The sequence below is a fragment of the Cellulomonas sp. C5510 genome (genome assembly GCF_019797765.1).
In the GTDB taxonomy this organism is placed as follows: domain Bacteria; phylum Actinomycetota; class Actinomycetes; order Actinomycetales; family Cellulomonadaceae; genus Cellulomonas.
The window spans coordinates 2,169,100-2,226,770 of record NZ_CP081862.1 but is presented as its reverse complement, the minus strand read 5'-3'; the positions used below and the strand labels follow the sequence as shown (position 1 = coordinate 2,226,770).

Below are 57,671 nucleotides of genomic sequence, written 5' to 3'. Positions count from 1 at the left end.
CCCAGCAGCTCACGCGCGCCGGGCACACGGTCGCGGTGTACGAGCGGGACGACGCCATCGGCGGCCTGCTGCGGTACGGCGTGCCGGACTTCAAGCTGGAGAAGCGCCACATCGACCGCCGTCTGGAGCAGATGGCGGCCGAGGGCACCCGGTTCCGCCCGAACGTGGAGATCGGCCGCGACATCACCTGGGCGCAGCTGCGCTCCCGGTACGACGCCGTGGTCGTCGCCACCGGCGCGACGGTGCCGCGCGAGCTGCCGCTGCCCGGGCGCGAGCTCGGGGGCATCCACCCAGCGATGGAGTACCTGCACCGCTCGAACGCCCAGGTGGCGGGCAAGGCGGTCCCGGACCCGATCGACGCGCGCGGCAAGCACGTGGTCGTCATCGGCGGCGGCGACACCGGGTCGGACTGCGTGGGCACCGCGCTGCGCCAGGGTGCCGCGTCGGTCACGACGCTGGCGATCGGCAAGCAGCCCCCGGTGGAGCGCCCGGCGAACCAGCCGTGGCCGACCGACCCGGTGCTGTTCGAGGTGTCGTCGTCCCACGAGGAGGGCGGCGAGCGGGCGTACCTGGCGTCGACCGTGGCGTTCGTCGGCGACGACGAGGGCCGGGTCACGCACCTGCGCCTCGCGACCACCGAGTACCTGCCCGACGGCCGCCGCGTCCCCACCCCCGGGACGGAGCGCGACGTGCCGGCGGACCTGGTGCTCATCGCCATGGGCTTCACGGGGCCCGAGACGCAGGAGCTCGTCGAGCAGGCCGGCGTGGACCTCACCGCGCGCGGCACAGTGGCGCGCACGGACGACTTCGCGACGTCCGTCCCCGGCGTGTTCGTGGCCGGCGACGCGGGGCGTGGCCAGTCGCTCATCGTGTGGGCGATCGCCGAGGGCCGTGCGGCGGCCGCGGCGGTCGACACCTACCTGGGTGGGTCGACCGAGTTGCCCGCGCCGGTGACGGCGGGGACGGTCGCGCTGCGCGCCTGAGACGATCGCGACGGTGCCCGGGCGGGACGACCTGCCCGGGCACTGTCGTACCCGGGTGGCCCGTGGCCGCGCGGCTGTCGTGCCGGCGCGACCACCTCGTCCGTCATGCGGGACGCCGCGGTCCACGGACCGAGCGGGGAGGCAGGACGTTCGGTCCACTCGCGGGCCCGTGCCGAGCCGTAGGTTCGGGCACCATGGCCGACCCCCGGGGCTTCCTCGCCCACCGCTCGCGCGAGCTGCCCGCGAACCGTCCCGTGGAGCTGCGGCTCCTGGACTGGCGCGAGGTCCACGCTCACCGCGCCGGACACCCGGACGACCTGGAGCGCCTGCACCGGCAGTCGTCGCGGTGCATGGACTGCGGGGTGCCGTTCTGCCACCACGCGTGCCCGCTCGGCAACCTCATGCCGGAGTGGAACGACCTCGTGTGGCGGGGCCAGTGGGGTGACGCCGTCGAGCGGATGCACGCGACGAACAGCTTCCCGGAGATCACCGGGCGGGTGTGCCCCGCGCTGTGCGAGGCGTCCTGCGTGCTGGGGCTGAACCAGGAGGCCGTGACGATCCGCGAGATCGAGCTCGCGATCGCCGAGGAGGGCTTCGCGCGCGGTCTCATCGAGCCGCAGGTGCCGCAGTGGCTCACCGGCCAGACCGTGGCCGTCGTCGGCTCCGGCCCCGCCGGCCTCGCCGCGGCGCAGCAGCTCACGCGCGCCGGGCACACCGTGGCGGTGTACGAGCGCGCGGACGCGCCCGGCGGCCTGCTGCGGTACGGCATCCCGGAGTACAAGCTGGAGAAGGCGGTGCTCGACCGGCGCCTCGCCCAGATGACCGCCGAGGGGACCCGGTTCCGCTGCGGTGTCGACGTGGGCACCGACGTGTCAGGCGAGGAGCTGCGGGACCGGTACGACGCGGTGCTCGTCTGCGTCGGGTCCACGGTGCCGCGGGACCTGCCGGTGCCCGGGCGCGGGCTGGCGGGCGTGCTGCCCGCGATGGACTACCTGGTGCCCGCGAACCGGGTCGCGGTCGGCCTGCCGGCCCCGGACCAGGTGGTCGCGACCGGGCTCGACGTGGTGGTCGTCGGCGGCGGCGACACCGGGGCGGACTGCCTCGGCACGGCGCTGCGCCAGGGCGCCCGGTCGGTCACGCAGCTGGAGATCATGCCCGCCCCGCCCGCCGAGAGGTCGCCCGAGCAGCCGTGGCCGCTGTGGCCGGTGCTGTTCAAGGTGTCGTCGGCGCACGAGGAGGGCGGCGAGCGGGAGTTCGCCGCCGCGACGACGGCGATCCTCGGCGACGAGGCCGGGCGCGTCCGGGCGCTGCGTCTCGCCGAGGTCCGCCTGGAGGACGGGCGTCCGACGCCGGTGCCCGGGACGGAGCGTGAGATCCCGGCGCAGCTGGTGCTGCTGGCCCTCGGCTTCACGGGCCCGGAGCGCGGGCCGCTCCTGGAGCAGCTCGGCCTGGAGCCCGGCCCGCGGGGGACCGTCGAGCGCGGCGACGACTTCAGGACCAAGGTCCCGGGCGTGTACGTCGCCGGTGACGCAGGCCGGGGGCAGTCCCTCGTGGTGTGGGCCGTGGCTGAGGGCCGGGCGGCCGCTGCGGCCGTAGACTCCTACCTGTCCGGCAGTACCGCGCTGCCCGCTCCGGTGACCGCGAGCACGGCTGCGATGCGGCCGTGACCCACCACCCGCGTACGTCCGGGCCGCTCCGTGCCCAGCAGGACGTTCGGTCCGAACCGCCATCCACGAAAGGCCTAGGCTTTCCCCATGCGTAGAGCGAAGATCGTCTGCACCATCGGCCCCGCCACGGAGTCCGCCGAGCAGATCCAGGCCCTGGTGGACGCCGGCATGGACGTCGCGCGGCTGAACCGCAGCCACGGCGACACCGAGGTGCACAAGCGCGTGTACGACAACGTGCGTGCCGCCGCGAAGGCGTCCGGCCGTTCCGTGGCCGTCCTGGTCGACCTGCAGGGCCCGAAGATCCGCCTCGGCCGCTTCGTCGAGGGCAAGCACGAGCTCGCCGAGGGTGACGTCTTCACGATCACCACCGAGGACGTGCCGGGCACCAAGGAGCTCGTCTCCACGACCCACAAGGGCCTCGCGGACGACGCCCGCGTCGGCGACCCGCTGCTCATCGACGACGGCCGCGTGCTGGTGCGCGTCACCGCCGTCGAGGGCCCGCGCGTGGTCACCCGCGTCGAGGTCGGCGGCCCGGTCTCCAACAACAAGGGCATCAACCTGCCGGGCGTCGCCGTCTCCGTCCCCGCGATGAGCGAGAAGGACGAGGAGGACCTGCGCTGGGCCCTGCGCACCGGCGCCGACATCATCGCCCTGTCCTTCGTCCGCAACGCCGCCGACTACGACGACGTGCGCCGGATCATGGAGGAGGAGGGCCGGGTCGTCCCGGTCATCGCCAAGGTCGAGAAGCCGCAGGCCGTCGAGAACCTCGCCGAGATCGTCGACGCGTTCGACGGCATCATGGTCGCCCGCGGCGACCTCGGCGTGGAGCTCCCGCTCGAGCAGGTGCCGCTGGTCCAGAAGCGCGCCGTCGAGCTGGCCCGCCGCAACGCCAAGCCGGTCATCGTCGCCACCCAGGTGCTCGAGTCGATGACGAACAACCCGCGCCCGACGCGTGCCGAGACCTCGGACTGCGCCAACGCGGTGCTCGACGGCGCGGACGCGGTCATGCTGTCCGGCGAGACCAGCGTCGGCGAGTACCCGATCGAGACGGTCCGCACCATGGCGCGGATCATCGAGGCGACCGAGGAGCTCGGCCGGGAGCGCATCGCCCCGCTGGGTTCGACCCCGCACACCCGCGGCGGCGCGATCACCCGCGCGGCGGCCGAGATCGGCGAGACGCTCGGCGTGAAGTACCTCGTGACCTTCACCCAGTCCGGTGACTCGGCGCGACGCATGTCCCGCCTGCGCTCGCCGATCCCGCTGCTGGCCTTCACGCCGAAGACCGCGGTGCGCAACACGCTCTCGCTGAGCTGGGGTGTGCAGACGTACGAGGTCCCGCAGGTCGAGCACACCGACGCGATGGTCCAGCAGGTCGAGTCCACGCTGCGCGCCCAGGGCCTGGCCGAGGTCGGCGACTACGTCGTCGTCGTCGCCGGCACCCCGGTCGGCGTCGTCGGGTCGACCAACACGGTCGTCGTCCACAAGATCGGCGACGAGGCCGCGGGCCGCATCGCCTGACGTCCCCGTCACCGTCCGAGGGCCCCGCAGCCACGTGCTGCGGGGCCCTCGGCGCGTCCGGGCGCGGGCCGACGCTCAGCCCGCGGGCACCATGAGGCGCTCGGCGACCTCGGCGACCTCCTGCGGCGTGCCGACGATCTCGAAGTGCATCTCGTCGGGCCGGTCGAAGTCGCCGCCCCACGCCACCACCGGCGCGAGGTCGGCGAGGATGTCCCGCACCGTGGCGACCTGGGCGGGGGTGAACGTGCCGGACTCGCCCACCGGGTGCGCGGTGGCGTTGAAGTCGACCGCCGTGCCCGAGGCGTGGTTGGACAGGGGGTCGCCGCCCCTGGGGACCTCCCGGTCCGCCCACCCCCACGAGGTCGCGCGGTCGATCGGCACCACCTCGCCGTTGAAGCGCTCCGCCACGTGGATGAGGACGACGTCGACGTCGCCGGCGCGCACGCGTCCGGTGACCCAGGCGAACGGGGTCAGCCGGCGGTCGTGCGCCTCGCTGATCGCGGGCCAGCCGTTGGCCGTCGTCGGACCGCTCCCGAGGACCGGAGGGCGGCCGAGCACCCGCACGCCGAGCGCCGCACCGGCCAGGAGCGCCAGCGCGAGCCCGGCGACCGCGACGACCGCTCCGGGCCCGCGCCCGGGGCCCGGGACGTGGCGTGCCCGGCGACCGGCGACCCGGCCCGCGGACGTGGTCCCGGCGCTGCGGCGTCCGGTCGACGCGCCGGACCCGGCCGGGGTCGGCGCGGGTGCGGCGGGCGAGGGCCCGGCCGGCGAGGGTCGGGCCGGCGGCGGTGCCGCAGCGGCGGACGTCGCGGTGTCGGGGGACGAGGGCACGGGTGCTCCGGGGATGGTCTCGGGTGGCGTGGCCGGCGCGTCGCGGGTGCCGTCGGGTCGGGCGCGTGCAGCCGCCTCCATCGTGGTCGGGGAGCGGGTGCCGACGTCGCCGACCTGCCACGCCGGTGGCAGGAGCACCGGCGCACGGAGCCCGGGACCGACGGCCCTGGTGGGGCGGCCCGCCGGCTGGTGGAGTGGCGCCATGACGCGTGCACGGCGGGTGCTGGCCGGGATCGGGATCGTCGCGGGGGCCGTGGCCGTGCGGCACCGGGCGCTGCACTGGGGCGCGACGCAGGTGGAGCGCGCCGTGGACCTCCCGGGCGACGGCCTGCTGGTGCGGTCCGACCTGACCGCGACCCGGGCGATCACCGTCGCCGCGCCGCCCGAGCGCGTGTGGCCGTGGCTGGTGCAGCTCGGCTGGGGGCGTGGCGGCTTCTACTCCTACGACGCGCTCGAGAACCTCATCGGGCTCGGCATCCACTCGGCGGAGCGCGTGGAGCCGCAGTGGCAGGGCCTCGCCGTGGGCGACCCGGTGCACCTCGCTCCGCAGGTGGGCCTGGAGGTGCGCGTGCTCGAGCCCGAGCGCGCCCTGGTGCTCGCCGGCACCGCGCCGCAGGGTGGTCCCGCCGCGGTGCCCTACGACTTCACGTGGGCGTTCGTGCTCCGGCCCGGTCCCGAGGCCGGCGCGACGCGCCTGGTGGTGCGCGAGCGGTACCTGTGCCGGACGCCGGCGGCGCGGCCGCTCGTCGAGGTGGTGTCGGTGCTCAGCACGCTGATGTCCGAGCGGATGCTGCGCGGCGTCCGCGACCGCGCGGAGCGTGCCGCGTAGCGCGGTCGGCCACCGCGGCATAGCGTCGGGAGGGCGGGACCGGTGCCGCCGGCGCACGGGGTCCCGTGGGACGAGCGGACGGACGACGGGAGCAGGCGTGGACGGGATCGGGGTGCTGGCCGACGGGTTCGGCCGGATCGGCGGGCTGGTGCACGGCGTGCTGGACGGACTGGGGGAGCAGGAGCTCACCGCCCGCCTCGGCCCGGAGGCCAACACGATCGCCTGGCTGGTGTGGCACCTGGCACGCGTCGAGGACGCGCAGGTCGCCGACCTCGCCGGGACCGAGCAGGTCTGGCACGCGCAGGGCTTCGTCGACCGGTTCGCGCTGCCGTTCGACCGGGGCGCCACAGGGTACGGGCAGTCGCCGGACGAGGTCGCTCAGGTGCGTGCGGACGCGTCGCTGCTGCGGGGGTACGCCGACGCGACGCGCGCCGCGACCGACGCCTACCTGGCGACCCTCGAGGACGCCGACCTCGCCCGCGTGGTCGACGAGCGCTGGGACCCGCCGGTGACCGTCGGCGTCCGGCTCGTCAGCGTCCTGGGGGACGTGCTCGAGCACGCCGGGCAGGCGGCGTACGTGCGCGGCGTCGTCACCGGGCGCTGACCGCCCGCCGTCCTGCCGAGCACCTGCACCGATCCCGCCGGCCCGTGCGCGTCGAGCCCGTCAGCCCGGAGGTCGTCGTCCGGCGCCTCGCCGACCGCGTCGACGCCGACCTGGCGGGTGCGGCGCCCGGACGGCGGTGGCGGGTCGTCCTCGACGGCGCGCCGCCCACCCTCCCGGGTGACCTGGCGGAGTCGCTGGTCGACCCGTTGCGGGCCCGCGGGCACGCGGTGGTCGTCGTGGCGGCGGCGGACTTCCTCCGGCCCGCCGGGGTGCGCCTCGAGCACGGCCGCACCGACCCCGACGCGCTGCTCGACGACGCGCTCGACGACGCCGCGCTGGTCCGCGAGGTGCTGCACCCGCTCGGACCGGACGGCGACGGGACCTACCTGCCTGCCCTGCGGGACGCGGTCCGCGACCGCTCGGCACGCGCTCGGCGCACCGCGACCCCCGAGGGGTCCGTGCTGCTGCTGCACGGCGGGCTGCTGCTCGGGCGCAGGCTGCCTGCCGACCTGACCGTGCACCTCGCGGTGCGTCCCGCCACGCTGGCCCGGCTCACGCCGCACGAGGACGCGTGGCGCCTGGCCGCGGAGGAGCGGTACCGCGCGGAGGCGGACCCGGAGGGCACCGCGGACGTGGTCGTGCGCGTCGACGACCCGAGGCGGCCCGGCTGGGTCGTCGAGCGCTGAGCGGCACCGGGACCGGAGGTCCGTGGCAGCGCACGTCCCGCGGGTGCATCCTGGGTGCGGGAGGCGAGGACGATGGCGGCGACGACGAGGTCGGCGGAGTACGACGCGTTCGGTCCGTGGGTCGACCGGGTCCGCGGACCGGAGGACGTGCCGCGGCTCTACCGCGACCACCCGATCGACCTGGCGGCCAGCAGGCTGGTGCTCAAGGTCCCGCGCGACATCGCCCGGCGCGACGCGACGCCCGACATGGACCTCTACGACCACCTGCTCGTCCTCGGTCCCGACCGCTTCACCGCGCTGAGCCGCCGCGAGGGCGAGCGCTACGACGTGCGGGAGGTGCCGTACGCGGGTGTCGCCGCGGTGCGCACCAGCGTCGACCTGCTGGACGGCCGGCTCAGCGTCCACGCCCTGTCCGGGGCCCCGGTGGAGGTGCGGTTCAGCGGCTCCTCGGTGGACGTCGTCGGCGGCTTCGTCGACCTGCTGCGGCTGCTCGCCTGGCCGGCCGGCGCCGGCGGGGCGGACGCGGAAGCGCCGGCGCCGGGCGGCGCGGTGGACGACCACGGGCGCGTGCTGTCCCGCCGGGCGCTGGGCGACCGCGAGATCGGCCTCGTCGGCGCGTACCGGGAGGTCGCGGACCGCGAGCCCCGCCTCCGCACGCTCGCGGCGCACCCGCGGCGCGTCGTCACGCCGGCGTCCGGCGGGAGCCGCCTGCTGCACCTGCTGCACCCCATGACCGTCCAGGGCGCGGTCATCTGCTCCGACGGCCGCGAGCTCCAGGTGTTCGGCCGTGCCGCCTGGCTGGTCCGCGGCCGCACGCCGGTGCACTCCGAGTCGCGCCTGGTGCTGCCGGTCGCGCGCCTGACCGCCGTGCAGGAGCTCCGGCACCCGCGCTACCCGGACGTCACGGTCGTGGTGCTGCGCGCCGGCGACACCGAGATCGAGCTGCCGGTCCCGTCGGACTCCGACGCGCGGCGCGTGCTGACCGGCCTCGCTCCGGGGGCGTGAGCGAGAGACGTGCGGAGGTCGTCGACCCGATCCCGGCCCGGCTCCCGTCCTCTCCGGTGGCCCGCACCGCGTCGCGCACGCCCGACCCGTGTCGCGAGCGAGCAGAGGGCGGCGCCGGCTCCGGGCACGACGAGAGCCCCAGGTCGATGACCTGGGGCTCTGCGTGGTGGGCGATACTGGGATCGAACCAGTGACCTCTTCCGTGTCAGGGAAGCGCGCTACCGCTGCGCCAATCGCCCGGGCGATACGAGGTGGAGATGGGATTCGAACCCACGTATACGGCTTTGCAGGCCGCTGCCTCGCCTCTCGGCCACTCCACCCTGAGACCTCAGTCCTCAGCGACCGAGGTGGTCGGCCGGGAGTGTCTGCCTCCGAGCGGACGACGGGATTCGAACCCGCGACCCTCACCTTGGCAAGGTGATGCTCTACCACTGAGCCACGTCCGCGCGCCACGTTCCACCGGTTCTCACCGGCTTTCCGGGTGCGTCGAGAACTTTAGCCCAGTCCGGACGCGAGAGTCCAACCGGCCCTGCCGACCCCCGGAGTTCCGCACGATCACGCGGGCGACCCGGCGTGTCGCGGTCGGTGCGCGGTCCGCGGAAGGGGCTGGGGGTCGCTCCTGGCTACCGTGAGCGCGTGTCCCGCGACTCCCGTGCCGCCCGCCCTCGCCCAGCCCGGTCCTCCGGCGGGGCTGCGCGCGGGGTGGCGTGGTTCCGCGGGCGGGTGCTGCGCGACGTGGTGGAGCATGTCCCGGACGTGGCGGCCGAGCCGGACCGCCTGCGGGAGCCGGGGCACTGGGTGCTCGTGGGGGAGTTCGAGGGCAGGGTCGTGGCCTGGCGGTTCGCGTCGTCGCGGCCCGACCCGGTCGCCGACGACGGCAGGGGGTGGCACGGCCCCGGCCCCGGGACCTGGCGCTCGTCGCTGTCCCGGGAGCAGTACGTCGACGGCGTCAGGGCGGTGCGGTCCGCGATCCGGGAGGGCGAGGTCTACCAGGCGAACCTCTGCCGGGTGCTCAGCGCCCCGCTGCCCGCCGGCCCCGACGGCGCCGAGCCGGACGCGCGCGCCCTGGGTGCCGTGCTCGCGGCGGGCAACCCCGCACCGTACGCGGGCGGCGTCCACGTCCCCTCGGGGTCGGGCGTGCCCCCGGTGTGGGTGGTCACGGCCTCGCCGGAGCTGTTCCTGCGGGTCTCCGGCGGGTGGGTGACGTCCGCGCCGATCAAGGGCACCGCGCCCGAGTCGGGCGGGTTGACCGTCAAGGACCACGCCGAGAACGTCATGATCACCGACCTGGTGCGCAACGACCTGCAGCGGGTGTGCGAGCCCGGGACGGTGGAGGTCACGACGCTGCTGGGTGTCGAGCGGCACCCCGGTCTGGCCCACCTCGTGTCGACGGTGCGCGGACGGCTGCGGGCGGGCGCGTCCGGCGGCTCCCTGTGGGCCGACCTGCTGGCGGCGACGTTCCCGCCCGGTTCCGTCTCGGGGGCGCCGAAGCGCGCGGCGCTCGACCTGCTGGCGCGCCTCGAGCCGGAGCCGCGCGGCGTGTACTGCGGCGCGGTCGGCGTGGTCGACGTCGCGGCGGACGGCACGGTCGACGCCGAGCTCGCCGTGGGCATCCGGACGTTCGCGTGGCGGGACGGCGTGCTGCGGTTCGGGACCGGTGCCGGCATCACGTGGGGGAGCGACGCCGAGGCCGAGTGGGAGGAGACGGAGCTCAAGGCCCGGCGGCTCGTGGCGCTGGCGTCGGGCGCGGGGGCTGCGTCCCCGGTGCCAGACTGACGCGCGTGGCGACGGCGACGACGGTGCTGTGGGCGGGCGGGCGGCTCCGCGACCCGGCTCAGCCCGTGCTGCCCGGCACCGACGCCGGGTTCACGACCGGGCTCGGGGTGTTCGAGACCTGCGCGGTCCGGTCGGGACGTGCGTTCGCCCTGACCCGGCACCTGGCGCGGCTCGGCGCCTCGCTGCGGGCGCTGGACCTCCCGCCGGTCGACGAGAGGGAGGTCCGTCGGGCCGTCGCCGCGGTCCTCGCCGCGGGGGGGCCGGAGGTCGGCAGGCTGCGGGTCACGGTCGGCGCGGGGGCACCGTCCGGGCGCCCCTCGATGGTCGTCGCGGCCGGACCGGCCCCCGTGCGGGGCCCCGCGCACGTGGTGCGCTCACGCTGGGTGCGCAACGAGCGCTCGCCGCTCGCCGGGCACAAGTCGACGTCGTACGCCGCGGACGTGCTCGCACTGGCCGCCGCGACGGCGGCCGGGGGGAACGAGGCGCTGCTGGCCAACACGCGTGGCGAGCTGTGCGAGGGGACCGGCTCCAACGTGTTCGTCGAGCGGGACGGGGAGCTGCTGACCCCGGCGGCGGCGTCCGGGTGCCTGCCGGGGGTCACGCGGGCGCTGGTCCTGGAGTGGGCGGCCGAGGCCGGGCTGCCGGTGCGGGAGGCCCACGAGGGCGAGCTGCCGTGGTCCGTCGTCGAGGACGTGCGCCGCGGGCGCGCCGGGATGGCGTTGAGCGGGTCGTTGCGCGGGTTCGCGGCGGTGGCCGTGGTGGAGGGCACGGAGGTGGCCGCGGGTCCGCTGACGGAGCGGGTGGCCGCGATCGTCGCGGAGCGGTCGGCGGCGGACCTCGACCCCTGAGCGGCGGCGGTCGCGGCTCTCGACGCGCCGGCTGGGGTCAGGCCGTCAGGAGCGCGGCGATGAGCGCCGCGATCTCGCCCTCCATGCGGTCGCTCTCCGTGCCGAGCGCGACGAGCTGCTCGGTCGCGGTGAGGAACCGCTCGAGCGGCTCCGACGGGGCGGCGAGCAGCGCGCTGCCCTCGACGCCCGTCAGGGAGATCAGCGTGAACAGCGGGTCCTCGTCGCGCCAGACCTGCACGTCGCCGCTGCCCGCGGGGTCGTCGGCGTCGGCGAGCATGCCCTGGAGCAGCAGCTCGCGGCCGAGCAGCCACACGGACGTCGACTGCGGGCTGGTGAACACGGCACGCACCGTGTAGGGGTCGCTCACGCGGTACGACAGCTCCGCGGTCACCGGCAGGACGCTGGCGTCGGAGCTGATGAGCTGCATGGCGACGGACTCGACGACGTCGTACGAGCGCTGGGCCACCGCATCCTCCTTCACCACACGTCTGACGTGGAGACCATGATGGCAGCCGCGGTGGCCCGCGCCGAGACGTGGACGGGAGTTTCACCCGGTGGGACTGCTCAGCCGGGTGCGGGACCTGCCGACAGCGGACCGCCCGCGGACGTCCCCGGGGCCTGATCCCGCTGGTGGAGCGGGATCCCCGGCGGCCGCGGCACCGGTTTCGTCTCCCGGCCGCGGGTCGGGTAGAGTTGGCGACCGCCGGGCGATTGGCGCAGTGGTAGCGCGCTTCGTTCACACCGAAGAGGTCACTGGTTCGAACCCAGTATCGCCCACCGGCTCACGGCCCCCGGTCCCTGCGGACCGGGGGTCGTCCGCGTCCCCGGGCCCTGCGTCCCAGAGGTGTCGTGACCGGTCGGTAGCATCGACCCGGACCCCGCGCGTCAGGCGCGGGCCGACCCGAGGAGACCCCGCAGTGTCCGAGCTCATCACCCTCACCGTCGACGGCACCCGCACCACCGCCGAGACGGGGACGACGGGCACGGACCTGTTCGCCGACCGTCGCGACGTCGTCGTGGCCCGCGTCGACGGGGAGCTGTGGGACCTGTCCCGCCCGCTGCCCGACGGGGCCGTCGTCGAGGGCGTCACCCTCGACTCCCCGGACGGGCTCGCCGTGCTCCGGCACTCGGCCGCGCACGTGCTCGCTCAGGCGGTCCAGGAGGTCAACCCGAAGGCGCGCCTCGGCATCGGCCCGCCCGTGACCGACGGCTTCTACTACGACTTCGACGTCGAGACCCCGTTCACCCCGGAGGACCTCAAGGCCCTCGAGAAGGTGATGAGCCGCATCGTGCGCGAGGGGCAGACCTTCCGACGTGTCGAGGTGACGGACGAGGAGGCGCGCGCGCTCGCCGCCGACGAGCCGTACAAGCTCGAGCTCATCGGCCTGAAGTCGACGGCCGACACCGCGGGCGAGGGCGCGTCGGTGGAGGTGGGCTCCGGCGGGCTGACCTACTACCAGAACGTGCGCGGCGCGGGCCGGGAGTCGGAGACGGTCGTGTGGCAGGACCTCTGCCGCGGCCCCCACCTGCCCAGCACCAAGCTCATCGGCAACGGGTTCCAGCTCACCCGCTCCGCGGCGGCGTACTGGCGCGGCTCCGAGAAGAACCCGCAGCTCCAGCGCATCTACGGCACCGCGTGGCCCACCAAGGACGAGCTCAAGGCGTACCTGGACCGCGTCGCGGAGGCCGAGCGCCGCGACCACCGGCGCCTGGGCGCCGAGCTGGACCTGTTCTCGTTCCCGGACGAGATCGGTTCGGGGCTCGCGGTGTTCCACCCCAAGGGCGGCATCATCCGCATGGAGATGGAGGAGTACTCGCGGCGCAAGCACGTCGAGGCGGGCTACTCGTTCGTCAACTCGCCGCACATCACCAAGGGCAAGCTGTTCGAGACCAGCCGGCACCTCGACTGGTACGCGGACGGCATGTACCCGCCGATGAAGCTCGACGCCGAGTACCACGAGGACGGCACGGTCAAGCGCGAGGGCCAGGACTACTACCTCAAGCCCATGAACTGCCCGATGCACAACCTGGTGTTCGGCGCGCGCGGCCGCTCCTACCGCGAGCTCCCGCTGCGGCTGTTCGAGTTCGGCACGGTGTACCGGTACGAGAAGTCGGGCGTCGTGCACGGCCTGACGCGCGCCCGGGGGTTCACCCAGGACGACGCGCACATCTACACGACCCGCGAGCAGATGCGCGACGAGCTCGCGTCGCTGCTCGGGTTCGTGCTCGACCTGCTGCGCGACTACGGCCTGGACGACTTCTACCTCGAGCTCTCGACGCGGGACCCGGAGAAGTCGGTCGGTGACGACGCGACCTGGGACGAGGCGACCGAGACGCTGCGCGAGGTCGCGACCGGGTCGGGGCTGCAGCTCGTCGACGACCCGGGCGGCGCTGCGTTCTACGGGCCGAAGATCTCGGTCCAGGCCAAGGACGCGATCGGCCGGACGTGGCAGCTGTCGACGATCCAGCTGGACTTCTTCGAGCCGGAGCTCTTCGAGCTCGAGTACACGGCCGCCGACGGCACCCGCCAGCGCCCCGTGATGATCCACCGCGCGCTGTTCGGCTCGATCGAGCGGTTCTTCGCGATCCTCGTCGAGCACTACGCGGGCGCGTTCCCGGCCTGGCTCGCGCCGGTCCAGGTGCTCGCGGTGCCGGTCGCCGAGCCGTTCGAGCCGTACCTCGAGGACGTCGTGGCCCAGCTGCGCGCCCAGGGCATCCGCGCCGAGCTCGACCGCTCCAGCGACCGGTTCGGCAAGAAGATCCGCAACGCCAGCACGCAGAAGATCCCGTTCGTGCTCATCGCCGGCGGCGAGGACGCGGAGGCCGGCGCGGTGTCGTTCCGGTACCGCGACGGCCGCCAGGAGAACGGCGTGCCGGTGGCCGAGGCGGTCGAGCGCATCGTGGCGGCCGTGCGCGAGCACGCGCAGGTCTGAGCGGATGGTCCAGGACGCGCCGGACGGCGTGCCCGGCGACGCGGTGGTGCAGGACGACACCGCGCTCGCCGGGGTGCCGGACGGCTTCGGGCGGCTCTGGGTCCCGCACCGCATGGCGTACATCGGCGGGGAGAACAAGCCGGCCGACGCGTCGGCGGGGGACGGCTGCCCGTTCTGCCGCGCGCCGACGCTGGGCGACGAGGACGGCCTGGTCGTCGCGCGCGGCCGGACCGCGTACGTGCTGCTGAACCTCTACCCGTACAACGGGGGCCACGTGCTGGTCGCCCCGTACCGGCACGTCGCGGACTACACCGACCTCACCGCGGACGAGGTGGTCGAGGTCGCCGAGCTCACCCGCACCGCGATGCGGGTGCTCCGTGCCGTCAGCGCCCCGCACGGGTTCAACCTCGGCATGAACCAGGGTGACGTCGCGGGGGCCGGCATCGCCGCGCACCTGCACCAGCACGTCGTGCCCCGGTGGCCGGGCGACGCGAACTTCCTGCCCGTGGTCGGCCGGACGCGCGCCCTGCCCGAGCTGCTGTCCGACACCCGCGCGCGGCTCGCTGCCGCGTGGCCGCCCGCGCCCGCCGGGGACCCGGCCGGCGCCCAGAGAGGATGACCCGCCTGTGCTGAACGGACTGCGGGGAGCCATGACACGGCTCTTCACGCCGGTGGCCGACACCCTGCTCAAGCGGGGGGTGTCCCCGGACGCCGTCACCGTCACCGGCACCGTGGCCGTGGTCGCGGCCGCACTGTGGCTGTACCCGACCGGGCACTTCCTGGCGGCGAGCCTCGTCATCGCGTTCTTCGCGCTGACCGACTCGCTCGACGGCGTCATGGCGCGTCGCGCCGGGCGGTCCGGCCCGTGGGGCGCGTTCCTCGACTCGACGCTGGACCGGTTCGGCGACGCGGCGATCTTCTCGGGCCTCGTGCTGTGGTTCGCGGGGGACGGCGACTCCCGCTGGGGCCTGGCCGCCGCCCTCGCGTGCCTCGTGACGGGGTCGGTGGTCCCGTACGCCCGGGCGCGCGCCGAGGGGCTCGGGATGACGGCGGCCGTCGGGATCGCGGAGCGCGCGGACCGGCTCGCGACCGTGCTGGTCGCGACCGCCCTGGTCGGCGTCGGCCTGCCGCAGGTGGTGCTGGAGGTCGCGCTCACCCTGCTGGCGGTGGCGGCGCTCGTGACGGTGGTGCAGCGGATGGTCACGGTCCGGCGGCAGGCGGGGGCGGCGGCGTGAGCGCGCCGGCGGACGAGCCGCGGGGCCGGTTCGACGTCGCGCGCGCGTTCGCGCTCGGCTGGCGCGTCGTCGGCAAGGTCCCCGACCCGGTGGTGCGGGGCCTGTTCCGGCTGGTCGCCGACGTGGCGTGGCTGCTGCGCGGCAGCGGCGTGCGCCAGCTCGAGGCGAACCTGCGTCGCGTGCGGCCGGACGCCCGGCCCGACGAGCTGCGTCGCCTCACGCTGCTCGGCATGCGCTCGTACATGCGCTACTACGGCGAGGCCTTCGCCCTGGTCGGCGCCACGCAGGACCAGATCGCCGCACGCGTGCGCCTCGTGGACCCCGGCGAGGTCGTCGGCGAGATCCAGCGCGGGCGGATGGTCGTCATGGCGCTCGGACACCTGGGCAACTGGGACCTGGCGGGCGCGTGGGCGACGACCCACCTGGGACGCACCGTGACGGTGGCGGAGCGGCTCAAGCCGGAGGCCCTGTTCCAGGAGTTCCTGCGGTTCCGCGAGAGCATCGGGCTGGAGATCATCCCGCTGTCCGGCGCCGGCGGCGGGGTGTTCCGCGAGCTGGTGCGCGCCGTCAAGCAGGGGCCCGGCGGCCTCGTGCCGCTGCTCGCCGACCGCGACCTCACGGCGCGCGGGGTCGAGGTCGACCTGTTCGGGGAGCGCGCCCGCGTCGCTGCAGGGCCCGCCGCACTGGCGGTGGCCACCGGCGCCCCGCTGTGCGCGGCCTCCATCACCTACGAGCGGCTGCACGGCGACCGCAGGCGCCGGGCCGGGACCGCCTGGGGCGTGGTCATCGAGTTCGGGCGGCTGCTGACGGTGCCGGGCGACGTGCCCCGCTCGGAGCGGGTCGCGGCGCTCACCCAGGCGTGGGTGGACGACCTGGCGGCCGGCATCGAGCGGGCGCCCCAGGACTGGCACATGCTGCAGAAGGTGTTCGTCGCCGACCTCGACCCGGCGCGGTACGCCCGGACGCGGGCCGCCGCCGGGGAGTCGGCGGGGCGGACGGCGGGGCGGACGGCGGGGGAGGCGGCGCCGTGACGCCCGCCACCGGCCGGCCGCTGCGGATCGGCATCGTCTGCCCCTACTCGTTCGACGTCCCGGGCGGCGTGCAGTTCCACGTGCGGGACCTCGCGGAGGCGCTGATCGCCCGCGGTCACAGTGTCGGCGTGCTCGCGCCGGCGGACGACGACACCCCGATCCCGCCGTACATGACGTCGGCGGGCAAGGCGGTGCCGGTGCGCTACAACGGTGCCGTGGCCCGTCTGACGTTCGGGCCCCTGACAGCGGCGCGGGTGCGGCGCTGGCTCGAGGCCGGGCAGTTCGACGTGCTGCACCTGCACGAGCCGGTGACGCCGTCGCTCAGCATGCTGGCGCTGTGGATCGCCGACGGCCCCGTCGTCGCGACCTTCCACTCCTCGCTCGTGCGCTCCCGGTCGCTGCAGCTCGCGTACCCGCTGGTGCGGCAGTCGCTCGAGAAGATCAGCGCCCGGATCGCGGTGTCCGAGGACGCGCGCCGCACCCTCGTCGAGCACCTCGGCGGCGACGCCGTGGTGATCCCCAACGGCGTGTACGTGGACGCGTTCGCCCGGGCGGGCACGGACCCGCGCTGGGTCGGCACTCCCGAGAGGCCGACCGTGGTGTTCCTCGGCCGCCTGGACGAGTCCCGCAAGGGACTCCCGGTGCTGCTCGACGCGGTGCCGGCCGTCCGGCGGGCGTTCCCCGGGGTCCGGTTCCTCGTCGCGGGCCGCGGCGACACCGGTCCGGAGGAGGCCCGCGAGCTGCTCGGGGACGACGCGGACGCCGTCGAGTTCCTGGGCGGCGTCAGCGACGAGGACAAGGCCCGGCTCCTGGCGTCCGCCGACGTCTACTGCGCGCCGCAGACCGGGGGCGAGTCCTTCGGCATCGTGCTGGTCGAGGCGATGAGCGCGGGGACGGCGGTCGTGGCGTCGGACCTCGGGGCGTTCCGGCGGGTGCTCGACGACGGCCGGGCCGGCGTGCTGTTCCGCACCGGCGACTCCGCGGACCTCGCCCGCACGCTCGGGGACCTGCTGGCCGACCCGGACCGTCGTGCCCGCGTCGCGGCGGCGGGGGAGGCCGCCGTCGGCCGGTACGACTGGTCGTCGGTCACCCACGAGGTGCTGACGGTGTACGAGATGGCGGTGGAGGGCAGCGAGGCGCCCGTCGGCGAGGACCCGACGTCCCGCCGCGGCGCGCGGCTCGACGTGCTGCGCCGGCGGAGGGGTGACGAGTGAGCTGGTCCGAGACGGCCGTCCTGGTGGTGGCCGTGGTGCTGCTGGTGGTCTGGTGGTCGTGGGTCGCCGCCTCCCGGATCGACCGGCTGCACCGCAAGGTCGCGGCGTCGCGCGCCGTCGTCGACACGCAGCTCCTGCGGCGCGCGTCCGCGGCCTCCACGCTCGCGGCGTCCGGGGTGCTCGACCCCGTGAGCAGCGTGCTCGTCGGTGAGGCGTCGTGGGCGTCCATCACGGCGGGCGACCCGCAGACGCAGGGCATGGCCCGCCTGCCCGCGGAGCTGCGCGGCCCCGGCGGTGCCGGGGGGGCGAGCACGGACGCCGCGGACCGCGGTCTGGTCGAGAGCGAGCTCTCCGCGACGCTGCGCGAGGCCCTGGCCGACCCGCAGGAGGTCGCGGAGCTGCGCGAGGAGCCGGGTGCGGCCGAGCTGCTGGCGGCCGTGGCGGACGCCTGGTACCGCGTGCAGCTCGCGCGCCGGTTCCACAACGAGGCCGTCGCCCAGGCGCAGCGGATGCGTCGCGGGTGGGCGGTCCGCACGCTGCGTCTCGCGGGACGTGCGCCCATGCCGCAGACGCTGGAGCTCGACGACGCGTGGCCGCCGGCGCTCGGCCGGCCCGGCGCACCGCCCGCTGCGCCCTGAGACCGTCGCCCGCGCCGTGGGGGTCGCGGAGGACCCGGTGACACCGGCGCGGGGCGTCGGCGACACCGTCCTCCGAGGCGCGGACGGCGCGGCGACGGCTCGGCACCGGTGACTACGATGACCGAGGAACCCATCCCCCTTCCGAACTGCGAGGCCACCGTGACCAGCGACACCACCCCCTCCGCTCCCGTCGACGCGCCCGCGGTCGGCACCGCCCGCGTCAAGCGGGGCATGGCGGAGATGCTCAAGGGCGGCGTGATCATGGACGTCGTCACCCCGGAGCAGGCGAAGATCGCCGAGGACGCCGGCGCGGTGGCCGTCATGGCGCTCGAGCGGGTGCCCGCCGACATCCGCGCGCAGGGCGGCGTGGCGCGGATGAGCGACCCCGACCTGGTCGACGGCATCGTCAACGCGGTGTCCATCCCGGTCATGGCGAAGGCCCGCATCGGCCACTTCGTCGAGGCGCAGGTGCTCCAGGCGCTCGGCGTCGACTACGTCGACGAGTCGGAGGTGCTCACCCCGGCCGACTACGCGCACCACATCGACAAGTGGCAGTTCACGGTGCCGTTCGTCTGCGGCGCGACCAACCTCGGCGAGGCACTGCGCCGCATCACCGAGGGCGCGGCCATGATCCGCTCGAAGGGCGAGGCCGGCACGGGCGACGTGTCGAACGCCACGACCCACATGCGCACCATCCGCGACGAGATCCGCCGCCTGTCGTCGCTGCCCGAGGACGAGCTGTTCCTCGCGGCGAAGGAGCTGCAGGCGCCGTACGACCTGGTGGTCGAGGTGGCCCGCGCCGGCAAGCTGCCGGTCGTGCTGTTCACCGCCGGCGGCATCGCCACCCCGGCCGACGCGGCGATGATGCGCCAGCTCGGGGCCGAGGGCGTCTTCGTGGGCTCGGGCATCTTCAAGTCCGGCAACCCGGCGCAGCGCGCGGCGGCGATCGTGAAGGCGACGACCTTCTACGACGACCCCGACGTGATCGCCCAGGTCTCGCGCGGCCTGGGCGAGGCGATGGTCGGCATCAACGTCGACGACGTGCCGGTGCCGCACCGCCTGGCCGAGCGCGGCTGGTGACCGCACCGCTGCCGTCCGACGGCCCGTCGACCCCCTCCGGGGCCGGCGGGCCGTCGCCGTCCGCGACGGCGTCGGCGCTCGGTGCCGACTGGGTGCTGGGGGAGGACGGCCTGCGGTTCCGGCGGGCCGCCCGCGTGCTGCTGCTCGACGCGGACGACCGGCTGCTGCTGGTGCGTGGGCACGACGCCGACCAGCCGGAGCGGTCCTGGTGGTTCACCGTCGGCGGCGGGATCGACCCGGGCGAGGACGAGAGGTCCGCGGCGCTGCGCGAGCTGCGCGAGGAGACCGGTCTGCTGCTGGACGCCGCGGCGTTGGTGGGGCCGGTGCTGACGCGATCCGCGGTGTTCGACTTCTACGCCGAGCGCTGCCGGCAGGACGAGGTGTTCTTCCTGGCCCGGGTCGGCGCGGCGCTGGACACGGGCGCGCTCGACCGCGGGGGCTGGACGGACGTCGAGCTCGACCTGCTGGACGAGATGCGGTGGTGGCGCCTGGACGACCTGGCGTCCGAGACCCGCGAGGTGTTCCCCGAGGGCCTGCCCGACCTGGTGCGCCCGCTGCTGCGCGGGTGGGACGGGACCGTGCGTCACCTCGGTCTCCAGCGCGACGACTGAATTCCGTACCGGGGGGTAACTTCGGGCGTCCGGGTTCGGGTATCGTCGGCCGGTGCCCACCTCGACCTCCCCTGTGACCCGCATGCACCGCAGCGGCATCCGCACGCTCATGGAGCTGGCGATGCGCGATCCGGAGGCCATCCGGCTGGAGATCGGCGAGCCCGACGTGCCCACGCCCGCGCACGTCGTCGAGGCGGCGGGCCGCGACGCCGCCGCCGGGCACACCGGCTACACGTCGAGCACCGGCAGCCCTGAGCTGCGCGAGGCCCTGGCCGCGAAGGTGCGCCGCGTCAACGGGCTCGACGTCACCGCGGCGGACGTCGTGGTCACGCACGGCGCCATGCACGGCCTCGCGATGGCGATCAACGCGCTCGCCGGGCCCGGGGACGAGATCCTCGTGCCGGACCCCGAGTTCCCCAACTGGCGCATGGCGGCCGTGGCCGTCGGTGTCGACGTCGGGACCTACCCCGCGCGGGCTGCGAACGGCTTCGTGCCGACGCTCGCGGACATCGCCGCGGCGATCACCCCGGCGACCCGCGCGATCGTGGTGTGCTCCCCGAACAACCCGACCGGCGCCATGTACCCGTCCGAGCTGCTCGCGGGGGTCGTCGAGCTCGCGCGCGAGCGCGACCTGTGGGTGTTCTCGGACGAGTGCTACGAGGCCATCACGTTCGACCGGCCGCACGTCGGCCCGGCTGCGTTCGACACCGACGGCCGGGTGCTGACGTTCTTCTCGTTCTCCAAGACCTACGCGATGACGGGCTGGCGGCTCGGCTACGTCGTCTCGCGCGACCCCGGCGTGATCGACCTGCTCGGCCAGGTCGCCGAGGCCACCGTCGCCTGTCCGTCGTCCGTCAGCCAGCGGGCGGCCCTCGCGGCGCTGACCGGGCCGCAGGACGACGTCGTCACGGCCGTGGCCTCCTACCGCGAGCGGCGCGACGCGGCTGTCGCGCTGCTCGACTCCCGCGGGGTGCCGTCCGTGCCGCCACGCGGCGCCTTCTACCTGATGGTGGACGTGTCGGCCGCCACGACCGACTCGGAGGCGTTCGCGCTGCGGCTGCTCGACGAGCGCCACGTCTCCGTGTCTCCGGGCAGCGCGTTCGGCGTCGGTGGCGAGGGCATGGTCCGGGTGTCGCTGGCGAGCGAGCGGTCCGCGCTGCTCGAGGGGCTGACGCGCCTGGCGGACATGGTCGACGCGTGGCAGGCCGTCGAGGTCCCGGCGGGCGTCCGCGAGACGGCGGACGGAGCTGTCACCGCCGATTCGTAGGATGAGGCGTGTGAGCGCTTCCCCCACCATCGGTGTCCTCGCCCTGCAGGGCGACGTCCGCGAGCACCTCGCCGCCCTGCGCGGCAGCGGTGCCGAGGCGGTGCCCGTCCGGCGCACGTCCGAGCTCGACGCCGTCGACGCCCTCGTGCTGCCCGGCGGCGAGTCCACGACCATCGACAAGCTGCTCCGCGCGTTCGGCCTCGACGCGCCCGTCCGCGAGCGGCTGGCCGCCGGGATGCCGGCCTACGGGTCGTGCGCCGGGATGATCCTCCTGGCCGACCGCATCGAAGGTGGCATCGACGGTCAGCGCACCCTCGGCGGGCTCGACGTGACGGTGCGCCGCAACGCCTTCGGCCGGCAGGTGGACTCGTTCGAGACCGATCTGCGCATCGACGGCGTCCCCGGCACCGACACCGACCCGGTGCACGCCGTCTTCATCCGGGCACCCTGGGTGGAGGAGGTCGGGCCCGCGGCGACCGCCCTGGCCCTCGTGGAGTCCGGGCCCGCCGCCGGTAGGATCGTCGCGGTGCGCCAGGGCTCGTTGCTCGCCACGTCCTTCCACCCGGAGGTGACGGGGGACACGCGGGTGCACCGGCTGTTCGTCGAGATCGTCCGCGACGCCCTGTGAGAGCGGGGCGCGACCCGCTGCCGGGTCGCGCCGCACCGCCGGCCGGGGGAGCGCAGGGACGGCGCGGAAACGAGAGGGAATCGATGTCGGGGCACTCCAAGTGGGCCACCACGAAGCACAAGAAGGCCGTGATCGACGCGAAGCGCGGCAAGCTCTTCGCCAAGCTCATCAAGAACATCGAGGTGGCCGCGCGCACCGGCGGGGGTGACCCCGCGGGCAACCCGACGCTCTACGACGCGATCCAGAAGGCCAAGAAGACCTCCGTCCCGAACGACAACATCGAGCGGGCGGTCAAGCGCGGCTCCGGTGCCGAGGCCGGCGGCGCGGACTACCAGACGATCCTGTACGAGGGCTACGGCCCCGGCGGCATCGCGGTCCTCGTCGAGTGCCTCACCGACAACCGCAACCGCGCGGCCGCCGACGTGCGTGTCGCGTTCACCCGCAGCGGCGGGCAGATGGCCGACCCCGGGTCGGTCTCGTACCTGTTCTCCCGCAAGGGCGTCGTCATGGTCCCCAAGGAGGGCACCACCGAGGACGACGTCATGATGGCGGTCCTCGAGGCCGGCGCCGAGGAGGTCAACGACGCGGGCGACCAGTACGAGGTGCTGTCCGAGGCCACCGACCTCGTGCCCGTCCGGACCGCGCTGCAGGACGCCGGCATCGAGTACGACTCCGCCGACGTGGTGTTCTACCCCGCGACGCAGATCGAGGTCGACGCCGAGGGCGCCCGCAAGATCCTGCGCCTCATCGACGCCCTCGAGGACTCCGACGACGTGCAGAACGTGTACGCGAACTTCGACGCCTCCGACGAGGTCATGGCGGAGCTCGACGCCGACTGACCTCCCGCGGCGGCCCTCCGCGGTCGCGCGCCCGACGACGCCCCGCCCGCCCCGTGCGCCGCGGGGCGCCGTCGCGTCCGGGCACCTGCTGGGACGGCGGACGGATCCGGACGCACCGACACGCCGGGCGGGTCCGTCCGCCCGGATCCGGACGGCGCGTCGGGGGGCTGCGAGGATGGCCGGGTGCGCGTACTCGGTGTGGACCCCGGCCTGACCCGGTGCGGGCTGGGCGTCGTCGACGGCCTGCCCGGCCGGAAGGTGCGGATGGTGGCCGTCGGTGTCGCGCAGAGCGCGGCCACGCAGGACGTCGACCAGCGGCTGCTCGTCATCGCCGCGAGCATCGACGAGTGGCTCGAGGAGCACGCGCCCGACGCGCTGGCCGTCGAGCGCGTGTTCGCCCAGCACAACGTCCGCACGGTCATGGGCACGGCGCAGGTCGCGGGCATCGCGATGCTCGCGGCCGCGCGGCGTCGTATCCCGGTCGCCATGCACACGCCCTCGGAGGTCAAGGCGGCCGTGACCGGCAACGGCCGTGCCGAGAAGCCGCAGGTGCAGTCGATGGTCCAGCGCCTGCTGTCGCTCGACGAGCTGCCGCGTCCCGCCGACGCCGCCGACGCGCTCGCGCTGGCGATCTGCCACCTGTGGCGCCCGGCGGGGGCGATCGGCTCGCCGCAGCGCGCACCCGGGTCGCTCACCGCGGCGCAGCGCGCGTGGGCGAAGGCCGAGCAGGCGTCGCGCCGCGTCCGCGCCTGACACGACGGCGGCCCGGGCGGCGCGTGTCGTTCGTACACCTGTTCGCACGGTCGTGGCAGACTGCACGCCGACGTCCGACCTCGCGGCGTCCGACGGGAAGGAGCCGGTGTGATCGCCTCGGTGCACGGGACGGTGCAGGCCGTGCGGCTGGACGCCGCCGTGGTGGAGGTCGGCGGCGTCGGCATGCTCGTGCAGGCGACCCCGGCGACGCTCGCCGGGCTGCGGGTCGGGCAGCAGGCGACCCTGCACACCTCGCTCGTCGTCCGCGAGGACGCGCTGACGCTGTTCGGGTTCGCGGACGGCGACGAGCGGGAGGTGTTCGAGGTGCTGCAGACCGTCAGCGGCGTCGGACCTCGGCTCGCGCTGGCGATGCTCGCCGTGCACACCCCGGACGGTCTGCGGCGCGCAGTCGCGGACGAGGACCTCGCGGCCCTCAAGCGGGTGCCCGGCATCGGGCACAAGGGCGCGCAGCGCATCGTCCTCGAGCTCGCCGACCGGCTCGGCGCCCCCGCGGCGGCCGGCGTCCCGGGCGGTCCGGCGGCCGCGGCGCGCCCCGGCGACCGCCGCGACCAGGTCGTCGAGGCGCTGGTCGGGCTGGGCTGGAACCAGAAGGCGGCGGCCGACGCGGTCGCGGGCGTGCTGGAGGGCGGCGACGAGCCGGTCGCCGAGTCCGAGGTCGCGGGCGTGCTGCGCGCCGCGCTCCGGGCCCTGGGCGGTGGGCGTGGCTGACGCGGACTCCGTCGTGCGCCCGGAGGCCGACGACCTCGAGCGGGCGGCCGAGGCGGCGCTGCGGCCCCGCCACCTCGCGGAGTTCGTCGGGCAGCGGGTGGTGCGCGAACAGCTCTCGCTGGTGCTGCAGGCGGCGCTCGGCCGGGGGCGCGCACCGGACCACGTGCTGCTGTCCGGCCCGCCCGGGCTCGGCAAGACGACGCTCGCCATGATCATCGCCGCGGAGCTGGGGACGTCGCTGCGCGTCACGAGCGGCCCGGCGATCCAGCACGCGGGGGACCTCGCGGCGATCCTGTCCTCGCTCGAGGAGGGCGAGGTGCTGTTCCTCGACGAGATCCACCGCCTCGCGCGCCCCGCCGAGGAGCTGCTGTACGTGGCGATGGAGGACTTCCGCGTCGACGTGGTCGTGGGCAAGGGTGCGGGGGCCAGCGCCATCCCGCTGTCCCTGCCGCCGTTCACGGTGGTGGGCGCGACCACGCGCGCCGGCCTGCTGCCCGCGCCGCTCCGGGACCGGTTCGGCTTCACGGGGCACCTCGACTTCTACGCCGACGACGAGCTGGAGCGGGTGCTGCTGCGGTCGGCCGGGCTGCTGGGCGTGCCTCTCGCGCCCGACGCCGCCGCGGAGATCGCGTCGCGGTCCCGGGGCACCCCGCGCATCGCGAACCGTCTGCTGCGCCGGGTGCGGGACTGGGCGCAGGTGCGGGGGGACGGCACGCTCTCGCTCGCCGCCGCCCGCGCGGCGCTCGAGGTCTACGAGGTCGACGTCCGCGGGCTGGACCGCCTGGACCGGGCTGTGCTCTCCGCGCTGTGCAGCCGGTTCGGCGGCGGGCCGGTCGGGCTGACCACGCTCGCGGTGGCCGTGGGGGAGGAGCCGGAGACGGTGGAGACGGTCGCCGAGCCGTTCCTCGTCCGCGAGGGCCTGATCGGCCGGACGCCGCGCGGCAGGGTCGCGATGCCCGACGCCTGGGCGCATCTCGGGCTCACGCCACCGGTGCCCACGGACAGCCTGTTCGGCTGAGCGGGGAACCCGCCGACGCCCCCGCTCGTTAGGAGCCCGGGACCGTGGCGCCTAGACTGCGGCCGACGTCAGACGCGATCAGGAGCTGTTTCTCCGTGGACTACTCGTTTCTCATCATCCTCGCCATCGGACTCGGGGCGATGTTCCTGCTGTCCTCGCGGCAGCGCAAGGCGCAGCGCCAGCAGCTGAGCTTCCGTGACAACCTGCAGCCGGGCCAGGAGGTCATGACCGGCTCGGGCATGTACGGGACCGTGGTCGAGGTCGAGGACGACGTCGTGACGCTGGAGTCGACCCCCGGCAACCGGTCGCGCTGGATCAAGGCCGCCATCGCCCGCCTGGTCGAGCCGCCGGTCGAGGAGGACGAGGTCGAGGACGAGGGCGACGCCGAGTGGCGTGACGAGCCCGGGGCGGTGCCGCCGGGGCTCATCGACGTGCCGGACGACCTGTCCTCGCTGCAGCCGCCGCGCGACGACGAGGGCCCGGACGGCCGGAAGAAGCCGCAGCAGTAGTCGAGGGGCCGGCCCACCGGGCCGGCAGCCCACCACCCGTACCGCCCGCGTCCCGTGGGCGGTACGCGCACGAGAGAAGACGATCCGTTGGCCCCACCCACCCGCCGCCGGCACCCGGCGCGCACCCTGATCACGCTCGCCGTCCTGACCGTGGCGGTGTTCGCCACGATCTTCGCGGGGACGCGTCTCTCCGACGCGACCTGGTCGCCCAAGCTGGCGCTCGACCTCGAGGGCGGCACGCAGCTGATCCTCGCGCCCGTCGCCGAGGACGAGTCGCAGGTCACGCAGGAGACGATCGACCAGGCGATCCAGGTGATCCGGCAGCGCGTGGACTCCTCGGGCGTCGCCGAGGCGGAGATCACGAGCCAGGGCGGGTCCAACATCGTCGTGGCCCTGCCGGGTCGGCCGAGCGAGGAGACGCTCGACCTCGTGCGCACGTCCGCGCAGATGGAGTTCCGGCCGGTGCTGACGTACGCCGGCCCGCAGCCCACCGCGGACGCGAGTGCCGACCCGTCCGCGTCCCCGACGGACGGCGCCACCGCAGCCGCCGACGACGCGGCGGCCGACGACGCGGCGGCTGACGACGCGGCGACCGGCAGCGACGCCGAGGAGCCGTCGGACGAGCCCACCAAGGACGCCCCGGACTCTCCGAGCGACGCCGAGTACTACATCACCCCGGCCGTGCAGGCGCGGTTCGACGAGCTGGACTGCACGGACCCGGCGAACCTCACGGGCGGGAGGTCCGGCGACGCCGACAAGGCGCTCGTGACCTGCGACCCGGACGGCACGCTGAAGTACATCCTCGGGCCGGTCGAGATCAAGGGCTCCAGCATCGCGAACGCGTCCTCGGGTCTGCGCGTCAACCAGAACGGCACCGTCACGAACGAGTGGGTCGTGGACCTGGAGTTCGACGGCCAGGGGACCAAGGAGTTCGCGGCCGTGACCGAGCGGCTGCAGGGGCTGACCTCGCCGCAGAACCAGTTCGGCATCGTGCTGGACGGTCTCGTGATCTCGGCGCCCTCGCTCGACCCGGGAGTCGTCATCTCCGACGGCAGGGCCCAGATCTCGGGCTCGTTCACCCGCGACACGGCGACGAGCCTCGCGAACCAGCTGAAGTTCGGTGCGCTGCCCCTGACCTTCGAGGTGCAGAGCCAGGAGCAGATCTCCGCGACGCTCGGCTCGGAGCAGCTCGAGAAGGGTCTCATCGCGGGCCTCATCGGCCTCCTGCTCGTGGTCGTGTACTCGCTCTTCCAGTACCGGGCCCTCGGCCTGGTCACCGTCGCCTCGCTGGTGATCGCGGCGGTCCTGACGTACGGCGTCATCACGTTGCTGTCGTGGACGCAGGGGTACCGGCTGTCGCTGCCCGGAGTCGCCGGCCTCATCGTCGCGATCGGCATCACCGCGGACTCGTTCATCGTGTACTTCGAGCGCATCCGCGACGAGCTGCGCGAGGGCCGCACGCTGGTCGCCGCTGTGGACCGGGGCTGGGAGCGCGCGCGGCGGACGATCCTGGCGTCCGACGCCGTCAACTTCCTGGCCGCCGTGGTGCTGTACTTCCTCGCGGTCGGGTCGGTGCGCGGCTTCGCGTTCACGCTGGGGCTGACGACCCTGCTCGACCTGCTGATCGTCTTCACGTTCACGCACCCGGTGATGCTGCTCATCGCGAAGACGCGGTTCTTCGCGAGCGGCCACCGGTTCTCCGGGCTCGACCCGCGCCGCCTGGGTGCCCCGGACCAGTCCCGGTACGTGGGCCGCGGCCGGGTGGCGCGCGGTCCGCGCACCGAGCCTGCGGCCGGCGCCGGCACCCCGGACGCCGAGCGGGCCGGGCTGACCCGCCCGGCCGTCGCCTCGACGCTCGTGGCCACGCCCACGGCGCCCGGCGGCACGATCGCCGAGCGGCGGGCGGCCGCCCGCGCCGCCCAGCAGGCGGCGCAGGACGAGCAGGCGGGTGATGCCCCGCCGGACGGCCCGCCGCAGGACGGCGCCGCCGACAGCGGCCCCGCCGGCCAGGGCGACGCACGACGGACCGAGGGGAGCGACGCCTGATGGCCGTCAACTTCGCCCAGTGGGGCAACGACCTGTACACCGGTCGGCGTTCGTACGACATCGTCGGGCGCCGCCGGGTGTGGTTCACGATCTCCGGGATCCTCGTGCTGCTGTCGGCGGTCTTCCTCGTGAAGCCGGGACTGCAGCCGGGCATCGAGTTCCGGGGAGGCTCGGAGTTCACCGTCTCCAACGCCGCGACGTCCGACCAGCAGCCCGCGGTAGACGCGGTGGCCGAGGTCGCGCCGGAAGAGGTTCCCCGCGTCACGAACGTCGGCTCCTCGTCCATCCGCATCCAGACGGCCGAGCTGACCAACGACCAGGTCGACCAGGTCCGGACCGCCCTCCAGGAGGCGTACGGCGTCACGGAGGACGACGTCGCGAGCTCGTTCATCGGCCCGACCTGGGGCAAGGACGTGTCGCAGAAGGCTGCGATCAGCCTCGTGGTGTTCCTCGTGCTGGTCGCGCTGGTCCTGACGATCTACTTCCGGAACTGGCGGATGGCCGTCGCGGCGATCATCGCGCTGTTCCACGACCTCATCGTGACGGTCGGGGTCTACGCCGCCGTCGGGTGGGAGGTCACGCCGGCCACGGTGATCGGGTTCCTGACGATCCTCGCGTACTCGATCTACGACACCGTCGTGGTGTTCGACAAGGTGCGCGAGAACACCACCGGCGTGCTCGACCAGACCCGCGCGACGTACGCCGAGCGGGCGAACCTGGCGGTGAACCAGACGCTCGTCCGGTCGATCAACACGTCCGTCGTGGCGCTGCTGCCGGTCGCGGGCATCCTGTTCATCGGCGCGTTCGTGCTCGGCGCCGGCACCCTGCGCGACATCGCGCTGGCGCTCTTCGTCGGCATGATCGTCGGCGCGTTCTCGTCGGTGTTCCTCGCGACCCCGCTGGAGGTCGCCCTGCGGGTGCGCGAGCAGCCGATCCGGGAGCACACCGAGAAGGTGCTGACCGCCCGCGCCCGCGCGGCCGGTGCGGCCGACGCCCCCGGCGCGGAGGGTGCACCGGTCGCCGTGGCCCGTGCCACCGGCCAGGTCCGCCCCGGCGGCCACCAGGGTCCCGCCGCCCAACCCCGCAGGAAGGGACGCCGATGACCGGCCGCCCGCACGACTCCGTGACGTTGACCGGCCAGGCGCTGGTGGACCGGGTCGACGCGCTGGTGCGCGACGTCCCCGACTACCCGACGCCCGGGGTCGTGTTCAAGGACATCACCCCGCTGCTGGCCGACGGCGCGGCGTTCGCCGCGGTCGTCCAGGAGATGGCCGCCCGCGCGCCGGGCCCGGTCGACCTGGTGGCCGGCATGGAGGCGCGGGGCTTCATCCTCGCCGCGCCCGTCGCCGCCGCGCTGGGCGCCGGGTTCCTGCCGGTGCGCAAGGCCGGCAAGCTGCCCGGGCCGACCGCCCGCCGCGACTACTCCCTGGAGTACGGCGCGGCGTCGGTCGAGCTGCACCCGTTCACGGTGCCGGCCGGGTCCCGGGTGCTGGTCGTCGACGACGTCCTCGCGACCGGAGGCACGGCCGCAGCGACCGTCGAGCTGCTCCACGAGTGCGGTGCCGAGGTGGTGGGGCTGTCGTTCCTGCTGGACCTGACGTTCCTCCCGGGGCGGTCGCGTCTGGCGGGTCACCAGGTGGACGCGCTGCTCGCCGTGGACTGACGAGCGGCGGCACCGCGCCGACGCCGTAGAATCGTGCGGATAGGCGGCTCGGCCGAGGCGACCCCCGGCCGGGCGGTGGCACGAGGCCGGGACGCCACCACGGCACCGGCGGACGCCGGCGGCGACCGGCAGGGGAGGCGCGCATGGCGGACCAGGCACGGACGTCGGTCCCGGACGCACGGCCGGAGGCACCCCCGAGCACGGGGTCCACCAGCCGGGTGCGCTCGCGCCTGACCCGGTTCGGGCAGGGTCGTGCCGTCGGCCAGTCGCCGGTCATCGAGCCGCTGCTGCAGGCGGTGCGCACCAACCACCCGAAGGCCGACCTCGCGCTGCTCGAGCGTGCCTACGCCACGGCGGAGGCCGCCCACCGTGGGCAGCTGCGCAAGAGCGGCGACCCCTACATCACGCACCCGGTGGCGGTCGCGACGATCCTCGCCGAGCTCGGCATGACCCCGCCGACCCTCGCGGCCGCGCTGCTGCACGACACGGTCGAGGACACCTCGTACTCCCTCGAGCAGCTGCGCGCCGAGTACGGCCCCGAGATCGCGATGCTGGTCGACGGCGTCACGAAGCTCGACAAGGTCACGTACGGCGACGCGGCCCAGGCCGAGACCGTGCGCAAGATGGTCGTCGCGATGTCGCGCGACATCCGGGTGCTGGTCATCAAGCTCGCCGACCGGCTCCACAACGCCCGGACGTGGAAGTTCGTCCCGGCCGCATCCGCGGAGAAGAAGGCCCGCGAGACGCTCGAGATCTACGCCCCGCTCGCGCACCGGCTGGGCATGAACACGATCAAGTGGGAGCTCGAGGACCTCTCGTTCCAGACGCTCTACCCGAAGGTGTACGACGAGATCGTGCACCTGGTCGCGGAGCGCGCTCCGGCGCGCGAGGAGTACCTCGCCGTCGTCCGGGAGCAGGTGGGCGCCGACCTGCGCAGCGCGAAGATCCGCGCGACCGTGACCGGCCGGCCGAAGCACTACTACTCGATCTACCAGAAGATGATCGTGCGGGGCCGCGACTTCGCCGACATCTACGACCTCGTGGGCGTGCGTGTCCTGGTCGACACGGTGCGGGACTGCTACGCGGCGCTCGGTGCGCTGCACGCGCGGTGGAACCCGGTGCCGGGCCGGTTCAAGGACTACATCGCGATGCCGAAGTTCAACCTGTACCAGTCGCTGCACACCACGGTGATCGGTCCGGGCGGCAAGCCGGTGGAGATCCAGATCCGGACGCACGACATGCACCGCCGGGCGGAGTACGGCGTCGCCGCGCACTGGAAGTACAAGGAGAACGCCAAGAACGCCGGCACGGACACCGACGGCAACGACATGGCCTGGCTCCGTCAGCTGGTCGACTGGCAGAAGGAGACGGCCGACCCGTCGGAGTTCCTCGACTCCCTGCGGTTCGAGATCGCCGACGGCGAGGTCTACGTCTTCACGCCCAAGGGCGACGTCATGTCGCTGCCCGCCGGTGCCACGCCCGTCGACTTCGCGTACGCCGTGCACACCGAGGTCGGGCACCGCACGATGGGCGCCCGCGTCAACGGCCGGCTGGTGCCGCTGGACTCCACGCTCGAGAACGGCGACGTCGTCGAGGTCTTCACGTCGAAGTCCGAGACCGCCGGGCCCTCCCGCGACTGGCTGGGCTTCGTCACCAGCCCCCGCGCGCGCAACAAGATCCGCCAGTGGTTCACCAAGGAGCGGCGCGAGGAGGCGATCGAGCACGGCAAGGACGCGATCGCGAAGGCGATGCGCAAGCAGAACCTCCCGATCCAGCGCCTGCTGTCCCACGAGTCCCTCGTCGCGCTCGCCAACGAGATGCGCTACGCGGACGTCTCCGCGCTGTACGCGGCGATCGGCGAGGGCCAGGTGTCCGCGGCGACGGTCGTGCAGCGGCTCGTCCACGCCATGGGCGGGGAGCCGGGCGCCGAGGAGGACATCGCCGAGGTCGCCCGCCCGGGCCAGACCGCTCGACGCGTCCGCACCGGCGACCCGGGTGTCGTGGTCAAGGGCGTGGACGACATCTGGGTCAAGCTGGCCAAGTGCTGCACGCCGGTGCCCGGCGACGACATCATCGGGTTCGTCACACGCGGGCAGGGCGTCAGCGTGCACCGGTCCGACTGCATCAACGTGGCCCAGCTCCGCATGCAGCCCGAGCGCATGGTCGACGTCGAGTGGAGCCAGGGGAGCAGCGCGCTCTTCCTCGTGCAGATCCAGGTGGAGGCGCTCGACCGCAACCGGCTGCTGTCGGACGTCACGCGGGTGCTGTCCGACCACCACGTCAACATCCTGTCCGCGTCCGTGTCGACGTCCCGTGACCGCGTCGCCCAGTCGCGCTTCGTGTTCGAGATGGCCGAGCCGTCGCACCTGGCGTCGGTGCTGTCGGCGGTGCGGAAGGTCGAGGGAGTGTTCGACGTCTACCGCATCACGGGCGCCAAGGCGGAGCAGCCGGTCGTCGACGTCTGACCGGCCGCCGCGCCGGGACGCACGGTGGCCGGGGCCTCGACGACCTCGCGCAGCAGCGCCAGCCCGCGGTCGACCCCGCGGTGACCCGACGTGGCAGCGAGGCGGGTCCGGAGCCGCGCGGCGTCCACGCCGCCGCGCAGCAGCCCCGGCAGCAGGGCGTGGACGACGTCCGCGGGTTCGCGGCACAGCAGGTCCACGGCGGTCCGCGCGGGCGACGTGACGAGGGCGCCGCCGAGCCGGACGACGTCCCGCGGTCCGAGCGCCGCTCGGTCCACGACCACGACCCGTCGGGGCGGCGGCCCTCCGAGGTGGACCCAGGCCGCAGCAGCCCGCGCCACGGCCTCCCGGCGCGCGACCTCCGGCGCGAGGGCGGCGGCGCGTAGGGCCGGCGTCCCCGCGACGCCCCGCGGGAGCGCCACGTCGCCGCGCAGCAGCACGAGGTCGCAGTCGCGGAGCAGCACCTGCCACGCCACGTCGCCGACGTCGGAGCGGCGCACCAGCCGTGGCGGGGAGGCGAGGGCGGCGGGGTGCACGAGCCGGGCGGGCCCGGGCGGGTCGTCGGGGGAGCGCCGGTTCACCCGACGCAGGATGCCGGTCGCCCCCGACGACGTCGAGGGGCGACCGGCACCCTGTGGACAGGCGTCAGCCGCGCGAGTCCTGCGCGGCCCGCTGCACCTGCTCCAGCCACGACCGGCGGGCGTCGAGAGCGGCCTGCGCCTCGGCGACCTTGCGGCTGTCGCCGCCCGCCTGCGCCTTCGCGAGGTCGGCCTCGAGCTGCGCGATCGCGTTCTCGAGCTGCGCGGCAGCGCCCTCGGCGCGCGCACGCGTCTCCGGGTTGGTCCGGCGCCACTCGGCCTGGTCGGCGTCCCGGACGCGCGCCTCGACGGCGCGGAGCCGGCCCTCGACGCGCTGGATGTCGGCGCGCGGCACCTTGCCGGCCGCCTCCCAGCGGTCCTGGATCGACCGCAGCGCGGCCTTGGCCTGGCCGAGACCCTTCGCCGGGTCGATGGCCTCGGCCTCGACGAGCAGCGCCTCCTTGACCTCCAGGTTGGCGCGGAACTCCCGGTCGGTCGCCGCGTTGACCTCGTCGCGGGCGTGGAAGAACGCGTCCTGCGCCGCGCGGAACCGCGCCCACAGGGCGTCGTCGTCCGCCCGGCTCGCCCGGCCGGAGGCCTTCCAGCGCGCCATGAGGTCGCGGTACGCGCCCGCGGTGGCGCCCCAGTCGGTGCTCGACGCGAGGCGCTCGGCCTCGCGCACGATCTCCTCCTTGGCGGCCTTCGCGCCGGCGTTGCGGGACTCCAGCTCGGCGAAGTAGTGGCGCCGCTCCCGGTCGAACGTCGTGCGCGCGTGGCTGAACCGCTTCCAGAGCGCCTCCTCGGACGTGCGGTCGATGCGCGGGCCCGAGCGCTGCGCGTCCTTCCACTCGTCCAGCAGGCCGCGGAGCTGCTCCCCGGCCGGGCGCCACTGCATCCGCGCGGGGTCGGTCGTGGCGATCTTCTCGGCCCGCTCGACGATCGCGGTCCGGGCCTCCAGCGCCGCCTGGCGGGCCGCGGCGCGCTCGGCCTCCACGGCGGCGCGGCGCTCGGCGGCGGCGGCACGCAGGCCGTCCAGCCGGGTGCGCAGCCCGTCGAGGTCGCCGACGGCAGCGGGCTCGGCGGTCTCCTCGGTGAGCTTGGCCAGCGTCTGGTCGATCTCCTTGACCGCCAGGTCGGTCGCCGTCAGCCGCGCCTCGAACAGCGCGACCTTGGCCTGCAGGTCGAGGAACCGGCGCACGTACAGCGCCAGCGCCTCGTCCGCGGACGCACCTGGGAACTGGCCCACGGCGCGCTCGTCGTCCCCCTCGCGCACGTACACGGTGCCGTCGTCGTCGACCCGCCCGAACTGGGCGGCCGCAGCGGCCTCGGCCGAGTCGTCCGGCACCGGCACGGGCACGGCGGGCGCGGCGGCCGGCGACGGCGCCGAACCGGCGGTCGGGCGCGGGCGCGGCTTGAAGGCGCTCGGCAGCGGCGGGCGGGGACCGGGCCGCGGGGCGGGTGCAGGTGCAGGTGCAGGTGCAGGGTCCTGCACGGGTCCGTCCGGCGCCGGGTCGCCGTCCGCGGCCGGATCCCCTGCCGAGGCCTCGGCGGCCTCGGTGACCGGGGCCTGGGTGGCGTCGGTCGGCTCGGAGGCCGGGGCCGCGTCGGGCTCGGCCCCCGAGCCGGGCTCAGCGGGCTCAGCGGGCTCAGCACCCGGATCCTCCGCGGAACCGGCCTCGGTGGCAGCCTCGGCCGCCGCCTCGGGGGTCTCCGCGGCGGCGGGCTCCTCGGCGTCGGTTGCTGCTTCGGGCTCGACCTCGGCCCCGGCCGCGGTGCCGTCCTGCGCAGCGGCGGTCGCGGTCTCGGGGGCGGAGCCCGTCTCGGGCGTCTCGGCGGCGGGCGTCCCGGGGACGGCGGCGTCGTCGCCGTCCTGCGGGTGCTGCTGCGCGTCGGGCGTCTCGGTCACTGGGTCTCCACTCCCTCGATGGTGACGGGGGTCGCCGGGGCGCCGTCCGAGGCACCTCCGGTCACGCCCGCGTCAGCGACTGCCTGCACCACGTCGAGGCCCGACGTGATGCGGCCGAACACGGTGTATCCACCTGCCTGGTCCGACGGGATCGTCGAGTCCTCGTAGACCAGGAAGAACTGGCTGCCCTGCGACTCCCCGTCGCCGGACTGCCGGGCCATCGCGATGGTCCCGGCGGGGTAGACGTCGTCGTCCGGCGCGTTCTCGACCGGACCGAACGCGTAGCCGGGGCCGCCCGTCCCGGTGCCGGTCGGGTCGCCGCACTGCAGCACGTAGATGCCGCTCGTGGTCAGGCGGTGGCAGCCGGTGCCGTCGAAGTACCCCTCCTGCGCGAGGGTCACGAAGCTCGCCACCGCCTGCGGCGCCGCCCGGCCGTCCAGCTCGATGCCGACGTCGCCCTGGTCCGTCGTGATGGTGCCGGTCCAGGTGCGGTCCTCGGCCAGCGAGGCGTCGGGGACCTCGCCGCCGTTGCCGGTACGGGCAGCGGGCGTGCTCGCCGCCGCGGTGGGCGCCGGGTCGGCCTGCGCGGGGGCGTCGTCGCCGCCGGTGACGAGCAGGGCGGCGGCCACACCGGTGCCGAGCACCAGGACGGCGACGACGCCGCCGGCGACCACCTGCAGCCGGCGCCGGTGGGCGCGCTTCGTCGCCTGGCGCTGCTGCCACTTCTCGTAGCGGCGCCGCTCGTACTCGCGCTCGCGCTTGCTGGACGGCACGCACACTCCTCGTCGGTCGATCGGCCGGGGCTGCCCCCCGCGCGCGGACGCAGGACGCCCGCGCCCGCCCGACAGTCTAGGCAGCCGCGGCTGCGGTCGAGTGCGCCCACGGGCCCGGGGCGGGGCACGTCGGCGGCGCTAGCGTGGGCCCGTGCGCATCTTCCCCCTGACGGCCCCGGTGTTCGCCGCCACCTGCTACGTCGTCGCGGCGGACGACGGGAGCTGCGTCGTCGTCGACCCGGGCGGCGGCGTGGCGGCGGCGGTCGCCCGGACCGTGGCCGAGCACGGACTCCAGGTCGCGGGGGTCCTGGCGACGCACGGGCACGCCGACCACGTGTGGGACGCGGGCCGCGTCGCGGGCGCGGCGGGTGTCCCGCTGCGGCTGCACGCGCGGGACGCGTACCGGCTCGACGACCCGGTGGGGACGCTGGGCGACGGCGCGGCGGGCGTGGCCGGCGGGCTGCTCGCGGCCCTCGAGGCGCTCGGCACCGGCACGGCGTGGGAGCCGGCCGCGGTCGAGGTGTTCGGCGCGGGCGACAGCCCCCGCACGGCGGACGAGGAGCTGCTGCTGGGCGGGGTGCGCCTCGTGGCGAGGCACGCCCCGGGGCACACGGAGGGGTCGACGCTGTACCTGCTGGAGGCCGCAGGCGAGCGGATCGCCTTCACCGGGGACGTGCTGTTCGCCGGGACGGTCGGGCGGACGGACCTGCCGGGCGGCGACGCTGCGGCCATGGCCCTGACGCTGCGCGAGGTCGTCGCCGCGCTGCCGCCGCGCACGCACGTGCTGCCCGGCCACGGGCCCGCGAGCCGCGTGGACGTCGAGCTGGCGCACAACCCGTACCTGGCAGGATGACGCGCATGGCACGTCCCACCCCCCTGTCCGGCTTCCCCGAGTGGCTCCCCGACGGTCGCGTCGTCGAGCAGCACGTCCTCGACACCCTGCGGCGCACGTTCGAGCTCCACGGGTTCGCGGGGATCGAGACGCGGGCGGTCGAGCCGCTCGACCAGCTGCTGCGCAAGGGCGAGACGTCCAAGGAGGTCTACGTCCTGCGCCGCCTCCAGGAGGACCCCGACGCCGCGGACGCCGACCGGGCCGGGCAGCTCGGCCTGCACTTCGACCTGACGGTGCCCTTCGCCCGGTACGTGCTGGAGAACGCCGGGCACCTCGCCTTCCCGTTCCAGCGCTACCAGATCCAGAAGGTCTGGCGCGGGGAGCGCCCGCAGGACGGCCGGTTCCGCGAGTTCGTCCAGGCGGACATCGACGTCGTCGGCGCGGGGGAGCTGCCGTACCACTACGAGGTCGACCTGCCGCTGGTCATGGCGGAGGCGCTCGGGGCGCTGCGCGGGATCGGCGTGCCGCCGGTACGCATCCTGGTGAACAACCGCCGCGTGGCCGAGGGCTTCTACCGCGGCCTCGGGCTGACGGACGTCGACGCGGTGCTGCGCAGCATCGACAAGCTCGACAAGGTCGGGCCCGACGCCGTCGCCGGGCTGCTCGTCGCCGAGGCGGGCGCGACTGCGGACCAGGCCCGCGCGTGCCTCGAGCTCGCGGGCATCTCCGGCGGTGACGCCGGGGTGGTCGACCGGGTGCGGGAGCTCGCCGCGCGGCACGGCGTGGAGTCCGAGCTGATGGAGCAGGGCCTGGCCGAGCTGCGCCAGCTCGTCGAGGCCGCCGCGGTCCGCGCGCCCGGCGTGGTCGTGGCCGACCTCAAGATCGCCCGGGGCCTGGACTACTACACCGGGTCCGTCTACGAGACGGTGCTGGTGGGGCACGAGCAGCTCGGGTCGATCTGCTCCGGCGGCCGGTACGACACGCTCGCGTCCGACGGCAAGCAGACCTACCCGGGCGTCGGCCTGTCGATCGGTGTGTCCCGGCTCGTGTCCCGCCTGCTGACCGGCGGGCTCGTCCGCGCCACGCGCGGCGTCCCGGCGGCCGTGCTGGTCGCGGTGACGTCCGAGGAGACCCGGGCGGCGTCCGACGCCGTCGCGACCGCGCTGCGGGCCCGGGGGGTCCCGGTGGAGGTCGCGCCGACGGCCGCGAAGTTCGGCAAGCAGATCCGGCACGCCGACCGGCGCGGGATCCCGTTCGTGTGGTTCCCCGCGACCGAGGACGGCGCCGCCGACCAGGTCAAGGACATCCGGTCCGGCGAGCAGGTCGACGCCGACGCCGCGCTCTGGGCACCGCCCGCCGACGACCTGCACCCGCGCGTCGTCCCCGCGGGGGACTGAGGCGGGCGCGTCCGGGGCCGTGCAGCGCGGCTGCCCCGGGGCGCGGGCCCGCGCCGGGTCGCACGTCGCCCGTCGCTCAGCTCAGCGCGAGCACGCCGGCGTTGAGCGTCGTCGCGTAGAGCACCCACGCCAGGTACGGCCCGAGCAGCCACGCCACGGCTGGCGAGAGCCGGTGGAACGCGACGACGGTCGCCACCAGCGCGACCTCCAGCGCCAGGATGATCACGAGCCCCGCGCCGAGCTGCTGCGCCCCGAAGAACACCGGCGTCCACGCGGCGTTGAGCGCGAGCTGCACGCCGTACAGCACGAGGGCGGTGCGGCCGGCGCGCGCGCCGTGGCGGCGCCAGAGCAGCCACGCCGCGACGGCCATGAGGACGTACAGCACGGTCCAGACCGGCCCGAAGACCCAGTCCGGAGGGGTCCACGCCGGCTTGTCGGCCGCGGCGTACCAGCCGTCCACCGCGGAGGTGGACGCGAGGCCGCCGCCCCACGCGACGGCGGCGTTCACCGCCAGCAGCGCGACGAGCACGGGCCAGCCGCGGGAGGCGGGCGCCGCGTCCCGGCTGGTGGTGGCGGGGACGTCGGGGTGCGTCGAGGTCATGCCTCCACGGTCCGTGCACCCGGCCGCCGGGGCAACCGGAGGGCAGTCGGGCAGACGGCGTGGCGCAGGGCTTGCCAGCGGGTCGAACACGTGTTCGAATCGTGGCGTGCGGTGGGACGGGCAGAAGATCGCGACGGAGGCGGGCGGAACACTGCCCGGGCTCGCGCTGGCGGGTCACCAGCGGTCGGTGCGCACCCCCGAGTTCGCCGGCGTGACGTTCCACGAGGTGCACGCGAAGTCGGCGCTCAACAAGGTGCCGGAGTCGTCGGCGATGCCGTTCCGGTGGACCGTCAACCCCATGCGGGGGTGCCTGCACGCCTGCACCTACTGCTTCGCGCGGCCCACGCACGAGTACCTCGGGCTCGACGCCGGCGCGGACTTCGAGACCCAGATCGTCGTCAAGACCAACGTGGTCGAGGTGCTGACCGCGGAGCTGCGCCGGCCCTCCTGGCGGCACGAGCACGTGGCGCTCGGCACGAACACCGACCCCTACCAGCGGGCCGAGGGCCGCTACGCCCTCATGCCGGGCATCATCGAGGCGCTGGCGCGCTCGGGGACGCCGCTGTCGCTGTTGACCAAGGGGACGCTGCTGCGCCGTGACCTCCCGCTGCTCGCCGCCGCGCAGGCGGAGGTCGGCGTGAGCGTCGCGGTGTCGCTCGCCGTCGGGGACGAGGGTCTGCAGCAGGCCCTCGAGCCGGGGACCCCGACGCCCCGGGCCCGGTTGGCGCTGGTCCGCGCGGTGCGGGAGGCCGGGCTGGAGTGCGGCGTGCTGGTCGCCCCCGTGCTGCCGTGGCTGACCGACTCGACCGAGCACCTCGACGCGCTCCTGGGGGACCTCGCCGAGGCCGGGGCCTCCTGGGTGACGGTCATCCCGCTGCACCTGCGGGGGCCCGTCCGGCCCCTGGTGCTGGGGTGGCTCCGCGAGCACAGGCCCGTGCTGGTGCCGCGCTACCAGCGGCTCTACGGGCGCGGTGCGTACGTGCCGGAGGAGTACCGGCGCTGGCTGCGGGACCGGATGCGGCCGCTGCGCCGGCGGCACGGCCTGCCCGGTCCGGGGCAGGGAGCGGGGGAGCCCTCGCCGTGGCGGGCCCAGCCCTCCGAGAGCCCGGAGGCGGTGGTCGCGGGAGTGGTGCCCCGCGCGGCGGCGTCCGGGGCCGTGCAGCCGGCACTGTTCTGACCTGGGCAGCCGGCCCCGGGGTGCACCCGGCGCAGGCGGGTCTCGGGCCCGGCCCGCGTCCCCGCCGTGCCGTGCGGGCGTCGGGGCGGGGTGGGCGTCCGGCAGTAGACTCGCCGGGCTGCTGCGTGCAGCGACCCACCACCTGAGAGGACTTGTCGTGCTGCGCACCCACACCGCCGGCTCGCTGCGGGCCGAGCACATCGGCACCACCGTCACCCTGACCGGGTGGGTGGACCGCCGCCGTGATCACGGTGGGGTCGCGTTCGTGGACCTGCGCGACGCGTCGGGCATCGCCCAGGTCGTCATCCGTGACGAGGCCGTCGCGCACGGGCTGCGCTCGGAGTACGTCCTCCAGGTCACCGGCGAGGTCGGCCGCCGCCCGGAGGGCAACGAGAACGCCCACCTCGCCACCGGCGAGGTCGAGGTCGTCGCCGCGCAGGTCGTCGTCCTCAACGAGTCCGCACCGCTGCCGTTCCAGGTGTCGTCGTCCCTCGACGAGCCGGTGGGCGAGGAGGCGCGCCTGCGCTACCGCTACCTCGACCTGCGCCGGCCGGAGCCGGCCCGGGCGATGCGGCTGCGCGCGAAGGCCAACCAGGCCGCCCGCCGCGTGCTGGACGCGCACGACTTCGTCGAGGTGGAGACCCCCACGCTGACGCGGTCGACGCCGGAGGGCGCCCGCGACTTCGTCGTGCCCGCCCGACTGGCGCCCGGCTCCTGGTACGCGCTCCCGCAGTCGCCGCAGCTGTTCAAGCAGCTCCTCATGGTCGGCGGGCTGGAGCGGTACTACCAGCTCGCGCGCTGCTACCGCGACGAGGACTTCCGGGCCGACCGGCAGCCGGAGTTCACGCAGCTCGACGTCGAGATGTCGTTCGTGGACCAGGAGGACGTGATCGCCCTCGGCGAGCAGATCCTCGTGGCCCTGTGGGACCTCATCGGCTACCGCATCCCGACCCCGATCGCCCGCATGACCTACGCGGACGCGATGGCGCGCTACGGGACCGACAAGCCGGACCTGCGGTTCGGGCTCGAGCTGGTCGAGCTGACCGGGTACTTCTCCGAGACCCCGTTCCGGGTGTTCCAGGCCCCGTACGTCGGTGCCGTGGTCCAGCCGGGCGGCGCGTCGACGCCGCGCCGCGGGTTCGATGCCTGGCAGGAGTGGGCCAAGCAGCGCGGCGCCAAGGGCCTCGCGTACGTCACGGTGGCCGAGGACGGCACGCTCGGCGGGCCGGTCGCCAAGAACATCTCCGAGACGGAGCGGGCCGGCCTCGCCGAGGCCGTCGGCGCGCAGCCGGGTGACGCCGTGTTCTTCGCCGCCGGCCGCCCGTCGGAGGCCCGCGCCCTGCTCGGCGCCGCCCGCCTCGAGATCGGCCGCCGCGGCGGTCTGGTCGACGAGTCGCAGTGGTCCTTCGTGTGGGTCGTCGACGCGCCGCTGTTCAAGCCGACCGGCGAGGACGACGACGTCGCCGTGGGTGAGGGCGCCTGGACCGCGGTGCACCACGCCTTCACGTCCCCGACCCCGGAGTGGATCGACCGCTTCGAGCAGGACCCGGGCGAGGCGCTCGCGTACGCCTACGACATCGTCTGCAACGGCAACGAGATCGGTGGCGGCTCCATCCGTATCCACCGCCGCGACGTCCAGGAGCGCGTGTTCGCGGTCATGGGCATCGGTGAGGAGGAGGCGCGCGAGAAGTTCGGCTGGCTGCTCGACGCCTTCCAGTTCGGCGCCCCGCCGCACGGCGGGATCGCGCTCGGCTGGGACCGGGTGGTCGCGCTGCTCACGGGCGCGGAGTCGATCCGCGACGTCATCGCGTTCCCGAAGTCGGGCGGCGGCTACGACCCGCTGACCGGGGCGCCCGCGCCGATCACGGAGCAGCAGCGCAAGGAGGCCGGCGTCGACGCTCGTCCGAAGCAGCCCGCCACGGCGCCCGGGTCGGACGCCGGCGTGCCGGACGAGGCCGCTGCGGCGCCCGTCGAGGCGTGACGGCGGCGCCCGGGGCCTCGACGACGCTCCCGGCGCCCTGGGCGGACGACCCGTTCCTGCTCGACGACCGCCCGCTGTGGTCGCCCGAGCAGGTGCTCACCCGGGACGGCGCGCTGCTGCTCGTGCAGCGCGCCGTCCCGGCCGGCGGGCGACCGGGGACGCGCACGAGCCTGGTCGTCCTCGGCCCGGCGGCGCCGGCCGCGGAGCTGCTGCGTGCGCACGCCCGTGCTGCGGGCACCCGGGCCGCGCACACCGTGGCGTGGGTGGACACGGCGGCCCTCGGGCTGCTGCAGGCCGCGGACGTCACGCGCCTGGGTCTGCGACCCGCGCGGACCGGCTGGGAGTGGATGGTCACCGAGCACGCCCCGCCCGCGCTGGCGGGCGAGGTCGGGGTCCGGGAGCTCGACCCGGCCGGCGACGCCGACACGATCCGCGCGTGCCTCGCCGCCGCCAACCCGACCACGGACGCCGACCCCACCGGTCCGGGCGAGCGCTGGTGGGGGAGCGTCGCGCCCGACGGCACGCTGGCGGGGGTGATCGGGTCGGCGCCGCGCGCGGGCCGGGGCGGGCGCCGTCCGGGCGAACCGGGGTCGGCCCACCTGCACGGGCTGGGCGTCCGGCCCGGTGACCGCGGCCAGGGGCTCGGCGCCGCGCTGACGGCCGCCGCGACGCGCACGCTCCTGGCCGACGGCGCGGACTGGGTCTCGCTCGGCATGTGGGACGACAACGACGCCGCCCGCCGCATCTACCACCGCCTGGGCCTGCGCACCCTCCACCGCATGACCACCCTCCGCCGCCCCTGACGCCACCCCGCGCCCTCCTGCTTCCCCTTCCTGCCCCCGCCTCCCGGCCCCCCGCAGTCCGACGAGGCTCGCGCAGCGAGATGGGGCGGACTGTCAGCGGGTGTCCCGCGGCACGGCGCCGGGCGGCGCCACGGGCTCGCGGGGAACGGTGGGAGGCTCCGACGTGTCGTCGTGGTGGGTGCCGGACCACCTCGACGGCACGTCGGAGCCTCCGACGTGCCGGCGGACGTGGGTGACGGCGGGCGTGGGGGCCGGCGGGCCGGCGGGCCGGCGGGAGGCGGGGTGGGGGCGTCCGGGGTCAGTGGGTGATCGCCAGGCGGGCGTGGAGGCGGCGCAGCGGGGCCGGGGCCCACCAGTTGAGGTCGCCGAGGACCGTCATCGTCGCCGGGACCAGCAGCAGGCGGACGAGGGTCGCGTCGATGAGCACCGCGACGGCCAGCGAGAAGCCGACCTCCTTGATGACGAGCAGCTCCCCGGCGACGAACCCGGCGAAGACGGCCACGATGATCGCCGCGGCAGACGTGATGACGCGCCCGGACCGCTGCAGGCCGAGGCGGACGGACTCGTCGTTGCTCGCGCCCGCGTCGTGCAGCTCCTTGATGCGCGAGAGCAGGAACACCTCGTAGTCCATGGCGAGGCCGAAGGCGAAGGCGATGACGAGCGCGAGCACGTACGTCTCGATGCCGCCGGTGGACTCGAAGCCGAGCAGCCCGGACAGGTGCCCGTCCTGGAACACCCAGACCAGGATGCCGAGCGACGCGCTCAGCGACACGGCGTTGGTGAGCAGCGCCTTGACCGGCACGAGCAGCGAGCCGGTCATGAGGAACAGCAGGACCAGCGTCGCGAGCGCCACCACCCCGAGAGCCCAGGGTGCGCGGTCGAACAGCGCGTCGGTGAAGTCGATCTGGTTGGCCGCCTGACCGCCGACCCACGCGTCGAAGGGGAGGTCCAGGTCGCGCAGCCCCTGCACGACCTCCTGCGCGACAGCGCCGCCGGGGTCGGTGCTGTCGGGGCGCACCCCGATCACGACCACCGAGTCGCGCACCGTCGGCGGGTCGACGGAGGCGACGCCGTCGAGCGCCTCGATCTCCGGGACGGCCGCGGCGGCGTCGGCCTCACCGGTCTGCGCGACGAGCACCACGGACGGCGAGGACGACGCCGGGTACTGCTCCGCGAGCACGCGCACGAACTCGCGCTGCGGGCTGGACATCGGCAGGAGCTGCGTCGTGGAGTTGCGGAGCTCGACGTGCAGCAGCGGGGACGCGAGGACGAGGAGCACGGCGAGCGAGCCGCCCATCACCCACCAGGGACGGCGCTGCACGCGGGCCGCGAGCCGCGAGAACGCGCCCTCCTCGGACGCGACGTCCGCGGTGCGGGCGAGGACGCTCCGCACGCCGGGCACGCGGGCGAGCACGCTCGGCCGGGCCAGGCGCCGCCCCCCGAGCACGAGGAGCGCGGGCACCAGCGTCAGGGCGGTCGCGACCGCGAAGACGATGACGGCCACGGACCCGGCGCCGAACGCCCGCAGGATGTCCTGCCGGAACACCAGCAGGCCCGCGATCGAGACCCCGACCGTCAGGGCGGAGAACGCCACCGTGCGCCCGGCGGTGCCCATCGTCGTGACCAGGGCGGTGACGACCGCCCCGTCGCCCCGGCGCCGGCGCGCGGACCGTCCCTCGTCGTCGCCGAGCGCCCGGCCCAGCTCCTCGCGGAACCGGGACACGATGAGCAGGCCGTAGTCGATCGACAGGCCGAGCCCGAGCACGGTGACCACGTTGACGACCGAGGACTCGAGGTCGTCCATCAGGTACGACAGGCCGACGAGCGCACCGAGGCCACCCGCGATGGACGCGACGGCGCCGACGATCGGCATGGCGGCGGCGAGGAACCCGCCGAACACCAGCACCATGATGAGCAGCGCCACCGGCAGGGCGATCGCCTCGCCCGTGGTGAGGTCCCGCTCGACCTGGTCGGTGATGGCCGAGACGATCAAGGAGGTCCCGCCGACCAGTCCCGTGGCACCGGGGGACACGTCGTCGAGCGCGGCCGGCACCTCGCGCAGCCGCTGCTCGACGTCGTGCAGCGCCGCGTCCTCCGCGTCGTCGGCCAGCGCGGGGTCGAGCTCGACGACCACGAGGAACCCGTCACCGTCGGCGGCCAGCAGCGGGGCGGCCGCGGGGTTCTCGACACCCTCCGGGAGGACGAACGGGTCGATGACCGAGACGACTCCCGGCACGTCCGCGACGTCGGCGCGCGCGGGCTCGAGCGCGTCCGCGAGGCCCTCCGCCGCCGGGTCCACGCCCTGCACGACGAGCGTCAGGGACGCGCCCGACGTGTCGGACTGCGCGAGCAGCTCGCTCGCGCGGGCGCTGTCGGAGCCCGGCACCACCGGCTCGCCGGTGGTGAGGCGGTCGAAGAGGTTCTGACCCCCGACGCCGACCAGCGCCAGCAGGGCGCAGACGACGGCGACGACCGCCCAGGCGGCGAGCGTCAGGCGGGGGTGACGGGCGACGGTGCGCCCCAGGCTCTCGAACACGCCGGTCAGCATCGCAGGCCGGACCGGGCTCGCGCATCACCGGCGGCGGCGGGGCCGGCGGGACGGCCCGCCGGCCCGGGTCCTCAGTTGTCGGCGGGGCTGCGTAGGCTCGCCGCATGGACCTGTTCGACGCGGTGACCTCCACCGCGCAGGGCACCCCCGCGCCGTCCGCGGGGGCGCCGCTCGCCGTGCGGATGCGGCCGAGCAGCCTGGCGGAGGTCGCCGGGCAGGAGCACCTCCTGGTGCCGGGGTCTCCCCTCCGCCGCCTCGTCGAGGGCGGTGCGGGTGACGCGTCGCGGCGGGCGGCGCCGTCGTCCGTCGTGCTGTGGGGGCCGCCGGGCACGGGCAAGACCACGCTCGCGTACCTCGTGGCGACGACGTCCGGGAGGCGGTTCGTCGAGCTGTCGGCCGTGACCGCCGGGGTCAAGGACGTCCGCCAGGTGGTCGACGACGCCCGTCGCCGTCTGGCCGCGGACGGTTCCGAGACGGTGCTGTTCATCGACGAGGTGCACCGCTTCACCAAGGCGCAGCAGGACGCGCTGCTGCCGAGCGTCGAGAACCGCTGGGTGACGCTGGTGGCGGCGACGACCGAGAACCCGAGCTTCTCCGTGAACTCGCCGCTGCTGTCGCGCTCCCTGCTGCTCACGCTGAAGCCGCTCGGTACCGAGGACGTGCGGGCGCTGGTGCGCCGGGCCGTCGTCGACGAGCGGGGGCTCGGCGGTGCCGTGCGGCTCGAGGAGGAGGCCGAGGAGCACCTGCTGCGGCTCGCGGGCGGCGACGCGCGCAAGGCCCTGACGGTCCTCGAGGCCGCCGCGGGTGCGGCGCTCGCCGACCGGGACGCGCGTGCGGCCGACCCGGACGCGGACCACGACGGCGAGGACGCGGACGCGCCGGCTGTCGTCGACCTCGCGACCGTCGAGCGCGCGATCGACGTCGCCGCCGTGCGCTACGACCGTGACGGCGACCAGCACTACGACGTCATCAGCGCCTTCATCAAGTCGGTGCGCGGCTCGGACGTCGACGCGGCCCTGCACTACCTCGCGCGGATGATCGCCGCGGGGGAGGACCCGCGGTTCATCGCGCGGCGGGTCGTCATCTCCGCCGCCGAGGACGTCGGCATGGCGGACCCGAGCGCGCTGCAGACCGCCGTCGCCGCCGCGCAGGCCGTGGCCCTGATCGGCATGCCGGAGGCGCGCATCATCCTCGCCGAGGCTGTCGTGCACCTGGCGACCGCGCCGAAGTCGAACGCCGCCTACACCGGCATCGACGCGGCCCTGACGGACGTGCGGGCCGGCCGGGTCGGGTCCGTGCCGCCGCACCTGCGCGACGCGCACTACGCCGGCGCCGAGGCGCTCGGCCACGGGAAGGGCTACCTCTACGCGCACGACCACCCGCACGGCATCGCCGCGCAGCAGTACCTCCCGGACGACCTGGTCGGCACCCGCTACTACGCGCCGACGGACAACGGCTACGAGCGGCAGGTGGGTGAGCGGCTCGGGCGGATCCGGTCGGTGCTCGACCAGGCGCCCGCTCCCGGGGGCGGTGGCTGACCGGTGCCGCGCCCGTGGCGACGGGCGGCGGCCGAGCGCGGGGCCGGCGGGCCCCCGTGGCGACGGTTAGGCGCAGGGCGTCCGAGCCGGTAGAGTCGACCGGTCGTCCGGGTTCACCGGACGCGCCTGGGGCCCTAGCCAGCCACCGCCGCTCCCGAGCGGCTCCGGCACGAAGGTCGGCCCCACGCCCGCCGCGGAACCTCCCGCGCCCGGGTGTGCCGTGATCGAACGACAGGAAGAACACTGTGAGCAACGTGACCCGTTCGCGCCGCCAGGTGCGCCTCTCGCGCGCCCTGGGCCTCGCGCTGACGCCGAAGGCCGTCAAGCACTTCGAGAAGCGCCCCTACCCGCCCGGCGAGCACGGCCGCGCCCGCCGCCGCACCGAGTCCGACTACGCCGTGCGCCTGCGCGAGAAGCAGCGTCTGCGCGCCCAGTACGCGCTGCGCGAGAAGCAGCTGGCCCGCGCCTACGAGGCCGCCCGCAAGGCCCCGGGCCTGACCGGTGAGGCCCTCGTCGAGGACCTCGAGACCCGCCTGGACGCGCTGGTGCTCCGCGCCGGCTTCGCCCGCACCATCCTGCAGGCCCGCCAGGTGGTCGTGCACCGCCACGTGCTCGTCGACGGCAAGATCGTGGACCGCCCGTCGTTCCGTGTGAAGGAGGGCCAGACCCTCCAGATCAAGCCGAAGTCGCAGACGACGGTGCCGTTCCAGGTCGCCGCCGCCGGCGCGCACCGCGACGTGCTGCCGGCCGTCCCGGGCTACCTGGACGTGCAGCTCGAGAAGCTCTCGGCTGTGCTGACGCGCCGCCCGAAGCGTGCCGAGGTGCCGATCACGTGCGAGGTCCAGCTGGTCGTCGAGTACTACGCCCGCTGACGCACCCGCGACACCGACCGCGACGCCCCGCACCGCCCGACAGGGACCGTGTGCGGGGCGTCGCGGCCGTCCCGGGGCCGCCGCGCCGCTCCCGGTAGGGTTCCGGTGACGCCGCACGGCGCCGACACGACGCAGAAGGGCTGGCCATGCTGGGAGACATCGCGGGGCTGATCGCGGCCACCGCCTTCGTGCTGCTGGTCGGCGCGCTCGCCGTGCCGCTGGTGAAGCTCGGCCGGGTGCTGGACGAGACCCGCACGTCCGTCCGGGAGATCACCGAGCACACCGTGCCGATCCTCGACGAGGCGGCGACGACCGTGTCCGCGACCAACACCCAGCTCGAGCGCGTGGACGCGATCACGACCTCCGCGGCGCAGGTCACGCAGAACGTCTCGGCGCTCACCTCGCTGTTCGCGGCGACCGTCGGCGGGCCGATGATCAAGGTCGCGGCCTTCAGCTACGGCGTCCGGCGCGCGCTGTCGGGGCTCGGCAAGGGCCGGTCGGCGCGATGAGACGGCTGTTCTGGGTCGGCGTCGGGGCGGCCGTGGCCGTCGCCGGTGCGCGCCGCCTGGGGCTGCTGGACACCCCGGGGGCTGCGCGCGACGCGGCCCCGGCCGCGGACGGCTCCCTCGGGGCCGCCGCCCTGGCGGCCCAGGCCGCGCGCACCGCCTTCCGGGCCGGGGCGACCACCGCCGGCGCGGTCCGCTCGCTCGCCGACGCCCGGCGGGAGCTGCGGGCCGGCATGGCGGAGCGCGAGGCGCAGCTGCGGCACGACCTCGTCGGCGACGTGGACGTGGACGCCCTGCGGGCCGAGCGCGCTGCGCGGCGCGCGACCACGTCGGACGACGGCGGTGCCGTGCCGCCGGCCTGGCACCACGACCCCGAGGCCCGGTCGGCCGCCCGCGAGGCCCGCGCCCGTCGCGGCTGGGCCGAGGAGCCCACCGAGGACCCGGAGGACGAGGACGGCGACGTGCCGTACTCGTTCTACTGACGACGGCCCGCAGCCCCCTAGGCTGCTCCCCGGCCGGACGGGAACACCCCGGGCCGGCGCGACGCTGAGCACGACAGCGGCGGGACGCGGTCCCGCCCACCGACACTGCAGAGGACACCATGCGCACCGCCGAGATCCGCCAGCGTTGGCTCGACTTCTTCGAGGCCCGCGGTCACGCCGTGGTGCCCTCGGCCCCGCTGATCTCGCCCGACCCGTCGACGCTGTTCGTCATCGCGGGCATGGTGCCGTTCATCCCCTACATGCTCGGCGAGCAGACGGCCCCGTGGCCGCGCGCGACCAGCGTGCAGAAGTGCGTGCGGACCCTCGACATCGAGGAGGTCGGCAAGACCACCCGCCACGGCACGTTCTTCCAGATGAACGGCAACTTCTCGTTCGGCGACTACTTCAAGGAGGGGGCGATCACCCACGCGTGGGAGCTGATCACCACCCCCCAGGACCAGGGCGGCTACGGCTTCGACCCGGAGACGATCTGGGTCACGGTCTACGAGACCGACGACGAGGCGGCGGAGCTCTGGAAGACGATCGCAGGCCTGCCGGACGAGCGCATCCAGCGCCGCGGCATGAAGGACAACTACTGGTCCACCGGTGCGCGCGGCCCCGCCGGTCCGTGCTCGGAGATCTACGTCGACCGCGGCCCGGCGTACGGGCGCGAGGGCGGCCCGGTCGCCGACGAGGACCGGTACATCGAGATCTGGAACCTCGTCTTCATGCAGTACGAGCGGGGCGACGGGGGCGGCAAGGAGAACTTCCCGATCCTCGGCGAGCTCAAGCAGAAGAACATCGACACCGGCATGGGCCTGGAGCGCGTCGCGTTCCTGCTGCAGGGCGTCGACAACATGTACGAGATCGACGAGGTCTTCCCGGTCATCGAGGCCGCGCAGCAGCTGTCCGGACGCCGCTACGGCGCCGACCACGAGGACGACGTGCGGATGCGCGTGGTCGCGGACCACGTGCGCTCGGGCCTGATGCTCATGGGCGACGGGGTCGTGCCGTCCAACGAGGGCCGCGGCTACGTGCTGCGTCGCCTGCTGCGCCGCGCGGTGCGGGCGATGCGCCTGCTCGGGGTCGAGACGCCGGCGCTGCCGACGCTGCTGCCCGTGTCCCGCGACGCGATGTCACCGTCGTACCCGGAGCTCGCGCGCGACTTCGACCGCATCGCCCGGGTCGCGTACGCGGAGGAGGAGGCGTTCCTGCGCACCCTGGTGTCCGGCACGTCGATCCTCGACCTGGCGGTCTCGGAGGCGAAGTCCGCGGGCTCGCCGGGCGCGTCGCCGCTCCTGTCGGGCGAGAAGGCGTTCCAGCTGCACGACACCTACGGCTTCCCGATCGACCTCACCCTCGAGATGGCGGCCGAGCAGGGCGTCTCCGTCGACGAGAAGGCGTTCCGGACCCTGATGCAGGCGCAGCGCGACCGCGCCCGGGCGGACGCGCTGGCCAAGCGCGCGGGCCGCACGGACACGGCGGCGTACCAGGACCTGCACGCGACGCTCAGCGGCTCGGCCGGCAAGCCCGTCGAGTTCGTCGGCTACGACCGCACCACGTCCCGCGCGCGGGTCGTGGGCCTGCTGGTCGACGGTGCGCCCGCGCCCGCGGCGACGGCCCCGGCGGACGTCGAGGTCGTCCTGGACGTCACGCCGTTCTACGCCGAGATGGGTGGCCAGCTCGCGGACCACGGCACGATCGTGCTGGACGGGGGCGCGACGATCGAGGTCGACGACGTCCAGGCGCCCGTCAAGGGCCTGCCCGTGCACCGCGGGCGCCTCGTGGAGGGCACCGTCACGCTCGACGAGCCCGGCGTCGCCGCGATCGACACCGAGCGCCGCCTCGCGATCAGCCGTGCGCACACCGCCACGCACATGGTCCACAAGGCGATCCAGGAGTCCCTGGGCCCGACCGCGACCCAGGCGGGCTCGGAGAACGCCCCGAGCCGCGTGCGGTTCGACTTCCGCTCCGGCCAGGCCGTCCCGCAGGGCGTGCTGTCCGAGGTCGAGGGGCGCGTCAACACCCGGCTCCAGGAGGACCTCGAGGTCACGGACGCGGTCATGCCGATCGCGGAGGCGCGGGCGCTCGGCGCCATGGCGCTGTTCGGGGAGAAGTACGGCGACCAGGTGCGCGTCGTGTCGATCGGCGGCGACTGGTCGCGCGAGCTCTGCGGTGGCACCCACGTGCGCCGCTCCGGCGAGCTCGGCCTCGTGACGCTCCTCGGCGAGTCGTCCATCGGCTCCGGAGTCCGCCGCGTCGACGCCCTCGTGGGTGACGGGGCGTACGGCTTCCACGCCAAGGAGCGCGCGCTGGTGGGGCAGCTCTCGGGCCTGCTCGGGGCGCGCCCCGACGAGCTCGCGGACCGCGTGTCCTCGCTGCTCACGCGGCTGAAGGACTCCGAGAAGCAGCTCGCGTCCGCGCGGGCCGCCCAGGTCCTCGCGGCGGCGGGCGCGCTCGCCGCGTCCGCGGAGGAGGTGGCGGGCGTGCGGGTCGTGACGCACGACGCCGGCGAGGCCACGGCGGACGACCTGCGCACGCTGGTGCTCGACGTCCGGGGCCGCCTCGGCGAGTCCTCGCCCGCGGTCGTCGCCGTCGGCGGGGTCGCGAAGGGCCGGCCCGTCGTGGTCGTCGCCACGAACGCGGGAGCCCGGGAGAAGGGCGTGCGGGCCGGTGCGCTCGTGCGGACCGCCTCCGGGCTGCTCGGCGGGGGCGGCGGCGGCAAGGACGACCTCGCGCAGGGCGGCGGTGCCGACGCGGCCCGCCTGCCGGAGGCCCTCGCCGGGGTGCGCGACGCGATCCGGGCGGGCGTCTGAGCGGGGTGGCCGGCGTGCACGGCTCGGGCCGCGCGCCGGGGGACGACGAGGTCCCGGACGCCGACGTGGTGGTCCGGGGCGCGCGCCTGGCCGTCGACGTGGGCTCCGTGCGGGTCGGCCTCGCGGCCAGCGACCCGGACGGCCTCGTCGCCACGCCGGTCGCCACGCTCGCACGCGACACGCGTCGTCCCGCCCCCGGTGACCTGCCCCTCGACCTCGCGCAGGTCGTCGCGGAGGTGGCCGAGCGGGCCGCCGCGGCCGTCTACGTCGGCCTGCCGCGGCACCTGTCCGGCACGGAAGGCGCTGCGGCACAGGCCGCGCGCGCGTACGCTGGGACGCTGGCGACGGCTGTCGCGCCGGTCCCGGTGCGGCTGGTCGACGAGCGCATGAGCACGGTGAGCGCTCACCAGGCGCTGCACGCGTCCGGCCGGTCGGGTCGTCGTCATCGCGCGGTGGTCGACCAGGCGGCCGCCGTCGTCATCCTGCAGACCGCGTTGGACGCGGAGCGTTCCTCGGGCCGCCGGCCCGGTGAGCGGGTCACGGCGACCCGCACGGAGGACGCCCCGGGTCGGCGCCAGGGGGGTCTGGGGGACGCAGGTCAGGCAGGACACACCGAAGGGACAGCGGAGTGAGTGACCTCTTCCTCGGGGCTCCGGAGCAGGAGCACGGCGAGGCCCCCCCGCCCTCGCGCCGCTCCCGCAGGGACACGAAGGAGCAGCACGTCCGGCAGCGCAAGACGCGCCGTCGGCGCTCCGTCGTCGTCCTCGTGCTCGCCCTTGCCCTCGTCGGCGGCGCCGCGTTCGTCGTCTGGAGCGTGGTCGGTGGGCTGTTCTCCGGCGACGACGCCGAGCAGACCGTCCAGGACTACCCGGGTCCCGGCAGCGGCGAGGTCCAGGTGACCGTCGCGTCCGGCGACACCGGCGGTGCGATCGGGCAGACCCTGGCCGAGGCGGGCGTGGTCGCGACCGCGCGCGCGTTCTCCGACGCGTACGCGACGAACCCGAACGCGCAGTCGATCCAGCCCGGCACGTACGCGCTGCAGCTCGAGATGAAGGCCAGCGACGCCGTCAACGCGCTGCTCGACGCGGAGAACCGCGTGTCCAACCGCGTGACGATCCCTGAGGGCTACACCGCGCAGCAGATCTACCAGCGCGTGTACGAGATCGCGACCATCCCCGTGGAGGACCTGGAGGCAGCCGCGGCCGACACCGCCGCGATCGGGCTGCCGGCGGAGGCGAACGGCAACGTCGAGGGCTGGCTGTTCCCCGCGACCTACGAGATCGAGCCCGGCACGAGCGCCACCGAGGTGCTGTCGCAGATGGTCGCGCGCACCGTCGCGGTGCTCACCGAGAAGCAGGTCCCGCAGGACCAGTGGGAGACGGTGCTGAACAAGGCGTCGATCGTCGAGCGCGAGGGCAAGCTCGACGAGGACCGGCCGAAGATGGCCCGCGCGATCCAGAACCGGCTGGACATCGAGATGCCGCTGCAGATCGACGCGATCGTGGCGTACGGGCTCGGCAAGTCCGGCGCGGACCTCACGTACGCCGACACCCGCGACGCCCAGCCGCCGTACAACCCGTACAACTCGTACAAGGTGCTGGGCCTGCCGCCGACGCCGATCGCCTCACCCGGCGAGGCCTCCATCGACGCGGTGCTGCACCCCGCCGACGGGCCGTGGCTGTACTGGGCGACGGTGAACCTCGACACGGGGGAGACCAAGTTCTCGGAGACGTTCGCGGAGCACCAGACCTACGTGGACGAGCTGCGGGAGTGGCAGGCCGCGAACCAGTGACGACCGCTCCCCGCCGGGCGGCCGTCCTGGGCCACCCGGTCGCGCACTCCCTGTCGCCCCGGCTGCACCGGGCCGCGTACGCGGCGCTCGGCCTGGAGGGCTGGCGCTACGACGCGGTCGACGTCACGGAGGACGCCCTGCCCGGGTTCGTCGCGGCGCTCGACGACAGCTGGGCGGGGCTCAGCGTGACGATGCCGCTCAAGCAGGCCGTCATGCCGCTGCTCGACCACGTCGAGCCGCTCGCGGGCGTGGTCGGGGCGGTCAACACCGTGCTCGTGCAGCCCGGTGGCCGGCGCCCGGTCCTCACGGGTGCCAACACGGACGTGCACGGCATCGTCGCGGCGCTCACCGAGGGGCTCGCCGTGCGCGGGCAGGCGGCGGTCCCACCCACCGGGGGGCGAACCGCCGTCGTCCTGGGGGCGGGCGCCACCGCGGCGTCGACGCTGGCCGCCCTGGCGGAGCTCGGCTGCACCACGCCGGTCGTGCTCGTGCGCTCGATCGGGCGCACCGGCGGGCTCGCGCGGGCCGCGCACCGGATGGGTGTCGAGCCGGTGCTCCGGCCCCTCACGGAGGCGGTGGGCGCCCTGGCGCGGGCCGACCTCGTGGTGTCGACGCTACCGCCGCACGCCGCGGACGGGCTGGCGGCGGAGCTCGCGGGCGCCGGTGCGGGCGCCGGAGCCGGCGCAGCGCCCGGCGTGCTGCTCGACGTCGCGTACGACCCGCGCCGCACCGCGCTGGCGGACGCGTGGGAGACCCGGGGCGGCGTCGCCGTGCCGGGGGAGCGGATGCTGCTGCACCAGGCCGTCGAGCAGGTGCGCCTCATGACGGGACGTCCCGGGCCGCTCGACGCGATGGCCGCCGCGCTCGGCGAGGCCCTTGAGGCGCCCGCGGGCTGAGCCGCCCGGGGACCCGCCGGGCGCGCCGGTGCCCGACGGTCCCTCATCTCCCCCCGCCCTCCTGCCGATGGTCCCTTCGGGGCAGGTGCACGACCTGCGCCCGGGACGAAGGGACACGGGGTGAAGCAGCTCGGCGAGATCCTGCTGGACGAGGGGCTGGTCACCGAGGCGCAGCTGATGGCCGCCCTGGACGAGCAGCTGGTGCGCGGGCAGTCGCTCGGCCGCACGCTGGTCGAGATCGGGGTGCTCACCGAGGGCCAGCTCGTGGCGGCGCTCGCACGGCAGGTCGGCATGGCGTTCGTCGACCTCGACGACTACCCGGTGGACCGCGCCGCGGTGTCCATGGTCCCCGCGGCGCTGTGCCGGCGCTACACGGTGCTGCCGGTGGCGTTCCAGGAGGGCGCGCTGGTGCTGGCCACCGCGGACCCCGGCAACGTCGTCGCGGTGGACGACGTGCGGACGGTGTCGGGGATGACGGTGCTGCCGATCGTCGCGACGTTCGAGAACCTCACGCGGGCGATCGACCGGTTCTGCCGCGCGGACGGCGAGATGGAGGACCTGTCCTCGGCGTTCGAGGAGGAGCAGGCGCCGCAGGACGTCGACCTGTCGAGGGTCGGCGACGTCGTCGAGGACGACGCCCCGATCGTCCGGTACGTCAACCTGCTCGTCACCCAGGCGATCTCCGACCGCGCGTCGGACATCCACATCGAGCCCACCGAGCACGACCTGCGCGTCCGGTACCGCATCGACGGCGTGCTGCACGAGATGCAGCGCTCCCCGAAGCAGATCCAGGGCGGCGTGATCTCGCGGGTGAAGATCCTGTCGGACATCGACATCGCCGAGCGGCGCAAGCCGCAGGACGGCCGCATGTCGGTGACGCACAACGGCCGCAAGATCGACCTCCGCGTCGCGACGCTGCCCACCGTGTGGGGCGAGAAGATCGTCATGCGCATCCTCGACAACTCGACGGCGTCGCTCGACCTGCGTGACCTCGCGTTCCTCGAGCACAACTACGCCACCTACCGCGAGGCGTACACCAAGCCCTACGGCATGATCCTCGTCACCGGCCCCACCGGTTCGGGCAAGTCCACGACGCTGTACGCGACGCTGAACGCCGTCTCCCGGCCCGAGATCAACGTCATCACCGTCGAGGACCCCGTCGAGTACCGGCTCGCCGGCATCAACCAGGTGCAGGTCAACCCGAAGGCCGGCCTCACGTTCGCCGGCGCGCTGCGCTCCATCCTGCGGTCCGACCCCGACGTCGTCCTCCTCGGAGAGATCCGCGACCACGAGACCGCGCAGATCGCCATCGAGGCCGCGCTCACGGGCCACCTGGTGCTGTCGACGCTGCACACCAACGACGCGCCGTCCGCGGTGACGCGGCTCGTGGAGATGGGGATCGAGCCGTTCCTCGTCGGGTCGGCGCTGGACGCCGTCGTCGCCCAGCGGCTCGCGCGGCGGCTGTGCGAGAAGTGCAAGGAGCCCTACGTCCCCACGGAGACGGAGCTCATCTCGGCGCGGTTCCCGTGGGTGCCGGGGGAGGCGCTGCCCGAGCTGTTCCGGCCCGAGGGGTGCGTCGCGTGCTCCCGGACCGGGTACCGGGGGCGCGTCGCGCTGCACGAGGTCATGCGCGTCACCGAGGACATCGAGCGGCACGCCGTCGCGCGGTCGTCGTCCGCCGAGATCGCGGCGACGGCGCGGGAGCAGGGGATGATCACGCTGCGCGACGACGGGTGGCAGAAGGTCGTGCTGGGGCAGACCTCGATCGAGGAGATCCTGCGGGTGGTCGCGTGAACGGACCGGCGTCCGGGTGGACCGGCCGTTCAGGACTCAAGAATCCGCTGAAGAGCACCGATGAGGGGATGCGGAGCCGCATCCGGCGCGCAGGCACGAAGGGAGCCGACAGGTGAGCGAAGGCTACGGGGCCGTGCACGGGGCCGTTCCGCCCGCCGCGGCTCAGGTGCCGCCCGTGTCGCCGCGGGAGATGTCGGGCGTGACGACCGGATTCGGCAGGCCACCGGGGACGGCGGGAGGACCTGTGCCTGCGGGCGCACCGTCGGTGCCAGAAGGGTCGAGGGGGCCGTCAGAGCCGGGCCTCCGCAACCGACAGCGCGATTCGGTCGGCCGTGCGGGAATGGGCTATCAGCGAGATCAGGGCGATCTCGATATCGACGCCGCGCTCGCTGCGATGGTCCATGCGGGCGCCTCCGACCTCCACCTGACCTCGGGTGCTCCACCTACGGTGCGCGTGGCAGGGTCGCTGCAGGCGCTCGACGGCTTCGACGTCCTGCAACCCGACGCGCTCCGCCGGACTCTGTACTCGGTGCTGACGCAGAAGCAGCGCGAGAAGTTCGAGGCGAACCTCGAGCTCGACCTCTCCTACTCCCTGCGGGGACTGGCCCGGTTCCGCGTCAACCTCTACCAGCAACGCGAGTCGCTCGGTGCGGCGTTCCGGGTGATCCCGTACGAGATCAAGCCGCTGGAGCAGCTGGGCGTTCCCCCGGTGGTCGCCAACTTCGCCGGCCTCCCGCGCGGGCTCGTCCTCGTCACCGGGCCCACGGGGTCCGGCAAGTCGACGACTCTTGCTGCGATCATCGACCTCGCCAACCGCACGCGGGCCGACCACATCATGACCGTCGAGGATCCGATCGAGTTCCTGCACCGCCACAAGAAGTCGCTGATCAACCAGCGAGAGGTGGGGGAGGACACGCACTCGTTCGCCGCCGCGCTCAAGCACGTGCTGCGCCAAGACCCGGACATCATCCTGGTCGGCGAGCTGCGCGACCTCGAGACGATCTCCGTCGCGCTCACCGCTGCGGAGACCGGGCACTTGGTCTTTGCGACCCTGCACACGCAGGATGCGGCGCAGACGATCGACCGTGTGATCGACGTCTTCCCGGCGCACCAGCAGGCGCAGGTGCGCACCCAGCTGGCCGGTGCTCTGCAGGGCGTGGTGAGCCAGACGCTGTGCAAGCGTGCTGATGCGCCGGGGCGCGTGGTGGCGACCGAGGTCATGGTGGCCACCGCTGCCATCCGGAACCTCATCCGCGAGGGCAAGACCTATCAGGTGTACTCGGCGATGCAGGCCGGCGCGCAGCACGGCATGCACACGATGGACCAGCACCTGGCCGAGCTCGTGCGGACGGGTCGCATCACCTACGAGTCCGGTCTGGAGCGCGCGCACCACGTCGAGGACTTCAACCGGCTCACCGGGCGGTTCTCCGGGGTGAGCCAGGGTGCCGCGGGAATGGGTGCCGGCAACGGGTTCGCTGGGGACGCCTTCGGTCAGGCGGGCGTCTGATGGCGGACACGAAGACGTTCGAGTACGCGGTCCGCGACCGCTCCGGCAAGCTCGTCAAGGGCCGCATCGACGCCAACGACCAGGCTGCGGTCGCCCGTCGGCTCAAGAGCATGGGCCTCGCGCCCGTGTCCGTCGCCGAGGTGCAGACGACCGGCCTCCAGCGCGAGATCACCATTCCTGGCCTCGGCGCGCGGATAGGCCTCAAGGACCTGGCAGTGACCTCCCGCCAGATGGCGACGATGGTGTCAGCCGGGCTTTCGCTGATCCGGACCCTCGGCATCCTGGCGGAGCAGACGGAGAACAAGGCGCTGTCCAAGGTCCTCGGGCAGGTGCGCAGCGACGTCGAGGTCGGCCTCTCGCTCTCGGCCTCGCTCGAGAAGCACCCACAAGTCTTCCCTCCGCTCATGATCAACATGGTGCGTGCGGGTGAGACCGGTGGGTTCCTCGAGCGGTCGCTGCTGTCGGTGGCCGAGAACTTCGAGGCCGAGGTCAAGCTGCGCGGCCAGATCAAGTCTGCCCTGGCCTACCCGGTCGTCGTGCTCTGCATCGCGATCCTGGCGATGATCGGCATGCTGCTGTTCATCGTGCCGATCTTCGAGGGAATGTTCGCGGACCTCGGTGGGACGCTCCCGGCGCCGACGAGGTTCCTGGTGTGGCTGTCGGGGATCATGAAGTGGCTCGCGCCGGTTCTTGTGGTGGCGGCTGCGGTGTTCCTCGCGTGGTGGAGCAGGCACAAGAACGACACCGGAATCCGCCAGCGACTTGATCCGATCAAACTGCGCCTTCCTGTTTTCGGGGGACTCATCCGGAAGATCGCAGTGTCCCGATTCACCCGCAACTTCGGCACCATGATCGCTGCAGGTGTACCGCTGCTCCAGGCGCTCGACATCGTGGGCCAGACGAGTGGCAACTGGGTGATCGAGCACGCGGTCAAGGATGTGCGGGAGTCCGTGCGCCGCGGCTCGTCCCTCGCGGAGCCCCTGTTGCACCACGATGTCTTCCCGCCGATGGTCACGCAGATGATCGCCGTGGGGGAGGACGCGGGAGCGCTGGAGACGATGCTGAGCAAGATCTCGGAGTTCTACGACCAGGAGGTCGAGCAGACCACCGAGTCGCTCACCAGCCTCATCGAGCCACTGATGATCGTCACCGTCGGTGGCCTCGTCGGTGGCATGATCGTCGCCCTCTACATGCCGATGTTCTCGATCTTCGAGCTCATCCAGTAGCTCCAAAGAGTGAATCGCCCGCGCTCCTGTGCGGACCACTCAAGTCGGTCGGTCACAGGGCCGATGACGTGGGTGTGAGGTGATGCGGGGCGGTTCTCCGTGAAACACCTCGCGCCTGTGCTGGTATCCCTTTGAAGCAGATCGGAAGTGTCATGGTCGGTTACGTCCGCAAGGCGCTCGCCAAGCGCGAGGACGGCGAGAAGGGCTTCACCCTCGTCGAGCTCCTCGTCGTGGTCATCATCA

At 74.6% G+C, this 57,671-nt stretch carries 52 protein-coding genes and 4 tRNA genes (2 of these 56 only partly in view); 46 read left to right on the top strand and 10 right to left on the bottom strand.

All coding sequences use genetic code 11. The annotated features are described in order from the left end of the window. The 3 genes from K5O09_RS10440 to pyk all read left to right on the top strand — a co-directional run. Positions 1-983: the 3' portion of a glutamate synthase subunit beta gene (locus tag K5O09_RS10440; RefSeq protein ID WP_222169500.1), read on the top strand. The gene continues 499 nt to the left of window position 1, outside the view; 983 of the gene's 1,482 nt are visible here — the last part of the coding sequence; its start codon lies off the left edge, out of view; it ends in the stop codon at positions 981-983. 194 nt (positions 984-1,177) lie between these two features. Next, positions 1,178-2,650: a glutamate synthase subunit beta gene (locus tag K5O09_RS10435; protein ID WP_222169499.1), complete on the top strand. Its 1,473-nt coding sequence runs from the start codon at positions 1,178-1,180 to the stop codon at positions 2,648-2,650. 87 nt (positions 2,651-2,737) lie between these two features. Further along, positions 2,738-4,168, top strand: a complete 1,431-nt coding sequence (gene pyk, locus K5O09_RS10430; RefSeq protein WP_222169498.1) for a pyruvate kinase — start codon at positions 2,738-2,740, stop codon at positions 4,166-4,168. A gap of 75 nt (positions 4,169-4,243) precedes the next feature. On the opposite strand, the gene K5O09_RS10425 is transcribed toward pyk, so the two are convergent. Further along, the gene (locus K5O09_RS10425; RefSeq protein ID WP_222169497.1) at positions 4,244-5,137 is read right to left on the bottom strand and encodes a M15 family metallopeptidase; all 894 of its coding nucleotides are present in this window, start codon (positions 5,135-5,137) and stop codon (positions 4,244-4,246) included. A gap of 64 nt (positions 5,138-5,201) precedes the next feature. On the opposite strand from K5O09_RS10425, the gene K5O09_RS10420 reads away from it, so the two are divergent. From K5O09_RS10420 to K5O09_RS10405, 4 genes are all read left to right on the top strand, one after another. Continuing rightward, on the top strand, positions 5,202-5,828 hold the full coding sequence (locus tag K5O09_RS10420) for an SRPBCC family protein (RefSeq protein ID WP_222169496.1): 627 nt from the start codon (positions 5,202-5,204) through the stop codon (positions 5,826-5,828). Positions 5,829-5,925: 97 nt separating this feature from the next. Then, positions 5,926-6,432, top strand: a complete 507-nt coding sequence (locus K5O09_RS10415; protein ID WP_222169495.1) for a DUF664 domain-containing protein — start codon at positions 5,926-5,928, stop codon at positions 6,430-6,432. Positions 6,433-6,476: 44 nt separating this feature from the next. After that, positions 6,477-7,118: a uridine kinase gene (locus K5O09_RS10410; RefSeq protein WP_222169494.1), complete on the top strand. Its 642-nt coding sequence runs from the start codon at positions 6,477-6,479 to the stop codon at positions 7,116-7,118. Between the two features lie 72 nt (positions 7,119-7,190). Then, complete coding sequence (locus tag K5O09_RS10405) at positions 7,191-8,123, top strand: hypothetical protein (protein WP_222169493.1); 933 nt, start codon at positions 7,191-7,193, stop codon at positions 8,121-8,123. A 164-nt stretch (positions 8,124-8,287) separates the two neighbouring features. Here K5O09_RS10405 and K5O09_RS10400 read toward each other — a convergent pair. From K5O09_RS10400 to K5O09_RS10390, 3 genes are all read right to left on the bottom strand, one after another. Next, positions 8,288-8,362: transfer RNA gene (locus K5O09_RS10400), tRNA-Val, on the bottom strand. Positions 8,363-8,372: 10 nt separating this feature from the next. Then, positions 8,373-8,443 (bottom strand) — tRNA-Cys (locus K5O09_RS10395). A 54-nt stretch (positions 8,444-8,497) separates the two neighbouring features. Beyond that, positions 8,498-8,569: transfer RNA gene (locus K5O09_RS10390), tRNA-Gly, on the bottom strand. 190 nt (positions 8,570-8,759) lie between these two features. On the opposite strand from K5O09_RS10390, the gene K5O09_RS10385 reads away from it, so the two are divergent. Continuing rightward, entirely contained in the window at positions 8,760-9,899 is a 1,140-nt protein-coding gene (locus tag K5O09_RS10385; RefSeq protein ID WP_222169492.1) for a chorismate-binding protein, read from the top strand. A gap of 5 nt (positions 9,900-9,904) precedes the next feature. After that, positions 9,905-10,747 carry an aminotransferase class IV gene (locus K5O09_RS10380; protein WP_255595226.1) on the top strand — a complete coding sequence of 281 codons (843 nt, stop codon included), beginning with the start codon at positions 9,905-9,907 and terminating at the stop codon, positions 10,745-10,747. A 37-nt stretch (positions 10,748-10,784) separates the two neighbouring features. Here K5O09_RS10380 and K5O09_RS10375 read toward each other — a convergent pair whose 3' ends face one another. Further along, a complete protein-coding gene (locus tag K5O09_RS10375) occupies positions 10,785-11,213 on the bottom strand; it encodes an SsgA family sporulation/cell division regulator (RefSeq protein ID WP_222169491.1) in 429 nt (142 codons plus the stop codon). Positions 11,214-11,452: 239 nt separating this feature from the next. Between K5O09_RS10375 and K5O09_RS10370 the strand changes: the two genes are divergently transcribed. From K5O09_RS10370 to K5O09_RS10275, 20 genes are all read left to right on the top strand, one after another. Further along, a tRNA-Val gene (locus K5O09_RS10370) sits at positions 11,453-11,524 on the top strand. A gap of 140 nt (positions 11,525-11,664) precedes the next feature. Then, positions 11,665-13,680 carry a threonine--tRNA ligase gene (gene thrS / locus K5O09_RS10365; RefSeq protein ID WP_222169490.1) on the top strand — a complete coding sequence of 672 codons (2,016 nt, stop codon included), beginning with the start codon at positions 11,665-11,667 and terminating at the stop codon, positions 13,678-13,680. Positions 13,681-13,684: 4 nt separating this feature from the next. Next, entirely contained in the window at positions 13,685-14,299 is a 615-nt protein-coding gene (locus K5O09_RS10360) for an HIT domain-containing protein (RefSeq protein WP_222169489.1), read from the top strand. Between the two features lie 7 nt (positions 14,300-14,306). Next, on the top strand, positions 14,307-14,915 hold the full coding sequence (gene pgsA, locus K5O09_RS10355) for a phosphatidylinositol phosphate synthase (RefSeq protein ID WP_222169488.1): 609 nt from the start codon (positions 14,307-14,309) through the stop codon (positions 14,913-14,915). Further along, a complete protein-coding gene (locus K5O09_RS10350) occupies positions 14,912-15,946 on the top strand; it encodes a phosphatidylinositol mannoside acyltransferase (protein WP_222169487.1) in 1,035 nt (344 codons plus the stop codon). Before pgsA ends, K5O09_RS10350 begins: the two co-directional genes overlap by 4 nt. A gap of 20 nt (positions 15,947-15,966) precedes the next feature. Next, positions 15,967-17,160 (top strand): glycosyltransferase family 4 protein, encoded by a 1,194-nt coding sequence (locus K5O09_RS10345; protein ID WP_222172718.1) that lies wholly within the window; start codon positions 15,967-15,969, stop codon positions 17,158-17,160. Further along, complete coding sequence (locus tag K5O09_RS10340; RefSeq protein WP_222169486.1) at positions 17,157-17,798, top strand: hypothetical protein; 642 nt, start codon at positions 17,157-17,159, stop codon at positions 17,796-17,798. The genes K5O09_RS10345 and K5O09_RS10340 overlap by 4 nt, the downstream gene beginning before the upstream one ends. Positions 17,799-17,915: 117 nt before the next feature. Beyond that, positions 17,916-18,878, top strand: a complete 963-nt coding sequence (gene pdxS, locus K5O09_RS10335; RefSeq protein WP_255595222.1) for a pyridoxal 5'-phosphate synthase lyase subunit PdxS — start codon at positions 17,916-17,918, stop codon at positions 18,876-18,878. Continuing rightward, positions 18,872-19,489: an NUDIX hydrolase gene (locus K5O09_RS10330; protein WP_370635577.1), complete on the top strand. Its 618-nt coding sequence runs from the start codon at positions 18,872-18,874 to the stop codon at positions 19,487-19,489. Before pdxS ends, K5O09_RS10330 begins: the two co-directional genes overlap by 7 nt. Before the next feature lie 52 nt (positions 19,490-19,541). Beyond that, complete coding sequence (locus K5O09_RS10325; protein ID WP_255595221.1) at positions 19,542-20,756, top strand: pyridoxal phosphate-dependent aminotransferase; 1,215 nt, start codon at positions 19,542-19,544, stop codon at positions 20,754-20,756. Positions 20,757-20,766: 10 nt separating this feature from the next. Continuing rightward, entirely contained in the window at positions 20,767-21,384 is a 618-nt protein-coding gene (pdxT, locus tag K5O09_RS10320) for a pyridoxal 5'-phosphate synthase glutaminase subunit PdxT (protein ID WP_255595220.1), read from the top strand. Positions 21,385-21,467: 83 nt separating this feature from the next. Further along, the gene (locus tag K5O09_RS10315) at positions 21,468-22,223 is read left to right on the top strand and encodes a YebC/PmpR family DNA-binding transcriptional regulator (RefSeq protein ID WP_222169484.1); all 756 of its coding nucleotides are present in this window, start codon (positions 21,468-21,470) and stop codon (positions 22,221-22,223) included. Between the two features lie 183 nt (positions 22,224-22,406). Continuing rightward, positions 22,407-22,976, top strand: a complete 570-nt coding sequence (gene ruvC, locus K5O09_RS10310; protein WP_222169483.1) for a crossover junction endodeoxyribonuclease RuvC — start codon at positions 22,407-22,409, stop codon at positions 22,974-22,976. Between the two features lie 108 nt (positions 22,977-23,084). Beyond that, positions 23,085-23,705: a Holliday junction branch migration protein RuvA gene (ruvA, locus tag K5O09_RS10305; protein WP_222169482.1), complete on the top strand. Its 621-nt coding sequence runs from the start codon at positions 23,085-23,087 to the stop codon at positions 23,703-23,705. After that, positions 23,698-24,723 carry a Holliday junction branch migration DNA helicase RuvB gene (ruvB, locus tag K5O09_RS10300; RefSeq protein WP_255595219.1) on the top strand — a complete coding sequence of 342 codons (1,026 nt, stop codon included), beginning with the start codon at positions 23,698-23,700 and terminating at the stop codon, positions 24,721-24,723. Before ruvA ends, ruvB begins: the two co-directional genes overlap by 8 nt. 95 nt (positions 24,724-24,818) lie before the next feature. After that, positions 24,819-25,232 carry a preprotein translocase subunit YajC gene (yajC, locus tag K5O09_RS10295; RefSeq protein ID WP_222169480.1) on the top strand — a complete coding sequence of 138 codons (414 nt, stop codon included), beginning with the start codon at positions 24,819-24,821 and terminating at the stop codon, positions 25,230-25,232. 87 nt (positions 25,233-25,319) lie between these two features. Next, complete coding sequence (gene secD / locus K5O09_RS10290) at positions 25,320-27,278, top strand: protein translocase subunit SecD (RefSeq protein ID WP_222169479.1); 1,959 nt, start codon at positions 25,320-25,322, stop codon at positions 27,276-27,278. Continuing rightward, positions 27,278-28,381 (top strand): protein translocase subunit SecF, encoded by a 1,104-nt coding sequence (gene secF, locus K5O09_RS10285; protein ID WP_222169478.1) that lies wholly within the window; start codon positions 27,278-27,280, stop codon positions 28,379-28,381. Before secD ends, secF begins: the two co-directional genes overlap by 1 nt. Beyond that, complete coding sequence (locus K5O09_RS10280; protein ID WP_222169477.1) at positions 28,378-28,941, top strand: adenine phosphoribosyltransferase; 564 nt, start codon at positions 28,378-28,380, stop codon at positions 28,939-28,941. Before secF ends, K5O09_RS10280 begins: the two co-directional genes overlap by 4 nt. 143 nt (positions 28,942-29,084) lie before the next feature. Continuing rightward, on the top strand, positions 29,085-31,406 hold the full coding sequence (locus tag K5O09_RS10275) for a bifunctional (p)ppGpp synthetase/guanosine-3',5'-bis(diphosphate) 3'-pyrophosphohydrolase (protein WP_222169476.1): 2,322 nt from the start codon (positions 29,085-29,087) through the stop codon (positions 31,404-31,406). On the opposite strand, the gene K5O09_RS10270 is transcribed toward K5O09_RS10275, so the two are convergent. The 3 genes from K5O09_RS10270 to K5O09_RS10260 all read right to left on the bottom strand — a co-directional run bounded on the left by K5O09_RS10270 (position 31,358) and on the right by K5O09_RS10260 (position 34,660). Further along, complete coding sequence (locus K5O09_RS10270; protein WP_222169475.1) at positions 31,358-31,984, bottom strand: hypothetical protein; 627 nt, start codon at positions 31,982-31,984, stop codon at positions 31,358-31,360. The two genes, K5O09_RS10275 and K5O09_RS10270, sit on opposite strands and share 49 nt — an antisense overlap. A gap of 64 nt (positions 31,985-32,048) precedes the next feature. Continuing rightward, a complete protein-coding gene (locus K5O09_RS10265; RefSeq protein WP_222169474.1) occupies positions 32,049-33,887 on the bottom strand; it encodes a DUF349 domain-containing protein in 1,839 nt (612 codons plus the stop codon). After that, complete coding sequence (locus tag K5O09_RS10260) at positions 33,884-34,660, bottom strand: peptidylprolyl isomerase (RefSeq protein WP_222169473.1); 777 nt, start codon at positions 34,658-34,660, stop codon at positions 33,884-33,886. The genes K5O09_RS10265 and K5O09_RS10260 overlap by 4 nt, the downstream gene beginning before the upstream one ends. A gap of 151 nt (positions 34,661-34,811) precedes the next feature. Between K5O09_RS10260 and K5O09_RS10255 the strand changes: the two genes are divergently transcribed. Both K5O09_RS10255 and hisS read left to right on the top strand, forming a co-directional pair. Continuing rightward, positions 34,812-35,513 (top strand): MBL fold metallo-hydrolase, encoded by a 702-nt coding sequence (locus K5O09_RS10255; RefSeq protein ID WP_222169472.1) that lies wholly within the window; start codon positions 34,812-34,814, stop codon positions 35,511-35,513. Positions 35,514-35,518: 5 nt separating this feature from the next. Further along, entirely contained in the window at positions 35,519-36,889 is a 1,371-nt protein-coding gene (gene hisS, locus K5O09_RS10250) for a histidine--tRNA ligase (protein WP_222169471.1), read from the top strand. A 76-nt stretch (positions 36,890-36,965) separates the two neighbouring features. Here the strand turns inward: hisS and K5O09_RS10245 are convergent, their stop codons facing one another. After that, entirely contained in the window at positions 36,966-37,490 is a 525-nt protein-coding gene (locus tag K5O09_RS10245; RefSeq protein WP_222169470.1) for a TspO/MBR family protein, read from the bottom strand. A 106-nt stretch (positions 37,491-37,596) separates the two neighbouring features. Here K5O09_RS10245 and K5O09_RS10240 point away from each other — a divergent pair, with 106 nt between their 5' ends. The 3 genes from K5O09_RS10240 to K5O09_RS10230 all read left to right on the top strand — a co-directional run bounded on the left by K5O09_RS10240 (position 37,597) and on the right by K5O09_RS10230 (position 41,451). Continuing rightward, positions 37,597-38,667 (top strand): Rv2578c family radical SAM protein, encoded by a 1,071-nt coding sequence (locus K5O09_RS10240; RefSeq protein ID WP_222169469.1) that lies wholly within the window; start codon positions 37,597-37,599, stop codon positions 38,665-38,667. 157 nt (positions 38,668-38,824) lie between these two features. Beyond that, positions 38,825-40,648, top strand: a complete 1,824-nt coding sequence (aspS, locus tag K5O09_RS10235) for an aspartate--tRNA ligase (RefSeq protein ID WP_222169468.1) — start codon at positions 38,825-38,827, stop codon at positions 40,646-40,648. Beyond that, entirely contained in the window at positions 40,645-41,451 is an 807-nt protein-coding gene (locus K5O09_RS10230) for a GNAT family N-acetyltransferase (RefSeq protein ID WP_222169467.1), read from the top strand. Before aspS ends, K5O09_RS10230 begins: the two co-directional genes overlap by 4 nt. A 298-nt stretch (positions 41,452-41,749) precedes the next feature. Here K5O09_RS10230 and K5O09_RS10225 read toward each other — a convergent pair whose 3' ends face one another. Next, positions 41,750-43,987 (bottom strand): MMPL family transporter, encoded by a 2,238-nt coding sequence (locus K5O09_RS10225; protein WP_370635422.1) that lies wholly within the window; start codon positions 43,985-43,987, stop codon positions 41,750-41,752. A gap of 116 nt (positions 43,988-44,103) precedes the next feature. Between K5O09_RS10225 and K5O09_RS10220 the strand changes: the two genes are divergently transcribed. The 12 genes from K5O09_RS10220 to K5O09_RS10165 form a co-directional block, all read left to right on the top strand. Further along, on the top strand, positions 44,104-45,537 hold the full coding sequence (locus tag K5O09_RS10220) for a replication-associated recombination protein A (RefSeq protein ID WP_222169465.1): 1,434 nt from the start codon (positions 44,104-44,106) through the stop codon (positions 45,535-45,537). Positions 45,538-45,782: 245 nt separating this feature from the next. Further along, positions 45,783-46,409, top strand: a complete 627-nt coding sequence (gene rpsD / locus K5O09_RS10215) for a 30S ribosomal protein S4 (RefSeq protein ID WP_222169464.1) — start codon at positions 45,783-45,785, stop codon at positions 46,407-46,409. Positions 46,410-46,555: 146 nt separating this feature from the next. Beyond that, the gene (locus K5O09_RS10210; RefSeq protein ID WP_222169463.1) at positions 46,556-46,918 is read left to right on the top strand and encodes a DUF948 domain-containing protein; all 363 of its coding nucleotides are present in this window, start codon (positions 46,556-46,558) and stop codon (positions 46,916-46,918) included. Beyond that, positions 46,915-47,397 carry a hypothetical protein gene (locus K5O09_RS10205; RefSeq protein ID WP_222169462.1) on the top strand — a complete coding sequence of 161 codons (483 nt, stop codon included), beginning with the start codon at positions 46,915-46,917 and terminating at the stop codon, positions 47,395-47,397. Before K5O09_RS10210 ends, K5O09_RS10205 begins: the two co-directional genes overlap by 4 nt. Positions 47,398-47,516: 119 nt before the next feature. Next, entirely contained in the window at positions 47,517-50,213 is a 2,697-nt protein-coding gene (alaS, locus tag K5O09_RS10200; RefSeq protein WP_222169461.1) for an alanine--tRNA ligase, read from the top strand. Positions 50,214-50,227: 14 nt separating this feature from the next. Next, positions 50,228-50,845 carry a Holliday junction resolvase RuvX gene (gene ruvX, locus K5O09_RS10195; RefSeq protein WP_370635421.1) on the top strand — a complete coding sequence of 206 codons (618 nt, stop codon included), beginning with the start codon at positions 50,228-50,230 and terminating at the stop codon, positions 50,843-50,845. Then, positions 50,842-52,005, top strand: coding sequence for an endolytic transglycosylase MltG (mltG, locus tag K5O09_RS10190; RefSeq protein WP_222169460.1), 1,164 nt, complete (start codon positions 50,842-50,844; stop codon positions 52,003-52,005). The genes ruvX and mltG overlap by 4 nt, the downstream gene beginning before the upstream one ends. Next, positions 52,002-52,901: a shikimate dehydrogenase gene (locus K5O09_RS10185; RefSeq protein WP_222169459.1), complete on the top strand. Its 900-nt coding sequence runs from the start codon at positions 52,002-52,004 to the stop codon at positions 52,899-52,901. The genes mltG and K5O09_RS10185 overlap by 4 nt, the downstream gene beginning before the upstream one ends. A gap of 120 nt (positions 52,902-53,021) precedes the next feature. Continuing rightward, positions 53,022-54,695, top strand: coding sequence for a GspE/PulE family protein (locus K5O09_RS10180; protein ID WP_222169458.1), 1,674 nt, complete (start codon positions 53,022-53,024; stop codon positions 54,693-54,695). Between the two features lie 394 nt (positions 54,696-55,089). Continuing rightward, a complete protein-coding gene (locus K5O09_RS10175; protein ID WP_255595216.1) occupies positions 55,090-56,202 on the top strand; it encodes a type IV pilus twitching motility protein PilT in 1,113 nt (370 codons plus the stop codon). Next, positions 56,202-57,428, top strand: coding sequence for a type II secretion system F family protein (locus tag K5O09_RS10170; RefSeq protein ID WP_222169457.1), 1,227 nt, complete (start codon positions 56,202-56,204; stop codon positions 57,426-57,428). The genes K5O09_RS10175 and K5O09_RS10170 overlap by 1 nt, the downstream gene beginning before the upstream one ends. Positions 57,429-57,580: 152 nt before the next feature. Further along, on the top strand, positions 57,581-57,671 hold the 5' portion of the coding sequence (locus K5O09_RS10165; RefSeq protein WP_222169456.1) for a prepilin-type N-terminal cleavage/methylation domain-containing protein. Its footprint extends 350 nt past the window's final position; the window shows 91 of its 441 coding nt (coding positions 1-91); the start codon lies at positions 57,581-57,583; its stop codon lies off the right edge, out of view.

Coding starts and splice junctions, on each gene's coding strand:
- K5O09_RS10435 (WP_222169499.1), top strand. CDS start 1,178: ATGGCCGACCCCCGGGGCTTCCTCGCCCACCGCTCGCGCGAGCTGCCC.
- pyk (WP_222169498.1), top strand. CDS start 2,738: ATGCGTAGAGCGAAGATCGTCTGCACCATCGGCCCCGCCACGGAGTCC.
- K5O09_RS10420 (WP_222169496.1), top strand. CDS start 5,202: ATGACGCGTGCACGGCGGGTGCTGGCCGGGATCGGGATCGTCGCGGGG.
- K5O09_RS10405 (WP_222169493.1), top strand. CDS start 7,191: ATGGCGGCGACGACGAGGTCGGCGGAGTACGACGCGTTCGGTCCGTGG.
- K5O09_RS10360 (WP_222169489.1), top strand. CDS start 13,685: ATGGTCCAGGACGCGCCGGACGGCGTGCCCGGCGACGCGGTGGTGCAG.
- pdxS (WP_255595222.1), top strand. CDS start 17,916: ATGACCGAGGAACCCATCCCCCTTCCGAACTGCGAGGCCACCGTGACC.
- K5O09_RS10315 (WP_222169484.1), top strand. CDS start 21,468: ATGTCGGGGCACTCCAAGTGGGCCACCACGAAGCACAAGAAGGCCGTG.
- secF (WP_222169478.1), top strand. CDS start 27,278: ATGGCCGTCAACTTCGCCCAGTGGGGCAACGACCTGTACACCGGTCGG.
- K5O09_RS10280 (WP_222169477.1), top strand. CDS start 28,378: ATGACCGGCCGCCCGCACGACTCCGTGACGTTGACCGGCCAGGCGCTG.
- K5O09_RS10275 (WP_222169476.1), top strand. CDS start 29,085: ATGGCGGACCAGGCACGGACGTCGGTCCCGGACGCACGGCCGGAGGCA.
- hisS (WP_222169471.1), top strand. CDS start 35,519: ATGGCACGTCCCACCCCCCTGTCCGGCTTCCCCGAGTGGCTCCCCGAC.
- K5O09_RS10245 (WP_222169470.1), bottom strand. CDS start 37,490: ATGACCTCGACGCACCCCGACGTCCCCGCCACCACCAGCCGGGACGCG.
- K5O09_RS10220 (WP_222169465.1), top strand. CDS start 44,104: ATGGACCTGTTCGACGCGGTGACCTCCACCGCGCAGGGCACCCCCGCG.
- K5O09_RS10210 (WP_222169463.1), top strand. CDS start 46,556: ATGCTGGGAGACATCGCGGGGCTGATCGCGGCCACCGCCTTCGTGCTG.
- K5O09_RS10205 (WP_222169462.1), top strand. CDS start 46,915: ATGAGACGGCTGTTCTGGGTCGGCGTCGGGGCGGCCGTGGCCGTCGCC.
- alaS (WP_222169461.1), top strand. CDS start 47,517: ATGCGCACCGCCGAGATCCGCCAGCGTTGGCTCGACTTCTTCGAGGCC.
- K5O09_RS10175 (WP_255595216.1), top strand. CDS start 55,090: ATGGTCCATGCGGGCGCCTCCGACCTCCACCTGACCTCGGGTGCTCCA.
- K5O09_RS10170 (WP_222169457.1), top strand. CDS start 56,202: ATGGCGGACACGAAGACGTTCGAGTACGCGGTCCGCGACCGCTCCGGC.